The following is a 53,910-nucleotide window of genomic DNA, read 5'->3' as shown; positions in this document are numbered from 1 at the left end:
ACGGCGCCCAGTGCATCATGAGCGCCTCCTCCTCATCGCCGGGTGCAGAGGACGGCTCGATCTCGTCGTCGAAGACGACCGATCGGCCGTCCCTGATTGTGCACCCCGCCACCCGCTCGGCGAGCCGCTGCCGCAGGTGCGCGCGTGCGCCATCCATGACGAGCCTCAGGTCGACCCAGTCAGACGCGCCCCGCGCCCGCGCGAACTCGTCGTAGAACTCGGTCATGAACACTCGCGTGCTCTGGTCGTCCACCGGCCACAGGCTCGCGACCGTCGCCGTCGCCCCGGCAGCGAGGGCAGCCTGCGCCACGCCGTGGATGCCTCGGCCGTGGCGCGGTCCGCCGACTGCCGTACTGCACCCGGAGAACACGATCAGGCTTGCTTGCCACGGCAACTGTGCAAGTTCGTCGAACCCGGCCCAAGTCGTCCTGCCGGCGCCGTTGGCGAACAACAAGCTCGCCCGGCCTCCCCTGCGCACGTCGGCCCGCCCGTGCAGGGCCAGGTGTACGACGTCCGGCTGCGTCTCTGTCAGCCTGGTCTTCAGCGCCTCGAAGCTGCATGCCCCTTGCAGCAACGGGCGCGCATCGAGCGTTTCCGCCACGTGTCGGCACTCGACTGCCGCATGCGGCAAGTCGCCCCTGGAGTCGCCTGCGACGACCGCCTTGCCCGCCCACGGCCGGTTTGGTGAGTACCGCAACACCGCGACTGCCGGGATGCGCCCGATGGACCGTGCGTCTGACCAGACACCGCCGCGGAGAGGCACGGCGTGGATCGGGAGATTGGCCAAGTGGTCATCGAGGACCACCAGCAAGGCGCGTTCCGGCTCGACCGAGTCCTCCACGGCCTCCACAAGGTGGCGAAGGATCACTGACGACCGGGTCAGTGCGACGACCTCGGCTGCCCGACGACGTACATCCCCGTATTGCACCGCCTCCAGAGTCCATGTGGGGCCCTCGGCATCCACTGAGCGGACGCCTGCCTCGTCAACGAGGTATGCGCGCAAGCCTGCGCTCGTCGACGTGACGTCGACTAGCGTCGTCGGCACGGGCAGTCGCGCAAGGAGCCGTACGGCCTCTGCGTTGTTGGCGGCGATGTGGGGCACCCGGCCGCCGCGGAGCAGCTCCAGTTGGTCGCCGAGCGCGAGTGCTCTCGTGCGCTGGAGGACGTCGAACGCGTCAGCGTCAGGCTCTGCTGCATCGATCATCGCCCGAAGCAGTTCCGGGTAGAACGAAGTGTCTTCCCGGAGGGTGCGTGGATCGCCCATTGCGACCTGTGCCCGGAGACGCATTCGGATCTGCTCGTGGATCGCAGCGGCGCGTCTCAGCTCGTCGAGCGCGGCGCGTGGGTCGGTGATCGCGGTGTGCCGACCCAGCACGTAGTACCCGTGCTTGCGAGTCTCGGCGCTAGCGTCGGGTCGTTCGATCAGCTCCCGAATGCGCCTAATGGTTGTCTCGCTGGCGTCGGACGACGCTCCCCTCCTGTCGAGTAGAGCTAGTATCCGGCCGGCTCCGATCACCTCGGCGAGAGCGTCGCCCGACTGCGACGCATGGCTCACCGCTCTGAACAGGTGGTCGGCCGCAACTTCGAGAGCCCCGCACTCCTCAGCGAACTCAGCAAGTGCCGCGTACGGGACGCCGACATTCGCGCGCTGGATCCTGACGGAACGGACATCCGCGCTGTCGAAGAAGGAGCGCTGGACGAGGTCATCGAGCGCCAAGGCTTCGCAAGCGAGGTAGAAGCGGTCCAGCCCGCAGGCGCTCTCCTCGAGCCCGTAGTGCAGCAACTGCATCAGGCCGACATCAGCCAGCGCCGCCGACGACGGCAGCGCGGCGGCGAGCGCCTCGGCTCTGATCATCGTCAACATGACGTCGATCGCCCGCAGGTCCTCCTCGCCGCTCTCGAGCAGTCCGTGCGCAATGTGCACCCGGCAACCGAAGGCGGTCAGCGGGTCACCGGCCGCTGCTGCAGCATTCGCAGCGCGCTCGTACACCGGGACCGCGGCTGCAGGGCCACTGGCCCGAGCAAGCACCTCGGCTGCCAGCACAAGCTTCCAGGTCGGGGTGTCGTCGTCGACCAGCCGCTCGATGCCCGCCCGGAGCCCGGCTCGCAGCCGGTCGGGCCCCTGTCGTTCGCGGACATCGAGCACCGCCAATTCGCGGGCCTCCACGAAGGCGAGCCCCGCCAGGTCGAGGTTGCCCAGCTGTGCGTTCACCTCGGCTAGACCGCGAGCGTTCCCGTACCGCCTGCGCACGTCATCGGCGGCGATCTTCTTCCGGGCTTCGTCGAACCAAACGGCTGCACTCTCAAGATCGCCTGCCTGCTGGTAGGCGCTGGCGAGGGCATCGAGCGCCAAGCCGCGGTCGAGCCCCTTCGCCGGGTCGAGGACCTCGAGCGCCTCCAGATTGGCCTTGAACAGGCGGATCGCACTGTCGAACTCCCCGATCCGCAGGACTGCGCCCGCCAGCGCGTTGTCCACCCGAGTGCGCGCGCCCGGGTCGTCCTCGAAGGAGCCGGCCGATCGGAGCTTCTCGATGGCGTCGTCGAACTCCCCGAGCTCGGCCAGGACGACGCCCCAGTTCTGCAGGGCTCCTGCCATGACGTCACGCGGGACCGGGTCGCACTCCGCAGCGGCGGCCACGGCCTTCGCGCACACATCGGCTGTGTCCCATAGCTTGTTGAGCTGACGCAAGGCGTCGGAACCAAGCAAGTAGAGCACGGCGGCCGCTTTCCATTCACCCAACCCGTGCGCGAGGTCACCGAGTTCTCGCCCCACCCACTGCATCTCGTCGAGGCGGTTCAGCCTCTTGAGATCTACGACCAAGCCAAGCCCGGTCGCAACCAGGCGCAGCGACGCGTCCACGACCTCCCTCAGCGCGACCTTCGCGGTAGGGTCGTCGGGCAGTTCTGTTCGCAGAACGGCAACCTCGGCGGGCGCGCCGCGCGCCAAGACGTCCAGCACCTCATCGACGCGCATCCCGGCTGGCACTTCTGGGGCGTTCGTCTCGTCGTGACGATCCCCTCTCGCCCACGCTGCGAGGACGCCCCCAACCACCCTCACGGCGGACGCCAACTCAGCACTGAAGCGCGGCGATTCCCCCCCAGCTTCCATGCAATCGCACTATGCCATGACCGCCGGTGACTGCGACCGCGGTCGGGGGACTGGCGCCGGATTAGGCGTTGCAGGTCGACCCCGTGCTGGCAGGCTGCTGGTCTCGATCACGCCCGGTGCGAGATCATGCGAGTCGATCAAGAAGCGTCCCGCGCGGAGATAGGGCAACCATGGACGAACCAGGCACGCGCTACTTCCTGTCCCACTCCCTGACCGCGAGCCGGAGCATCTGCGACATCACCATCAAGGTGTGCCGCGTGTGGTGCGGACTCCGGCCCTTCTGGATCTCGGCGACCTCGCTGTGCTGACGTACGCAGCACAGCTGGCGGTCGATTCCGGTCGCGGGACGTTCCACAACGAGCACATGGGCACGATCTCGAGCACCGTCGCCAAGGCTCGCGCTTCGGAGGGTGTCGAGGACATCATCGACCTGCTGTGCACCTCGCGGGTGGCCTGGATCACCAAGGCAGAGAACGACGAGCTCACCAAACGGGCTACAACTCCCGGCGCGACGATCCGGAGGCTGCATACATTGAGGCCGGCATCCACCTGATCCAACGACCGAGGGAGACCGTCGGAGGCGACGCACGGCCCTAGGTCGCCCGAACACCGAATCGGTCCGCGCCCAGTCCGCATCTAGTCCGCAACTGGCCGAGAGCGGGCCCCTATCGATGAGAACCATCGGAAGGCATCGCCGCAGGTCGGGCCCGCTTTCGGGCCTCCGACCAGGTATGCCCTTCCCCACCACAAGCGACTTTTAATCCGTAGGTTGTGGGTTCGAGCCCCACGGGGCCCACCCATGTTGATCTTGCATCGGTAGTCATGCATCTCCCCCCGGACCCGCGACCTCACCCACCAGGTGGTGCCTCAGCCGGGTGGCGACGACAGGGACGCGCACACCCTCGCCCTCCCCCTCCCCCTCCCCCTCGTCCTCGACGCGCCGAAGTGGGCCGCTCGCGGCTGAACGACGTCAGCCCTTGACCGCCCCCGCCATCACCCCGGACACGAGCTGCTTCCCCACGAAGACGAAGACGACCAGCAGCGGTAGGGCGATCAGCAGCACCCCGGACATGACCAGGGCGTGGTCGGCGGTGAACGCACCGCGCAGCTGCGGGATGACCAGGGGCAACGTCATCTGCGAGCGGAGCACCACCGACGGCCAGAAGAAGTTGTTCCACGACCCGACGAAGGTGAACAGCGCCAGGGTCGCCGCTGCCGGGCGGGCCGCCGGCATCGCGATCGACCAGAAGGTGCGGAACATCGAGGCGCCGTCCACCCGGGCTGCCTCGATGAGCTCGTACGGCAGCGCCTCGCTCAGGTACTGCGTCATCCAGAACACGCCGAAGGCGACCACCAGGTTCGGCACGATCAGGGCGGTCAGCGTGTCGATCCAGCCGAAGCTGTTCATCATGATGAACATCGGGATGGTGCCCAGCTGCATCGGGATCGCCATCGTCGCGATGATGAACACGTACAGCGTCCTGCGCCCACGGAAGGTGAGCTTGGCGAAGGAGAAACCGGCGAGGGTCGAGAAGAAGACCGTCGACGCGGAGACGATGACCGCGACGAGCAGCGAGTTGGCGAAGGACATCCAGAACTCGATCTGGTGATGGCCGACGATGTCCCTGAGGTTGTGCAGCAGCTGCACGCCGGGCAGCAGCCGCGGGATGGGCGACTGGGCGATCTCGATCCGGGTCGAGGACCCGAGCAGCGCGGTGTAGTAGAGCGGGAAGACGGAGACCGCCACCACCACGCTCAGGAACACGTAGGTGGGCCAGGCGGGGCGGCGGTTGGCCGGGTTGTGCGACTGGCTGCTGAGCTTGATGGGCCTGCCCTTGGCCGCCCGCTTCTGGGCATACCTCTTGGCACCCTTGCCGGAGATGTTCTCGATCAGTGCGGTGCTCATCGCTCGGTGTCTCCCTGTGCGTGGGTGAGGGCGTCCGGGTGCCCGGTCCGGCTCGCGGTGCCGAGCAGCGTCGGTACCCCTGCCTCGCGGGCGGCGCGCGACGACGCCTCGGCAGCGGTTCGGGCCTCGGCGATCAGCGTCCGGGTCGTGGAGGCCGGGACCTTCGACCGCGTTGCCTTGCTTGACGCGATCCTCCGGGTGAGCGCGAAGTTGATGACCGCGAACGCGATGATCACCAGGGCGAAGAGCCAGGCGACGGCGGCCGCGTGGCCCAGCCGGTCCGGCCAGTCGCCGAAGCCCAGGTTGAACAGGTACAGGACGGTGGTCAGCCACTGGTTGTTCGAGCCGCCGGTCCCGGTGCCGTCGTACATCCGGGCCTCGTCGAAGATCTGCAGACCACCGATGGTCATCGTGAGGACGACGAAGATCATGGTGGCGCGGATGTTGGGGACGGTGATCGAGAGGAACTGCCGCAGGCGACCGCCCCCGTCGATGGTCGCGGCCTCGTACAGCTCGCGGGGCACGGCCTGCATCGCGGCCAGGAAGATCAGCGCGTTGTAGCCGGTCCAGCGGAAGTTCACCATGGTGGCGATGGCGACGTGGGAGAGCACCCGGTCCTGGTAGAAGGGCGAGTTGACGTCCGTGAACAGGCCGAGCTCCTGGATCACGGGTGTCACCAGCCCGAACTGGCCGAAGATCTGCCCGAAGATCAAGGCGGTCGCCACGGGCATGACGACGAACGGCACGAGCACGCTCATCCGCCAGAAGGTCTTGGTCCGCAGGTTCTGGTCGAGGAACGCCGCGATCGCCAGGGCGAAGAACAGCTGCGGTCCGATCGAGAGCAGGAAGATCGAGAACGTGTTCTGCAGCGAGGTCCAGAAGGCGGGCTGCTCGAGCACCCAGCGGAAGTTGTCCAGGCCCACGAAGTCGCCCTGACCCAGCCGACGGTGCCAGGAGTGCATGGCCACGACGACGTTGAAGGCGATGGGGAAGATGCCGAAGACCGCGAAGCTGAGGAAGAACGGAGAGATGTAGAGGTAGGGGGAGACCTTGACGTCCCACTTCGACGTCCTGCGTGAGATCCCGATGCGGCGCGCGGCCGCGGGGGCGGTGTCGATGGCCATGAGGGTGCCTCTCGGAAGCCCGTCGGTAGCTGGGGGGGCGCCCGCAGCCGCGGCCCGGGGCGTCGAGCTCCAGGCCGCAGCGCGGACGAGGGATGGGCGCGAGGCCCCTTGTTGATGTCAGTCGGTGGTCAGGCCCAGTCCGTCGAACTCGGCGACGACCGACTCCCAGGCCTGGTCCGGCGTCTGGCTGCCGTCCTCGACGCGTCGGATCCCGTCCGTCACGAGGGTCTGGATGCCGGCGAAGTTCACCCCGCGGAAGCCACCCGCAGCGGCGTCCCCCGCGTCTGCGGCGAGCTGGCCGTAGACGCCGCCGACGTCCTGCCCGCCGAAGAACTCGTTCGCCGACTCGCCGACGACCGGGTCGTTGATGGCGTCCAGCTGCGAGGGGAACTGACCGTTCTCGAGGAACATCGCGACGGCGGCCTCGGGTGAGGTGAGGTAGTCGGCGAGAGTGGTCGCCCACTCGGTGTTCTGACCGGCCGACGGCACCGAGAAGAAGGAGCCACCCCAGTTGCCGCCGCCCTCGGGGAAGGCGTCGGGCGCGATCATCCAGCCGTCGATGCCGGCGGCGTTCTCCTCGATGATCCCGGTCATCCACGCCGGGGTGATGACGGTCGCCCACTGCTGGGCCTGGAACCCGGCACCCCAGTCCGCGTGCCCGATCGCGATGCCCGCGGAGACGCCGTCCTGCGCGGCGGTGGCGAACTCCAGGAAGGTGTCGCGGATCGCGTCGTTCTCTGCGAGCGGGAGCGCGTTCCCGGTCTCCGGGTCCTCGAACGCGGCGGGCAGCAGGTTGATCGCCGCCTGCATCGGGGTGGTCATGGAGTCGACCCACCCGGCGTCGGACGCGGCGGTGAACTCCCGTCCGGCGGCGACGAACGTCTCCCAGGTGGCGTCATCCCCGCCGATGAACTGGGCGAAGTCCTCTGGGGCGGACGGGAGCCCTGCCTCTTCGAGCAGCTGGGAGTCGTAGGCGATGGCGAGGGGACCGATGTCGGTGCCGTAGCCCTTGATCTCGTCGTCGACCGACCCTTGCTCGACCTTCCAGTCGACCCACCGGCCGTCGACGGGCGGCAGGGTGACCCAGTCCTCGGGGACGGCCATCATCTCGGTCCACCAGTCGAGCTCGACGAGGTGCACGTCGGACAGTCCCGCGCCGCCGGAGCTGAGCCCGTTGCGCAGCACGGTCTGCGCCGACGCGCCGTCGGGGAAGGACTCGATCTGGACCGTGATGCCGTGCTCCTCCTCGAAGCCGTCGAGCAGCTCCTGAGGGAAGTCCATCCATGCGGCGACGGTCAGGACGTCCGGGCGGTCACCGTCTCCGGAGCCGTCGGTGCTGCCACCGGCGGAGCTGCCGCCGGTGCACGCCGTGGCCACGAGGGCGGTGGTCGTCGCGAGTGCGATGAAACCCGTTGTGCGCGTGATCCTCATCGTTGAGGCCCTTCTCTGGGTGGTGGGGTGGTGGGTCTGGGTCTGGATCTCGTTCTGGGTCACGGGGCGGTGGTCGGCTCGGTCGACTGCACGAGGGACATCACCGCCCAGGGCGACAGCTCGATGTCGATCTCGAGGGTCCCGGCCGTCGAGGCGGTGAGGACGCTGCGGCGCAGCCGGTCGGCCACCTCACGGAGCTCTGCTGTCTGCGGGCGCGTCGGGTTCAGCGGGGCGCCCATCTCGTGCCACGCCTCGGCCACGTTGCCGTGCTCCCAGTCGAGGATCTCGACGGTGAGCTCGGCTCCCGCCGGTAGGCCCTCGACCGTGTGGCGGATCCGGCGTGCGGGGCCCCTCTGCGCCAGGTGTCGCGTGTCGGCGTAGGAACGCTCCGATCCGACGCCCCGGGTGCCCATGTCCTGCGGGTAGTTGTAGAAGAGGGCGGCCAGCCGTCCGTCGGCCGAGGACCTGGTGATCACGCCGTGCGGGGTCTGCAGCAGCTGACGGTCGCCGAGCCGCGCGAGCATGGCCATCGCGTGGAAGGTCGGCTTGTGGATGCCCTGCTCGTTGACCAGGCCGAACCCGCCGTGGAACGGCCCGATCCCACCGCCGCCCTCCTCGAAGACATCCGTGAACGTCCAGTACGACACCGAGTCCGCCAGGTCCGCGGCGTTGAGGAAGGCCCGCGTGATGTAGCTCGCCGCGAAGAGGGTGTCGTGGATCGCGTCCCGGCTGGACGGCGAGCTCGACCACTCGGTGATGTGGAGCTCGGCTTCGGGGAAGGGGCTCGCGGCGATGATCTTGCGCATGGCGACGAGGTCGTCGCGGGTCGCGTCGACATGCCGCTGGATCGGCTGGCCGTTGCCTTCGGCGTCGAACGCGAAGTCCGTGGGGTAGAGATGGGTGGACAGGAAGTCGAGGGGCACGTCACGCGTGGCGCACCACTCGATGAACTCGTGGATCCACACCGGCTTCCAGTCCAGCGCGTCGGGGTCGGCGGCCGCGGCCGTGGCCGCCTCGGCGGACCGGTCCTGCGTCTCGCCCGCGTACCGCTCGTCGGGGACGAACACGCTCGTCGAGGGTCCCCCGACCTTCAGCTGCGGGTCGACGGCCTTGACCGCCCGTGCCGTCGCCTCGTAGAGCTCGAAGTACTCGGTGCGGGTCCCGGTCCAGAAGTGCGGGACGAGGTTCGGCTCGTTCCACACCTCGAACGGCCACTGCCGGACCTCGTCGAGCCCGTACCGCTCGATCCAGTGCTCGACCGCGGTGGTCACCAGCTCGACCCACCGCCCCATGTCGTTCGGCGGGCTGCAGTGCGCCTTCCACCAGAACAGGGTCTCGGTCTGGGTGGCGAGGGCGCGGGGCATGAAACCGAGCTCGACGAACGGGCGCGCACCGGCATCCAGGATGGCGTCGAACACCTTGTCGACGTACGCGAAGGTGTAGACCGGGGCCGGCAGCCGTCCCGCCGGGCCGAACCCGCCGCCGTCCTCCACCCGGTAGACGAACATGTCGTCGTGGAAGACGCCGTGGAAGCGGACGTGCCGCACGCCCAGGACGTCGACCGCCTCGCGGAAGTGGGCCTGCCAGTCCGCGCGCAGCGCCTCGTTCGCCCGCCCCGCGCCGACGCACTCGTTCCAGACGTGCCGCAGCTCGTGATCGGCCGGGGACATCCCGTCGATCAGTAGGCTGGGCGGCGACGCGTGATGAGGCACGGAGAACTCCCTTGTTCTGCACTGGCGAGCGATGCGGACTGTGATGGTCGAAACTGTTTCGCTACGCGGTATCGCGGTCATAGACTAGGCATGCGAAGGACGCGATGGGAAGGGGTCGAGCCAGACCGGTCTGCCTACGATCCGCTAGACCTGCAACGTCGAAACAGTTTCGAGTGAGTTGAAGGACAACGATGACCAGTCGCTCGCCTCGGAGGCGGACCACCCTGACTGACGTCGCCCAGGCGGCGGGGGTCTCCAAGGCGACCGTCTCCAAGGCCCTCAACGGGCGCGACGACGTCGCGGGGAGCACGCGGGAGCGGGTCCTCGCCGCGGTGACCGAGCTGGGCTACCGATCCACCACGCACCCCGGCGCGGCCGGCCGGGCCGGTGCGCTCGCCGTCGTCTTCGACATCCCTGCCTCGCCCTACATCATGAACGTCCTGCAGGGCGTGCTCGGCGCAGCCACCGACGCGCAGCTCGACCTGCTGACCCGGCTGGCCCCCGCTCGAGCGGCGCGCACGCAGCGGGCCGCGGCGCGGGCCTGGGTCGCCGAGCAGCGCGCGTCCGACGTGATGGGAATCGTCGGGCTCACGCTCTCGGAGCCGGACGCCCTGCTGGACGCGGCGGCCGACGCCGAGTTGCCGTTCGTCATGGTCGACCCGGTGGACACCCAGCACCACCGGATGGTGAGCGTCGCCTCGAGCAACTGGGCCGGCGCGCGGGCCGCCGTCGAGCACATGATCGGCCTCGGACACCGGCGCATCGCCTGGATCGGAGGCCCCGACGCCTCGAGCGCAGCCCGTGACCGCTTCCACGGCTACAGCGCAGCCCTCGACGCGGCCGGCATCGGGTTGGACCGGGAGCTGGTGCGGGCGGGCCAGTTCGACGTCACCGCCGGTGCGCGGCACGCACGCTACCTCCTGACCCTGGGCACTCCCCCGACGGCCATCATGGCCGCCGACGACGAGCTCGCCGTCGGCGCACTCGCCGCGGCGCACGAGCTCGGCGTCCAGGTCCCCCAGCAGCTGAGCGTCATCGGTTTCGACGACACCCCCCAGGCCGCCTGGACCACGCCGCCACTGACGAGCGTCCACCAGCACCTGGACGGCATGGGGCGGGTGGCCGTGCAGACGATCGTCGCGATGTCCTCCGGAACCAAACCGGCGTCGCGGCACGTGGAGCTGGCCACGTCGTTGACGATCCGGGCGACGACGGGCCCCGTCGCGGCCCGGGACCTGGCGCGATAGCCCTCGTCAGGGGTTCGGTTCGCGCACTCCGGGCGATCAGCACGGAGGTCTTCGACCGGCCGGTCCCTCAGACCCCGTCGAGCACCTCGCGGATCGGCAGCGGGATCCGCGGCGTGCACACGGCCTGGTCCGGGTCGGGCGGGGTACGGCCTGCCCGGTCCCCGAGCCACCGGACGAGCTCGTCCGGTGGCAGGGGGCGTGCGTAGTGGAAGCCCTGTGCCGCGTCGCACCCGAACCGGCGCAGTCTGTGCGCGGTGGCGGCGTCCTCGACGCCTTCGGCGACGATGCGCAGTCCCAGCGCGTGGGCCAGGTCGACGGTCGAGCGCACGATGGCAGACGCACCCGCGTCGACTGCCATCGGGGCGATGAACGCGCGATCGAGCTTGAGCTCGTCGATCGGCAGGTCTCGGAGGTAGGCGAGCGAGGAGTATCCCTGGCCGAAGTCGTCGATGGAGATCTGCACACCGGTGCGCCGCAGGGCGGCGAGAACGCCGGCCGCTCGATCGGGGTCCCCGAGCAGCGACTCCTCCGTGATCTCCAGGATCAGCTGGTCGGGCACGATGCCGTGGCGTGCGACGGCGGCCGCGAGGCGGTCCCCGAATCCCTCGACCATGAGGGCCTCGGTCGCGAGGTTCACGGCCACCACGAGCTCGATCCCCGCCGTGCGCCACCTCACCATCTGGTCGAGGGCCATCTCGAGCACGCGCGCGGTCAGGTCCGGCAGCAGGCCGGCGCGGGCGGCGAGCGGCAGGAAGTCGCCCGGTGGGTGGACTCCGATGCCGGGCTCGTCCCACCGGACGAGCGCCTCGACACCCATCGGACGGTCGATGGTCAGGTCGATCTTGGGCTGGAAGTGGAGCAGCAGCTGGCCTCCGTTGATCGCCAGGCGCAGCGCGGCGACCCTCTGGAGGTGCCGCTCACCGTCGGGGTCGCCGAGCGCAGCGTCGTACGTCGCACGGCTGCCACGACGTGCCTTCGCCCGGTACATCGCGATGTCCGCGCGGCGCATCAGGAGGGGCAGGTCCGCGGCGTCCTGGGGTGAGACGGCGATCCCGATGCTGGCTGAGGGTGTGACGGCGACGCCGTCGACGTCCACGGGCTCGGCGAGTGCCTGCTCGATGACGTCGCAGAACGCCAGAGCGCCGGCGCGGTCCACCCCCGGCAGGAGCAGGGCGAACTCGTCGCCCGAGAAGCGGGCCACCACGCCGTCCGTCACTCTCAGGCAGTCGGTGAGACGGCTCGCGACGGACTCCAGGACGGCGTCACCGGCCGCGTGTCCCAGGCTGTCGTTCACCTGCTTGAACGAGTCAAGATCGGCCAGCAGCAGGGCGACGGGTTGACCTGATGCGCTCGCGCGGCCCAGGAGGCCCTCCGCTGCTGTGGTGAAGGCGCGACGGTTCGCCAAGCCGGTCAACGTGTCCGTGGACGCGAGGTGCTGGGCCGTGGCGGTGAGCCTCGACGCGTCGAGCAGGACGAGATGGAGCCGCACGACGAGGGCGACCAGCGCCCCCGCACCCAGGACGACGGCGAGCGGCGCGACCCGCGTGAAGCCGGCGACGGTCACGACGGCGATGGCCGACGTCATGCTCATGACAGGGCCGAGCCGATGGATCCACCGCGCGGCCGGCCGGGCCTGGCGTGGGCGACGCGACGACCATGCGGCGGCCACCACCAGCACGAAGGCCACGGTCCGGAGGAGCGCACCCACGAGGGGGTCCCCCACCCCTGCTCCGCTCGGCATGATCGCTGCGAGGTGCGTGGCACTCAGCGCGGCCATCGCACCGCACAGCAGTGCGAGGCGGGTATCGGCGCGCCACCCCGAGATCACCGTGCCGGTGAGCAGCAGGGCGAGCACGAGGAGGTCCAGCAGCGGGTACACCGTGACCATGACGACCGCACCCCACCCCAGCGGGACGTCTCCTCGCGCCGCGGCCACCGAGGCGCTCATCACGGATCCGAGCGCCAGGGCGAAGATCAGGGCATCGAGCTGGGTCCGCCGCGGACCCGCGTCCGGGCGAGGCGGCAGCAGCGCGACGACGCACGCGTACACGCCGAGGTAGGCGATCACGTAGAGGACCACGGCGACCGGGGGGCTGGCGCGGGGCGCCCCGCCGGCGAGGGCCCACAGCACGTCGGCCAGGGTGGCGCACAGGAGACCCAGCCCCAGCGGGACCCACGCCCGCCGCTCACGGCGCACCAGCACCGCACGGAGCATGACGGCGATGCCGGCCGTCCCATGCACCATCACCTGGGTCCACCCCCAGGCAGGGGTGCTGTCATCGGCCGCGAGCACTCCCGCGACACCACTGAGCCCGGCCAGGGCTGCGACGCAGACCGCGAGGAGGAAGCCACCCTTCGGGACGCCGGGCCCGCGCCGCCCCGGTGTTCCCCTCCATGCCATCTGTCTGTCATCGACAGGTATGGGGCGATGTTGAGGTCCTGGTGAGCCGTTGCACGGTGAACCTTGCGGATCGTGACCGTCCACGGGCAGCATCCTTGGTGACGTCCCCGTCGGTCAGCCGGGCGGTGCGGACCTCACCTGACACCACCACCCCGTCACAGCCCCAGCCACCCCGGCAGGTCGGCGAAGGAGTCGAGCAGGACGTCGGGCGCCTCCCCGTCCTCGAGCTGCGCGGGCCGGAACTTGCCGGTGCGCACCTGCACGCCGGTGAGACCGAGTCGCTGGGCTGCGCGCACGTCGGAGTCCAGGTCGTCGCCGACCATCACGGTCTCCTGGGGGCGTGACCCGAGCGAGCGCATCGCCCCCTCGAACGCGGCCGGTGCGGGCTTCCCGATGACCGTCGCGGTGACCCCGGCGGCGGCCTCGAGCCCACCCAGGAAGGCTCCCGTGTCGAGCTGCATGCCTGAGCTGGTGCGCCACAGCAGGTTGCGGTGCATCGCCAGGAGGGTGGCGCCCTCGAGCAGGCAGGCGAGCGCGTGGTTCAACGCGTCGTAGCTGAGCTCGGGGCCGGCGCCACCGAGGAGCACCACGTCGACGTTCCCGGGCGAGGCCTCAGGGCCCACGAGCACCACGTCCGCGAGCGCGGCCAGGTCAGAGCCGCCTTCGCCGCTGTTGAGGAAGAGGCACCGCGCACCTGGGTGGTGGCGGGTCAGGTGCTCGGCCGCGGCGGCGGTCACCGTGATCACCTCGTCGGACGCGATCTCGAACCCGGCGCGACGCAGCGCCTGGGTGATCTGCTCCCGCGTCCGCGAGGTGGTGTTGGTGAGGAGCCGCAGCGGCACGTGGGCCGACCGCAGCGCACGCAGCGCGTCGACCGCTCCGGGCAACGCCTGCCAGGAGACCACGAGGACCCCGTCGATGTCGACGAGCAGCGCACGCCGGTCCGCCACCCCCTCAGCCTACGTTCGGGGCCCGCCACCTCGCCCACGACGCATCTCTGCACCGAGGACGTACGTCTGCGCGTGCGTCCTGGGTGCAGACGTGCGACCTCGCGTCGGGGCGAGTTGTCGACACTCACCCAACGTTCTGGCGGTCTCGTGCGTTGTCGATGAGAGGGTGGGCGAAGCCTGCCGAAGGGGGGCCTGATGGCGCCGTGGCAGGACGTCCTGGACCAGGTGGTCCGAGATCGGCGCGCCGCCCTGGTCGCGTATGCCTACCTGTTCGTCGCCGATCGGGGCGACGCCGAGGACCTCGTCCAGGAGGCCCTCGTACGGACGTTCGCCCGGCCCCGCGCGATGACCGACGTGCACGCAGCCGAGGCGTACGTCCGACGGGCGATCCGCACGTCGTTCCTGGACCGGGCGCGACGCCACCGGTTGTGGCTGCGCAAGGCACACCTCGTGGTGGGTGACGGCACGGTGCGCGGTCCGGCGGACGCCGCAGCGGCCCACGCCGACGTCATGGTGGCGATGAGGATGCTGACCCGCCGGGAACGGGCGTGCATCGTGCTCCGGTACTTCGACGACCTCACCGTGCCGGACGTCGCCGCCGAGCTGGGACTGAGCGACGGCTCGGTGAAGCGGTACCTCAGTGACGCGACCCGGAAGCTGCGCGACCTGCTCGGCAGCACGGTCACCTGGCCCCCGGCCGAGGTCCACACCCTTCCCGTGAGCTCGGCGAGCGGAAGGAGCACCCGATGACACCTGACCTGCGCACCCTGCTGGCTCAGGCCGCCCGAGACGAGGAGCACCGCGCCGCCGCCGATGCCCCCGACCCGACGACGACGGCCCGTACGGTCGCCACCTTCGCGAGACGGCGCCGCACCGTGCGCACCGCCGCTCTGGCTGCCGGTGCCGTGGCCGCTGTGGCCGTCGGTGCGCTCGGGATCCACGGGCTCGCCCGGCCGACGCCGGGCCCGCCGGCGGTCCCCGCACCCGCGCAGCCGACCCCCGCGGTGGGCGAGGTCACCACCCACCCCGGGTTGCCGACGGCCGTCGCGATGCAGCCCGGGATGCTCGAGGACGCCGGACCGGGCTGGGCGCTGGTGCTGTACGGCGCACCGGCTCTCGCGGACGACGCGATGCCCCCGACGGTCCTCTACCTGGTGGGTCCCGACGGGCAGGTCGTCGAGGTGCCCTCCGCGCTGACGCTCGACGGGGCCGACCGACCGGTCCTGCTGGAGTGGGCTCCCGGCACGTCGTCGGTGCTCGCCCGGATCGGCCCGGACCACCGGCCCGAGTACGCGGTGCTGGACCTCCTCACCGGGGAGGAGGTGCTCCGCCTGGACGGCGAGTCGCTGTCCGCCGAGCTCGTCGGGGACGGCACCGGGGACCTCCTGGTCACCATGGTCGGCGGGGACGGGACCGTCTCCCTGGACCGGATGGACCCCTGGGGGCAGAAGGTCGCGGCCACGACCCTGGCGAGCACCGGGGCGGCGGCTGAGCCCGGGACCACGGTGTCGTGGCTGACGAGCCCTGACCGCACAGCGATCCTCGGCCGCACGACCAGCGACCTGACGATCCTCGACGCGACGGACCTCACGCCGCAGGTCTCCCTGAGCACGCCCTATCCGGACGTCCAGGACGCCTGCCGGAGCCGGGCCTGGGTCGAGGCGGGCGTGGTCCTGGTCTGCGGCCCGGAGGGGTGGACCCAGGCGGGACCGGGACCTTCCAGCGCCCTGTGGCTCGCCCCGGTCGACGGCGGTCCGGCGCAGCCCATCGGCCCGGCGGGTGCACTCGCCGACCTGAGCGTGCGCAGCGTCTGGGCGGTGCAGGGCCGGACCGTCCTGCGGGTGCGCGAGCAGGACGACGACGGCACCCTCCGACTCGTCGAGGCGGACGGACCGCTGCTCACCGAGCTCCCCGCACCGGAAGCAGGTTGGGCGCGGCTGATGGCGGGGACCGGGGACCGGCTGCTGGCCGTGACGATCGGCGGCGACGACGACTCCGAGTTCGGCCTGATCAGTGTCGACCCCTTCGCCGGGGCGACGACCGAGCTCATCGGTCGCCCCGAGCAGCCGGTCCCCGGCGTCGGCCTGGTCGTCCTCGGTGTGGTCGAGGGCACCACGGAGGCCGAGGGCTGGCAGTGAGGCTGGGGCCGGCCGCGGCGTCCTCGAGCACACCTGGGTCGTCGACGGATCCGGCCCGAGACCCACCTCCCACATACCGCTGTACGCAACCCACACCCCTCTGCCAGGCTCAGCGGAGGGCGGTGAGTCATACGGACGGCGCTCGATGAGACGGACGACCATGACCTCGAGCACAGCGAAGAGACCGGCACGCGCTCGACGCATGCCGACGCGGCCCACCTGGGTGGGCCGGGTCGCACGGCGCACGGGTGCCGTGCCGGTCTGGCTCGCGCTGCTGGTCCTCGCGGCTCTCCTGGCCGGGTCGTGGCTGGCGGTCTACTCCTTCGGGGGTTCACGCTCGGCGATGCCGCACCTCTTCTACGTCCCGATCATCCTGGCGACCCTCCCGTTCGGGTTCCGCGGGGCGACCTCCACGGCGGTGGTCGCAGCGGTGCTGTGCGGGCCCCTGATGCCCCTGGACACCACCACGGGGGAGTCGCAGAGCGTGTCGGCCTGGCTGGTGCGCGGCGTGATGTTCGTGGTCGTCGGCGCCGTGACGAGCGGGTCGCTCGCGCTGCGTGAGCGGCGGTACGAGCTCGAGCTGCACGAGGAGGTCCGCCGGACCTTCGCCGCCGGGCACCCGACCCTGCCCGCGATCGACGGTGACCTCGTCGACCTGGTGGACGAGGTCATCGACTCGCGTCGCTTCCATCCCGTGTTCCAACCGATCTACTCGTTGTCCGGCGGGCACCTCGTCGCGGTCGAGGCGCTGACCCGGTTCGACGTCGAGCCCTACCGGACCCCGGACGTCTGGTTCGCCGCTGCCGCCGCCGTGGGGCGACGCGAGGAGCTCGAGACCGCCGCGATCGAGGCGGCGCTCGAGGCCGCCGGGAGTCTGCCCTCGCACGTCGGGCTGTCGGTCAACGCCTCCCCCGAGGCGCTGGCCGACCCACGGCTCGTGTCGATGCTGACCGAGTGGCCGCACGACCTCACCGTGGAGATCACCGAGCACGACGTCATCGAGGACTACCACCTGCTCACGCGCGAGCTGGCGGCGCTGCGGGCCGCCGGTCTGAAGGTCGCCGTGGACGACGCCGGGGCCGGCTTCGCGAGCCTGCAGCACATCGTCGAGCTCGCCCCCGACATCATCAAGCTCGACCTCTCGCTCGCGCAGGGGCTGGCCACCAGTCCCCTGCGCCGGGCACTGGCCGGTTCGGTGATCGAGTTCGTCCGCAAGGCGGGGGCCGAGCTCGTGGTCGAGGGCATCGAGGAGCTGGTGGACCTGAGCATCTGGTCGACCATGGGTGCGCACAGCGTGCAGGGCTACCTCGTGGGTCGACCAGGCCAGCTGCCCGCTCCCCCGACCAGTGCGGTCATCGCGTCGTTGCGCGGCCCGGCACGGTGAGCGCCCACCCCGAGTGGCGACCCGAGATCGAGATCGGCCTCGACCTGGCTGCCCGCACCGTCGCCGACCAGTTCCCCGAGCTCGCGGGGCAGCCGGTGCGCGCCTTCGACGCCGGGTGGGACAACGTGGTGCTGCGGATCGGCAGCGACTGGGTGTTCCGGTTCATCCACCGCGGGGTCGCGGTCCCCGGTGCCCACCGGGAACGTGCGGTGCTGCTCGCCCTGGCCGGCAGTCTTCCGCTGCCGATCCCCCACCCGCGCTACCTGGGCCGCCCCACCCCCGAGGTCCCCTGGCCGTTCTGGGGCGCCCGGCACCTGCCCGGCACCGAGCTCGCCGCGGCCCGGGTCCCCGACGACGCCCGCACCGCACTGGCGGTCGACCTCGGGCGGTTCCTGCGGGAGCTGCACTCGCCCGACGTCGCCGCTGGGGTCGCTGCGGTGCACCCGCTCCCCGTGGACCCGATGCGCAGGGGCGACCCCGCTCACGTTGCCGCCCGCGCCCGTGGGCGTCTCGAGCGGCTGGCGGACGCCGGCGCGTGGGAGCCGGACCCCCGGGTCGCAGCGCTGCTCGAGACGGCGTCGCACGCCACCCCGTCCGGCCGGCCCCCGGTGCTGGTGCACGGCGATCTCCACACCCGTCACGTCCTGGTGGACCAGCGGGACGGGGTGCACCGGGTGACGGGCGTCATCGACTGGGGTGACGTGGCCCTCGCCGACCCCACGGTCGACCTGTCGGTGGCCTTCGGGGTGTTCCAGGGCGAGGCCCGCACGGCATTCGTCGAGGCCTACGGACCGATCGACGCGGAGGCCGAGCTGCGGGCTCGGGTGCTCGCGGTCCACATCAACGCGGCGCTCACCGAGCACGCCACCGCCGAAGGGCTCGAACCTCTGCGTACCCAGGCGTTGGCCGGCCTGTCCCGCGCCGCCCGCTGAGCAGCACGCGCGGAAGCCCTTCGCGGGCACGGCCGGGGAGCACGTCGTCCGCCACTGTGATGGAACGACCCTCAGGCCGTATCCTTTCGGCCCATGGACGCCATCCCCTCAAGTACGGGGCCCTCCGGGGCCGCCTCCGCACCTGACCACGAGTCACCGCTCACCCCCAGCCGGGCGAGGCGCCGGTGAGCGCCGAGTGGCTCCTGCTCCTCCTGGTCGTCGTCCTGATCGCCGCGAACGCCGTGTTCGTGGCGGCCGAGTTCGCCCTCGTCACCGCTGACCGGCCCACCATCGCGCGCCTCGCCGACGAGGGTGACCGTCGAGCGTCCTCGGTCCGGACCGCCCTGCGCTCGCTGTCCACCCAGCTCTCCGGCGCCCAGCTGGGCATCACCGTGACCAGCCTGGTGGTCGGCTTCATCGCCGAACCTTCGATCGCGACGCTGCTGCGGGGGCCCCTCGAGCGGACTGCCCTGCCCGACGCGACCGCGTCCGGCATCGCGTTCGCCGCAGCCTTCATGATCGCCACCTCGACCCAGATGATCTTCGGGGAGCTCGTCCCCAAGAACTGGGCCATCGCCGAGCCGGTCCGGGTGGGTCGCGCGGTCTCCGACCTCCAGCGCGGCTTCACCTGGATCACCGGCCCGCTCATCCGCTTCCTCAACGGCTCGGCCAACCGCATCGTCCGGGCCCTGGGGATCGAACCCCAGGAGGAGCTCGCCTCGGCCCGCTCGGCCCAGGAGCTCGGCGCCCTGGTGGCCCGTTCGGCCCAGCGGGGTCTGCTGGACACCCAGGTCGCGCGTCGGCTGGCCCACTCGGTCGAGCTGGGCGAGCGCACCGCGTCCGACGCGATGACCCCACGCCCCCGGGTGCGGTTCGTGGACGCCACCGACCCGGTGAGCGACGTCCTGCGGCTCGCGGCCCGCACCGGCCACGCCCGCTTCCCGGTCCTCGGCGAGGACGTCGACGACGTCGTCGGGGTGGTGCACTTCAAGCACGCCCTGGCTGTCCCGGCCGACGAGCGTGACCTGCGCACGGTCGGCGAGATCGCGCGGGCCTCGCACGCGGTGCCCTCGACGATGCCGCTCGACGCGGTGCTCGAGGTCCTGCGCGAGGGCATGCAGCTCGCGGTCGTGGTCGACGAGTACGGCGGCACCGACGGCATCGTGACCCTCGAGGACCTCGTCGAGGAGATCGTCGGCGAGATCGAGGACGAGCAGGACCGCCCGCTGGGGCGGCACCGCCGCCTGACCGACGGCCGCTGGTCGCTCTCCGGCCTGCTCCGGCCCGACGAGGCCGGAGAGATCACCGGCCTGGACCTGCCCGACGGGCGCGAGTCCGACACCCTGGGCGGCCTGGTCACCGAACGCCTCGAGCGCTTCCCCGAGATCGGTGACGAGGTCGTCCTCGACGCCCGCGACACCGAGCACCCCGACGACGACGGCATCGCCACCCCCGTGAGGGTGCGGCTGCAGGTCACCCGCCTGGACGGGCGCCGGGTGGACCGCCTGGTGCTCTCGGCGGACATCCCGGACCACGAGGAGGACGACCGTGGCTGACACCACCGCGCTGCTGATCGCCGTGGCGCTGCTCGCCGGGAACGCCTTCTTCGTCGGGGCCGAGTTCGCGCTCATCTCGGCCCGCCGCACCCAGATCGAGCCGCGGGCCGCCGAGGGGTCGCGCTCGGCGCGCCTGACCCTGCGGGCCATGGAGAACGTCTCGCTGATGATGGCCGGCGCCCAGCTCGGCATCACCATGTGCTCGCTGGGACTGGGTGCCATCGGCGAGCCGGCTGTGGCCCACCTGCTGGAGGTCCCGCTCGCGGCGATCGGCGTCTCCGGGCCGTTGCTGCACGGCATCGCCTTCACCGTCGCCCTGGCGATCGTGGTCTTCCTGCACATGGTGCTCGGCGAGATGGTGCCCAAGAACATCGCCATCGCCGGGCCGGAACGTTCTGCCCTCGCGCTGGGACCGGCCCTCTACGGCGTCGTCATGGTGCTCAAGCCGCTCATCGTGTTCCTCAACTGGGTGGCGAACGTCGTCCTGCGGGCGCTGAGGGTCTCCCCCAAGGACGAGGTCACGTCGGTCTTCACGGCCGACGAGGTCGCGGCGTTCATCGCCGAGTCCCGCCAGGAGGGCCTGCTCGACGAGGAGGAGCACAGCCTCCTGGCCAGCGCCCTGAACATCAGCGTCGAGACGGTCGCGGCGGTCGCCGTGCCGCGCGCCGACCTCGTGGTGCTCCCGCACGGCGTCACCTCGGCCCAGGCCGAGGCGGAGTGCGTCCGGACCGGGTTCTCCCGCTTCCCGGTGGCGGGGCGCGACGGCTCCCTCGTCGGCTACGTGCACCTCAAGGACCTGCTGAGCGTCTCCGTCGAGGACGCCACCAAGCCGGTTGCTCCCCGTTGGATCCGCCCGCTCGCGAGCATCCCCGCCGAGACGACCCTCGACGCCGCGCTGACCGCGATGCAGGCCCGCGGCGCGCACGTCGCGCTGGTCACCCACGAGGGTGAGGTCGTCGGGGCCGCGATGCTCGAGGACGTGGTCGAGCGTCTGGTCGGTGAGGTCGCCGACGCCGCCCAGGCAGGGACCGGCTGACCCGTACCTGACGACCTGACCCGCACATGACGACGGGGACCGCCCGGCCTGAGCCGGATGGTCCCCGTCGTGGGTGCTGCGGTGCTGCTGCGCTCAGCCCTGGGGGGCGAGCAGGAAGCCGGTGCCCTCGGCCGACGGCGCGGCGTCGAGCTGCTGGTCGGCCAGCACCGTGGAGGTGGTGGGCTCGACGAAGACACGGGCGCCCTCGGCCTCGATGACCTCGTCACCCTCGACCGGTGCGGGAACCAGCGAGAGCTCGAAGTTGCCCACCTGGGCGGTCGACTCGGCGATCCGCAGACCACCCTCGTCGGGGAGTCCGGCGCGCTGGGAGATGTCCTGGACGGCGTGACGGGCGTTGTCGGTCAGGGTGAGCATGAGTGCTCCTTCGGGGTGTGCGATCGAAGACGTCGGGCACTCCCGCCGGTCGGGCGGGTGCGCGAACACTGCGTCTCGGGCTCATCCACCGTGTCGCGATCGGACGGGGCCTGCAAGTGGTCGGCCGTGATCGTCCACCCAGCGGACACCCGCCGACCGTCAGTCCTCGTCCTCGCCGGGCGTCGCGGGCAGTCCCTCGGCGGTGCGCTCACGCTCGGCGATGACGTCCTTCCCCGGGCCGGAGAACGCCTTGGACCGCTCGACCGCACCGATGCTCCCGGTGAACAGCCGGGAGTCCCGTCCCTCGTCGAGCAGCACCGTGTCGTCGGCGAGCTGCCGGGTCGAGCGACGACGACGCACCACGGTGGCCACGTGCTGCCCGGACGGTCCGGCGACGGGTCCGGCCGGCTGCGCGGGGATGCGCTGCGTCGGGTCCGGCTCGGGTGCCAGGGGACGGTCGGACGACCGGGCCGGTGCCTCGGCCCCGGTACGGGGTGCCGCGGCCTCGGTGCGAGGTGTCTCAGCCTCGGTGCGAGGTGTCTCGGCCCCGGCCGCGTCGGGGTCGGCCTGCGCAGGACGGCCCTCCTGGTCCTGCTCGACCACCACCTCACCCGTCGTGGTCGTGGACGGCTCGGGGAAGGGCGTGCGGACGTCGTCCTCCTGCGACGGCGGGGCGGCCCGGCGGGCGGCGGCTGCGCGCGCCTGGTCGTCATCGGGCGTCGCGGGGGTGATGTGCTCGGCGACCTGCGCCAGGCGGGTACGCGGGAGGGCCTCGGGGTGCTCGCGCTGCAGCCACGCGACGAGCTGCTCGCGCACGTGGCAGCGAAGGTCGAACAGGGTCGGGGCGTCCACGGCGCTCGCCAGGGCCCGCACGCGGACCGCGCCGTTGACGGCCTCGGTGACCTGCAGCACCCCCACGCGGTGGTCCCACAGGTCGCTGGCCGACAGGACGCGGGTGAGCTCGGCGCGCATCGCCGCGACCGGGACGGCCCAGTCGAGGTCCATCTCGACGGTCCCGAGCAGGTCCGCCTGGCGCCGGGTCCAGTTCTGGAAGGGCGTGGTCGTGAAGTAGGTCGAGGGCAGGATCAGCCGCCTGTCGTCCCAGATGTGGACCACGACGTACGTCATCGTGATCTCCTCGATCCGGCCCCACTCGCCGTCGACCACCACGACGTCGTCGACCCGCACGGCGTCGGTGAAGGCCAGCTGCATGCCGGCGAACACGTTGGCCAGGGAGGTCTGGGCGGCCAGGCCGACGACCACCGAGACCAGACCGGCCGAGGCCAGCACACCGGCCCCGGCGGCGCGCGCCCCCGGGAACGTCAGCAGCACACCGGCCACGGCGCAGACGACCAGCACCGCGACGGTGAGCCTGCGCAGCACCATCACCTGGGTGCGGACCCGTCGGGCGTGCCGGTTGTCGGGCACGTCCGTGCGGTAGCGGTCCATCGCCGAGTCCTCGATCACGAAGGCCAGCGCCCCGATGAGCCAGGCGACGCTCAGGATCAGCAGGATGAGCAGCAGGTGCTCGACCGCGGGCCGCCAGGCCGGGAACTCCTCGCCGACCGGGGACCGGCCGAGCAGGCGCACCGCGACCCACACGGTGCAGACCATGAGCACAGCGCGCAGCGGCAGGCGCCCCCGCCGGGCCAGGTTCTTGGCCAGGCGCGGACGACGGCGACCGCTGGCCCGGACCACCGCGGCGACGACCTCGGCCAGCACGAGGGCGACCACCAGCGCGGCGGCGACCACGAGCACGGCGACCACCGCCGAGACGGGTTCGTTCAGGACGATGTCGGACTCGGCGTCGTCGACGGCCGCGAGCCGGGCAGCAAGGTGTGGCGTCACCCGTTCAGGCTAGGACCTCCACGGCCCGTCGCGCTCCTGCCGACGGGTACCGGCCACTGACGCGTGGGGTTCGAGGTGCGGGGACACCTGAGCGGGTCTAGCGTCCCGGTGCACCTCTCGCAGACCGGCCCACAGGGCCTGGACCCCTGCCGCACCCGGCGGGGGCCGACAGACAGAAGGGCACCACCGTGACCATCACCGGCTTCATCACCGCCATCGTCATCGGCGCGATCATCGGAGCCCTCGGGCGCCTGTTCGCGCCCGGCAAGCAGGACATCTCGATCATCGCGACCATCATCGTCGGCATCCTCGCCGCGCTGATCGGCACGGCCATCGTCCAGGCGGCCACGGACGTCGACGGCTTCAGCATCCTCGAGCTGCTGGTCCAGATCGGGCTCGCTGTGGTCGGCGTCATCATCGCCTCGCGCCTGCTCGGAAGCCGCAAGACCCGCTGAGCCGGACAGCCCGCGCGCACGAGACGACCGGCTGACCCGGACGACCGGCACGCGCAGCACCACGACCTCTCCTCGGGGTCCCGGGGCGCGGTGGTCACCCGGCCACCGCGCCCCGGTGCGTGCGGGTACCAGGACACCCTCCCCCGCCGCCTTCTGTACTGTTCGGGTTTGTTGATATTTCTTGATTATTGTTGGTATCATGCCGCCATGACATGGATGGTGACAGGCGGAGCCGGGTACATCGGGTCGCACGTGGTGCAGGCCTTCCTCGATCGCGGGCTGCAGGTCGTGGTGCTCGACGACCTGTCCAGCGGGCACGCGGAGTTCGTCCCGGCCGGCACCCCCTTCGTGCGGGGCAGCCTCCTGGACGAGGCCCTGCTCACGACCACCCTGCGCGAGCACGCGGTGAGCGGCGTGGTGCACCTCGCCGGCTTCAAGTACGCCGGCGTGAGCGTCGACCGCCCGCTGCACACCTACGAGCAGAACGTCACCGGCACGGTGAACCTGCTGCGCGCGATGGGCAGCGCCGGGACCGACGCCATCGTCTTCTCCTCCTCGGCCGCGGTCTACGGCACCCCGCAGACCGACCTCGTCACCGAGGCCACCGCGACCAGGCCCGAGTCCCCCTACGGGGAGAGCAAGCTGATCGGCGAGTGGCTGCTGGCCGACCAGGCCCGCGCCACCGGCCTGCGCCACACCTCGCTGCGGTACTTCAACGTCGTGGGGTCAGGACGACCCGACCTGTACGACTCGAGCCCGCACAACCTCTTCCCGCTGGTGCTCGACGCCCTGGTCGAGGGCCGCACGCCCCGCATCAACGGCACCGACTACGACACGCCGGACGGCACCTGCGTCCGTGACTACATCCACGTCGCCGACCTCGCGCACTCCCATGTGACCGCCGCCGAGGTGCTCGACGGCGGTGGCACCCTCGAACCGGTCTACAACCTCGGCAGCGGGGACGGGGTCTCGGTGCGCCAGATCATGACCGCGATGGCCGACGTCACCGGCATCCCCTTCGAGCCCGAGACCGGGCCTCGCCGCGCGGGAGACCCCGCACGCATCGTCGCCTCGGGAGAGCTCGCCTCCCGCGACCTCGACTGGCAGATGCGGCACACGCTGCACGACATGGTCGCGAGCGCCTGGCAGGCCCGCAGCGCCGCCTGACCTGCGCCCCCTCAGACCTCGGGCCACGCGCCCCCTCAGCCCCCGGCAGCGCGCAGCCCTGGCAGGCGCGCGGCGACCTCCTCGAGCACCGACTCGCTCCCCGCGTAGATCCCGTGCTCGCGGGGCCAGTGCACGACGACGTCGGTGAACCCGAGCGCCGCAGCCCGCCGAACCCCCTCCTCGAGCACCCCGACGGACTCCAGCGAGTAGACCGGGGCCGCGTCGACGTTGAGGTACCGGTCGATCCCTGCCGGGTCACGACCCGCCTCGCGCGCAGCCTCCTCGAAGCGCGCCACCAGCCCCGCGAGACCGTCCCACCACTCCTCCTGGGCCTGCGCCACGCTCGTCGCGGCAGCCATGTCGGGCGGATGTCCGTACGTGGCCCAGCCCTGCCCGAAGCGTGCCGCCAGGCGCACCGCTCGTGGCCCGTTGGCAGCCATCACGAAGGGCACCCGGGGCGTCTGCACACAACCGGGCAGCATGCGGGCACCGTGCGCCGAGAAGTGCTCCCCGGACCGCTCGGTGACCGGGTGGGTGAGCAGCTCGTCGAGCATCACCACGAACTCCTCGAACCTGTCCGCGCGCACCCGGGGGGACACCGGCGGACCGAGCACCGACGCGTCGAAGCCGGTGCCGCCGGCACCAAGACCCAGCAGCAGGCGCCCCTCGCTCAGGTCGTCGAGTGCCATGACCTCCTTGGCGAAGGGCACCGGGTGGCGGTAGTTGGGGCTCGCCACCCAGGTCCCCAGCGGGATCCTCTCGGTCACGACAGCGGCGGCGGCCAGCAACGGCACCGTCGCGAACCACGGCTCGTCGGCCAGCGACTGCCAGGCCAGGTGGTCGTAGGTCCACGCGTGGTCGAAGCCGTACTCCTCGGCCCGCTGCCACCGCCCCTTGGCCACGGCCCACCTGTCCTGCGGCAGCAGGACGATCCCGATCCTCATGCGCCCTCCTCAGGCCCAGCCGAGCGCGTGCAGGCGCTCGTCGTCGATGCCGAAGTGGTGGGCGATCTCGTGGACCACCGTCACCGCGACCTCCTCGACCACCTCCTCGACCGTCTCGCAGATCGCGAGGGTCGGGTTGCGGAAGATCGTGATCCGGTCAGGGAGCGAGCCCGCGTCCCACCAGAGGTCACGCTCGGTGAGCGCGACGCCCTCGTACACACCCAGCAGCTCGGGCTCGCCGTCGGGCGGATCGTCCTCGACCAGCACCACGACGTTGTCGATCTGCGCGGCGAGCTCGGGCGGGATCAGGTCGAGGGCGTCACGGACCGCGTCCTCGAAGTCCTCGCGCGTCATGTCCACCACCGGGCCATCGTCCCAGAGTCGTCCCTGCGCGGGCGCCCGCGGCACCCGACCGCCCACCCGCAGCACCCGCTTTGGAGATCCTGCGGTCTACCCGTATGCTTTCCGAGGTCTTGCGACGCTTGACGTCACGGGCGTCCGTGACACGGCCCCCATCGTCTAGCGGCCTAGGACCCCGCCCTTTCACGGCGGTAGCACGGGTTCGAATCCCGTTGGGGGTACGAGCCTCTCGGCTCAGCACGACAGCAGGATCAGCACGACTCAGGTACCTTGTCTCACCACAAGGCCCCGTAGCGCAGTTGGTTAGCGCGCCGCCCTGTCACGGCGGAGGTCGCGGGTTCAAGTCCCGTCGGGGTCGCTCATCGTCCGCCCGGTCATCTGGCCGGGCGTCGGTGTCTGGCCAGATAGCTCAGTTGGTAGAGCGTTCGACTGAAAATCGAAAGGTCCGCGGTTCGAAACCGCGTCTGGCCACCAGCTCGACCACCACACGCGCCCCACCCGCCCGGACCCGACCGGCGCCGGTGGGGCGTCGTCGTCCCAGGTCGCGGGCGACCGCGACCGGAAGGACCATGGTCCCGATTGCCGAACCGGCCCCGGACCGGTTGGCTGGTGCCACCAGCGGCGCGATCCTGGCTCGACGCCGGCGCCGCACGACAGACAGACGAAGGACGTGATGAGGTGACCAGCACGCACACCACCCGCGGGCCCGAGGCCCGCCCGAGCATCGGTGAGCTCGTGGCGACCCTCTCGGACAAGCTCTCCCAGCTGATCCGCGACGAGATCCGGCTGGCCAAGGCCGAGATGGCCGAGAAGGCCAAGCACGCCGCGATCGGCGTGGGTCTCTTCGTCGGCGCCGCGCTGCTCGGGTTCTTCGCGCTGGCGGTGCTCATCACGACCGCGATCCTCGGGCTCGCCAACGCCGTCCCGGCCTGGCTCGCAGCCCTCATCGTGGGTCTGGTCCTGCTCATCATCGCGGCGGTGCTCGCCCTGCTGGGCAAGAAGGCCGTCTCCCAGGGCGTCCCGCCCGTCCCCGAGCGTGCCACCGAAGGCGTCAAGCGTGACGTCGACGCCATCAAGGAAGGTCTCAGCTCATGAGCACCACCCCCGCCAAGCCCGCCACCACCCCGCAGGAGATCGAGGCGGAGATCGCTCGCACCCGCGCCGAGCTCCAGGCCACGGTGGACCAGCTCTCCGAACGGCTCGACCCCCGCGTCCAGGCCGAGGAGGCGCGCGACGAGGCCAAGGCCGCGCTCGGCGACCTGCGTCGCCGGGTGACCGGTGACCCCCTGCTGCCCGGTGAGCAGCCCGCGACCACCAAGGGGTGGGTCGTCCTGGGCGCCGGCGCCGCGATCGCCGCACTGGTGACCGCAGCGGTCGTCCGCAAGCTCTGACCACTCCCTCCACGGGTCCTTCACACGGGTCGGGACTCGGTCGGTCGTTGCGGCCGAGTCCACCCGGTCGGGGGCCTCGGGGAGTCGCCGGAATAGGCGAGGACGATGTACGGTTGTCGCACGACGAGAGAGACACCAATCCCGGGGCCGCACGTGTGAGCACGTTGCCGCCCCGCTGTGACGTAAGAGGGGGTCGATGCCATGGGGCGCGGCCGTCAGAAGGCTAAGCAGACCAAGGTCGCTCGCGAGCTGAAGTACTCCAGCTACGAGCCGAACTACCGAGCCCTCGAGCAGGAGCTCACGTCTGGTGGACGCCGCAGCGACGTCGCGACCGAGAGCCGCCCGGCCCCGGTCGACGACACCGACGATGTCTCCGAGGTGTGGTCGGACGACGACTGACCACCGTCGCCAGGGAGCGGTGACGGGCACGCCCGCAGCCGCTCCGAGGTGGCGACGACGGGCAACTCCCAGGTGGCGGTCACCAGCGTCGCCCGGATCGTTCCCGGTGAGCACTGACCGGCATCCCGGGCGTCAGCTCGTGCGGTAGTCCCCGGCCATCAGCACCGCACCACCGTCGACACCCTTGGTCCCCGAGACCACCGCGCCCGACCCTGCGGCGACGCCGTCGGACTGCTTGACAGATCCCAGCACCCACGCCTCGACGCCCCGGGCAGCGCACAGCGCCAACGCCCGGTCGACGCCCTCGGGCCCGACGACGGCCACCATGCCCACGCCGAGGTTGAGGGTGCTCTCGAGGTCGTGACGTGGCACACCGCCCAGGTCACGGACCACGCTGAACACCGGCGGCACCACCCACGAGCCGCGGTCGACCGTGGCCACCAGGCCCCGAGGCAGCACCCGGGCGAGGTTGGCCGCCAGCCCACCCCCGGTGACGTGCGTGAAGGCGTGCACCTGGGCCGCCGGCTCGTGCGCCAGCGCCAGGCAGTCGAGCGCGTACACCCGGGTGGGCTCGAGGAGCTCCTCGCCGAGCGTGCGACCGAACTCGGGCACGTGCCGCCCCAGGTCCCAGCCCGCCTGCCGCACGACGGCGCGCACCAACGAGTAGCCGTTGGAGTGCAGCCCCGAGGAGCCCATCGCGACCAGGACGTCCCCCGCCCGTACCCGTTCGGGCCCGAGCAGCTCGTCGGCCTCGACCACACCGGTGGCAGCTCCTGCCACGTCGTACTCGTCGGGGGCGAGCAGCCCGGGGTGCTCGGCGGTCTCACCACCCACCAGGGCCGTGCCGGCCACCGTGCACGCCTCGGCGATGCCGCGCACGATGTCCGCGATGCGCTGCGGGACCACCTTGCCGGTCGCGATGTAGTCGGTCATGAACAAGGGGGTCGCGCCGACCACGACGATGTCGTCGACGACCATGCCGACCAGGTCGAACCCGATGGTGTGGTGGACGTCCATCGCCTGCGCGATGGCGACCTTGGTGCCCACACCGTCGGTCGAGGTGGCCAGCAGCGGCCGACGGTACGTGCTGACCGCAGAGAAGTCGTACAGGCCGGCGAAGCCGCCCACCCCGCCCAGCACCTGCGGGCCGTGGGTGGCACGCACCGCGCCCTTCATCAGCTCGACGGCCAGGTCACCGGCCTCGGTGTCGACCCCGGCCGAGGCGTAGGTCACCCCTTCGGGAGCGGCGCCGCTCACCGGGGCGGGGCCGCTCACGGGTGGTCGAGCGCGCCTGCGCCACCGCTCGAGACCGACAACGAGGACAGGCCGTCCTCGGGGGCACCCAGCGGCAGCTCGCTCTGCTCGAGCAGGTTCTTGCCCAGCCGGTCCGCGGGGGGCAGCTCGATCGGGTAGTGCCCGCTGAAGCAGGCCGTGCAGAGCTGGGACGAGGGCTGCTCGGTCGCGGCGACCATGCCCTCGAGCGAGATGTAGCCCAACGAGTCGGCGTCGATCGACCTGCCGACCTCCTCGGGGGACAGCCCGGTGGCGATCAGCTCGGCACGCGAGGCGAAGTCGATGCCGTAGAAGCAGGGCCACCGGACGGGCGGCGAGGAGATGCGCACGTGGATCTCGGCGGCGCCCGCCTCGCGGAGCATCCGCACCAGTGCCCGCTGGGTGTTGCCCCGGACGATCGAGTCGTCCACGACCACGAGCCGCTGCCCGCGGATGACGTCGCGCAGCGGGTTGAGCTTGAGCCGGATGCCCAGCTGGCGCAGCGTCTGCGACGGCTGGATGAAGGTGCGGCCCACGTAGGCGTTCTTGGTCAGTCCCTGGGCGTAGCGGATGCCCGACTCGGCCGCGTACCCGATCGCGGCGGGCGTGCCCGACTCGGGGACCGGGATCACCAGGTCGGCCTCGACCGGGAACTCGCGGGCCAGCGTACGGCCCATCTCGACCCGCGCGGCGTGGGTCGAGCGACCGGCGATCGTCGTGTCGGGGCGCGCCAGGTACACGTACTCGAAGACGCAGCCGGTGGGTGTTGCCGGGGCGAACCGCTGGGTGCGCAGGCCGTCGGCGTCGATCGCGATGAACTCGCCGGGCTCGACCTCCCGCACGAACGAGGCCCCGACGATGTCCAGCGCGGCGGTCTCGCTCGCCACGACCCAGCCACGCTCGAGCCGGCCCAGCACCAGCGGACGCACGCCGTGCGGGTCGCGGGCGGCGTACAGGGTGTGCTCGTCCATGAACACCAGCGAGAAGGCACCACGGAGCCTGGGGAGCACCTCGAGGGCCGTCGCCTCGAGGGTGTGGTCGGGGTCACCGGCCAGCAGCGCGGTGATCAGCGCGGTGTCGGTGGTGTTGCCCCGCCCGAGCTCGCTGCGACGCTGCGAGCCGTACCGCTCGGCGACCAGGTCGACCAGCTCGGCCGAGTTCGTGAGGTTCCCGTTGTGCCCCAGGGCGACCGTGCCGCCCGCGGTGGCTCCCAGCGTCGGCTGGGCGTTCTCCCAGACCGAGGCACCGGTCGTGGAGTAGCGGGTGTGGCCGATCGCGAGGTGCCCGGTCAGGGCGTTGAGGGCGGTCTCGTCGAAGACCTGCGAGACCAGGCCCATGTCCTTGTAGACCAGCAGCTGCTCGCCGTTCGAGGTCGCGATCCCCGCCGACTCCTGGCCGCGGTGCTGGAGGGCGTAGAGGCCGAAGTAGGTGAGCTTGGACACCTCCTCGCCGGGAGCCCAGACCCCGAAGACACCACAGGCGTCTTGGGGACCTTTCTCGCCAGGGAGCAGGTCATGAGTCAGTCGTCCGTCACCACGGGCCACGCGCTCATCGTCGCACAGGGTCGCCGGGGATCGCGCCCGCAGACCACTGGCCGGGCAGTCACGGCGTCGGGCGCCGTCAGCGTCGCGCCAAGCGTGCGGTCAGCGTCGCCGGGAGCGCTGGTCGACCAGCACGGCGACCAGTCCGCCGAGCAGCGCACCTGCCAGGCAGAACGCCAGCGCCAGGAAGGTCAGGGTCGTGCCCCGGCCCAGCGGGCCGTCCGAGGGGTGCAGGATCACCAGCAGGGTCGCCGCGACCGCACCGAGGATCACCCCCGTGCTCACGAAGGCGCGGAAACGGGGGGCACGGCGCACGGTGGCGGGTGTCGCGTCGCGCTCGAGCTCGCTCTCGGAGGGCACGTCGGGCGGCAGGGGACGAGGGTCCGGGTCGGGTGCGCTCACACCCGGACCCTACCCGCGCCCCCTGCGCGCCTCACGCCTGCGCGATCCTCAGGAGACCTCGCAGGCCGCGCCGTCGAGGGTGAAGCCGACCGGCTGTCCCGGCCAGCTCACCGCCGTGCCCTGGAAGCCGAAGACCACCGAGCGACCGGGACGGATCGTGCGGTTGAGCGGCGAGGCCTTCGCGGTGACCGTGGTGCCCACCTGGGTCACGTCGGCCACCAGGCCCCGACGCACCTGCTCACCACGGGTGAAATCCCACTGCAGCTCCCAGCCGGTGAGCGGGGCGTCGGTCTCGTTGGTGACCCGCACCAGGCCGAGGAACGGTCCCCGGCGCAGCCCGAGGGCCCGGTACTCGACCGTGCACGCGGGCCCGACCTGCTGCTCGGCGAGCGGCAGCGGCACGGTGACCGTCGTCCCGGTCGCCGGGACCGTGGCGACCACCTCGAGCGCGGTGCCCGTGGCCCCCTGCGGGACGGTCACCACGACGGTCGCCCGACCCACCTCGTCGGTCGAGTCCACGATCGCGGGATCGATCGGGAAGGTCCCGGCCGGCTCCCCGCCGACGGTCACGGCGACCTCGGTCGCGTCGTCCGGCCCGCCGCTGAAGAGCAGGGACGAGAGCAGGACCGTGGCCTCCTGACCGGGGGCGTACCCGCCGGTGGGCGGGTCCACGACCTGCACACCCACGGCCCGCTGCGCGGGGTCGGGCGCGATCGGCGAGAGCTCGGCGAAGTAGTCGACGAACGCCTGCAGGTCCACCCGGCCCGAGTCCCGCGCGTCGGCCCCCTGGGCGAGCGTCGCGAAGTTGTCGCCGCCCGAGGCGAGGAAGGAGTTGACGACCACGACGTAGCCGGCTGTGGGATCGATCGGCTCGTCCTCGAGCAGCACCTGGGTGACCCGTTCACCACGGGGGGCGGTCGGGTCGTAGGTGTAGGTCAGCGACTGCGAGACCCCGAGCTTGAGGAACGGCCGGCTCGACCCGTCGGGCTGCCACTGCTCCTCGAGCACGTCGACCACCTGCTGACCCGTGAGGGTCGTGGTGACCAGGGTGTTGGCGAACGGCTGGACGTTCGCCGCCTCACGGAACGTCACGTTGCCGTCAGGGTCGTCCGGACCGGTCGAGGCGTAGGTGAGGTCGGCCCGCAGCCCACCAGGGTTCATGAAGGCGATCTGCGTGCCCGCGTCCTGCGTGGCCCACAGCTGGACGTCGGCGACCAGGTTGCCCAGGGTCGACTCCCCACCCCGGTTCTCCGAGCCGTTCGTCTGCCGCGCCCGGGTGAGGTCCTCGGTGATCTCGCCCAACGACACCCGGCCCAGCTCGTCGGCCACCGCCACGGCGTCGGCGACGATCTGCGCGACCTCGGGGTCGGCCGGGAAGGCAGCGACCCCTCCGGGGGCCAGCGGCACGATCTCCGAGGAGCTCGCGACCACCTCGCCCTCCGCGGTGTCCACCGTCAGGGTGACCCGTGCGAGCGCCTCGCCGTACTGGGCACCCTGCACCACCGGACGGGTCAGCCCCTCGGTCCAGCCCTCGACGGGCAGCTGGTGGGCGTGCGTCTGGTGGGTGTGACCGGCGAAGATCGCGTCGACGTCGGCGCTCACCTCGGTGGCGATCCGACCGAAGGCCGAGTCGTCCGTGGCGTCCTGGACCTCGCCGGTCACGGGCCCCTCGTGGACCAGCAGCACCAGCACGTCCGCCTCGCCGTTGGCCTGGTCCCCGTCGCTGAGCTGGTCGGCGACCCGGTTCACCTCCTCGACCACCGACCGGATCTCGAGCGACTCGATGCCCGCGGGGGTGACCAGCGTCGGCAGGTCCTCGGTGACGGCCCCGATGAAGCCCACCGTGACACCGTCGACCTCGGTGAGCCAGTACTCGTCGAAGGCCGCCTCACCGGTCGCCCGGTCGTAGACGTTCGCCGCCAGGTGCGGGAAGTCGGCCGCCGGGATCACCCGGTCGTCGAGGTCGACCCGTCCGCGGTCGAACTCGTGGTTGCCCAGGGCCGAGACGTCCAGGCCCATCGCGTTGAGCGCGTCGATCGTGGGGGTGTCGTCCTGCACGAAGGACGTGAAGGTCGACGCACCGATGTTGTCCCCCGCGGAGACGAACAGGGTGTGGGGGTTGGCCGAGCGGAAGGCGTTCACCGCGCCGGCCAGCACCGCGGCCCCGGCCGTCGTGCCGGACGCCTCGAGGCGCCCGTGGAAGTCGTTGATGCCCAGCAGGTCGATCTCGACCGTGCCGTCACCCCCGTCACCGGAACCGGCAGCGGTCAGGCCGAGCAGCACCGGGTCGTGGTCCGAGGACCGGTACACCGTGCCGGCCTCGACCTGCGGCAGCCCGCCGTAGTACTGGAAGGCGAACCACTCCGGGGAGTTGATCTCCCACACGTCTGCCCCGGTCACCCGCGCGGCGAAGGACGGCGTGGCCAGGGCGTGGTCGAGCGAGCCGAGCTCGCCGTCGAAGGTGTACGTGTACTGGCCCGGCGCATGGGTCGTGACCAGGTCGACGAAGCCCGCGGCCGCGAACGTGCGGATCGGGTCCTCCTGGCTGTAGGAGTTCAGGTCGCCGAGCACGACGACGTCCTGCGTGCCGGCGGCCTGCTGGAGCTCGGCGACGAACTCGACGACGGCGGTGGCCTGCCCGACCCGCTCGGTGTTGAACCGACCCTGGCCGTCCGGCGGCTCGGGGCCGTCGCCGCCCTTGGACTTGAAGTGGTTGGCCACGACCGCGAAGGGAGCGCCGGCGCCGTCGGCCGGGGTGAAGACCTGACCGATCGGCTCGCGGGCGATGTCCCAGACCTCCTCGTCGACGGGGGCCTCGCTCTGCCCGACCGGGGAGAGCGCCTCGGGCCGGTAGATGATCGCGTTCATGATGACGTCGGTGTCCGGGGCGTCCTGCCCGACGAGCACCTCTGGCGTCGGGACGTAGGCCCACTCGGGTCCTCCGGCCGCGGCGTTGAGGCCCTCGACCAGGTCGGCCAGGGCGACGTCGGGGGTGCCGTCGCCGAAGTGGATCGAGTTCTCGATCTCCTGGAGGGCGACGACGTCGGCCCCCAGACCGGTGATCGCGGCGACGATCTTGGCCTTCTGCAGGTCGAACTGCGCCTGGTTGCGTGCACCGCGCGCGTCCGGGTCCGCCTCGGTGAAGGTCGTGAAGTAGTTCAGGACGTTGAAGGCCGCGACGACCAGGTCACCGCCGACCTCGTCGGGGGCCGCCGGGCGCGGGTTGCGCTGCTCGAACCCGGCCTTCTGGTCCTCGGGGGTGCTCGCGTCGATCGGGGTGAGCGGCTGCAACCGCCACCGGTCGAAGCCGTAGTGCAGCACGTAGGTCAGGTCGCCGAAGTCCACGGCGTCGCCGTTGCGCACGACCCGGTCGGCGCTGAGGTACGGCTGCGTGGCGGTGGTGACCTGGCTGCTGCGGCCGTCGTCGAGCAGCAGCCGCCTCGCGGCGTTCTGCGCGGCGATCGCGTCGGCCTCGGGCCCGGCCACCACCTGCTCGGTGCTCTTGACCGGAAGGGTGTCACCGGCACTCAACCAGAGGGCACCGAAGCGGTCGACCTCGTGGGTCGAGGCCACCAGGTAGTCGCCCTCGGGCTGGACCAGCATGCTCTCGTACTGCTCACGCTCGTCGCCCAGCACGGTGGGTGGCAGGCTCACCGGGGTCGGCAGCGCGTCCGGCTCGCCGAGCACCTCCACCACGGCGGCCTGCCCGCTCGCGTTGATCTGCGTCAGCCCGAAGTACTCGCCCGCCACTCCGGTCACCCGCACCAGGTCGCCGATGGCGGCCGTGGTGGTCACGTTGCCGAGGAAGACGAAGATGCCGTCCGATGCCCCCGGTGTGCCGCCGTACGGACCGCCCGATCCCTCGGTCTGCACGTAGAGGCCCCGGTAGCCACCCGTGGTGTGGTCGGCCGTGACCACACCCTGGACAGTCACGGTCTGCCCGGCGAGGGGGGTCGCGTCCCCGGTGCCCTGGACCTGCGCGATGGTGTGGGTGACCTCGACGGACGCCGTGGGGATGACCTCGACCGCTGCCGCGGGAGTCATGACGACGGCGGTCAGGCTCAGGGCGCTGACCGCCGCGACGGGCAGAAGACGCCGGGTACGACGTCGGGTGATGGGCATCGCTGCAGACCTCCAGGGGCCGTGGCATGCGGGGTCGGCGCTGGCGCGCCCGGACTCCGTGCACGCTAGACCCGCTGCGGGTGAAAGATCCAGACCTCCTGTGACGGCTGTCACGTGCCGCGTGACAGTGTTCATGCTGCGGTCATCGGCGTCCCACCCACCGGTCACCCGGGGCACACCGGCTACCGCGGGCGAGCCGCCTGGAGCGGCAGCAGCCCGGCGAGGTCGGCCCGCTCCCCCGAGGCGATCACCCGACCGGCGTCGACCGCCTCAGCCCACGACGACGCACCGGTCGCCAGCTCGAGCCACGTCACCGGGTCGGTCTCCACGACGTTGGGCGGGGTGCCCCGGGTGTGACGCGGCCCGGCGACCGCCTGCACCGCGCCGTCGGGCGGGACGCGGACCTCCACGGCATTCCCCGGAGCGACGTCGGCGAGCTCCTCGAGGGTGAACCGCACGGCGGTCCGCACCACCGACCGCGGCGCCACGGACGGGTCGGCCCGCCAGGTCGCGACCGCGGCGCGGCCCTGCGCAGGATCGGTGCGGCGACGCGGGGGCATACGACCAGCCAACCACGCAGGACCGGACGGTGCTCGACGCCCCTCAGACCACGCCGAGGGCGAGCATCGCGTCGGCGACGCGGCGGAACCCGGCGATGTTCGCGCCCACGACGTAGTTCCCGGGCGCCCCGAACTCCTCAGCGGTCTCGGCGCAGCGGTCGTGGATGCCCGTCATGATCGCGGCCAGCCGTTGCTCGGTGTGCTCGAAGCTCCACGAGTCCCGTGAGGCGTTCTGCTGCATCTCCAGGGCCGAGGTCGCCACACCCCCGGCGTTGGCGGCCTTGCCCGGGGCGAACAGCACGCCGCCGTCGACCAGCAGCGAGGCCGCCCCCGGGGTGGTCGGCATGTTCGCGCCCTCGGCGACGGCCACGACGCCGTGGTCGAGGAGGCGACGCGCGCCGTCGACCGTCAGCTCGTTCTGCGTCGCGCACGGCAGGGCGACGTCCACCGGGACGTCCCAGATGCAGCCGCCGGGCACGAAGGTCGACGACGGCCGCTCGGCGACGTAGTCCACCGCGCGACCTCGCCGGACCTCCTTGATCTCCTGGAGCAGCGCCAGGTCGACACCCGACTCGTCGACCACGTAGCCCGAGGAGTCCGAGAAGGTCACCACCCGCGCACCCAGCGCCTGCGCCTTCGCGATCGCGTAGATCGCGACGTTTCCGGCACCCGAGACCGCGACCCGTCGACCGTCGAGAGACTCCCCGCGGGTCGCGAGCATGCGCTCGGCGAACAGCACCGTGCCGAACCCGGTCGCCTCCGTCCGCGCGAGCGAACCGCCCCAGCCGACCCCCTTGCCGGTGAGCACCCCCGACTCGTAGCGGTTGGTGATCCGCTTGTACTGACCGAAGAGGAAGCCGATCTCCCGACCGCCCACACCGATGTCGCCCGCGGGCACGTCGGTGTACTCCCCGATGTGCCGGTACAGCTCGGTCATGAACGACTGGCAGAAGCGCATCACCTCGCCCTCGGAGCGGCCCCGCGGGTCGAAGTCCGACCCGCCCTTGCCGCCGCCGAGGGGCATGCCCGTCAGGGCGTTCTTGAACACCTGCTCGAAGCCCAGGAACTTCACGATGCCCAGGTACACCGAGGGGTGGAACCGCAGCCCGCCCTTGAACGGTCCCAGGGCCGAGTTGTACTCGACGCGGAAGCCGCGGTTGATCTGGACGGCGCCCGAGTCGTCGACCCACGGCACCCGGAAGATGATCTGGCGCTCGGGTTCGCAGATCCGCTGGAGCACCGCGGCATCCATGTAGTGCGGGTGGGCCCGCACCACCGGCCCCAGCGACTCGAAGACCTCGCGGACGGCCTGGTGGAACTCCCCCTCGCCCGGGTTGCGGTGGAGCACCTGCGCGAAGACGGGCTCGAGCTGGCTGTCCAGGGCGTTGGTCATGCGGGTTCTCCTCGGTGGGGACGGCACCGTCGTGCTGGTCCCCACCGGAGCTCCGGCGGCCAGCGCCGGCGGATCAGGATCGGCGGCTCAGGCGAAGTACCCCGGCAGGGTGTCCCGGTGCGCGCGGTCGAGCTCGGACAGCGGAACGGTGAACAGGTCCTTGACCTCCAGGACGGGCTCCTCGGCACGGTCCGCGTCGCTGTCCGGGGCCGCAGCGTCATCGGTCACACCGATGCGCAGCACCGGCACCCCGCGAGCCGTGGCGAGGTCGACGAAGCTGACCTCCTCGCTGCGGGGGACGGCCACGACCGCGCGGGCGGTCGACTCGGAGAACAGCGCCTCGAACGGGGTCACGCCGTCCCGCTCGCACAGCTCGGCCAGACGCACCCGGGCCCCCATGCCGAACCGCAGGCAGGCCTCGACCAGGGCCTGCGCGAGCCCGCCCTCGGACAGGTCGTGCGCAGCGTCGACGAGCCCGTCGCGGGAGGCGTTGACCAGCACCGTCGCGAGCGCCCGCTCGGCCTCCAGGTCGACCGCGGGCGGCAGACCGCCGAGGTGACCGTGGACCACGTCGGCCCAGGTGGAGCCGTCGAGCTCGCCCCGCGTGGTGCCGAGCAGGAAGATCGCCTGCCCGGGGGCACGCCAGCCCGAGGGGGTCGCCCGGGCGACGTCGTCCAGGACACCCAGCACGCCGACCACCGGGGTCGGGTGGATCGAGGAGTCGATCTGACCCGGCTCACCCGTGCCGTTGTAGAGCGAGACGTTGCCGCCGGTGACCGGGACACCCAGCACCGCGCACGCGTCGGCCAGCCCGGTGATCGCCTGGACCAGCTGCCACATGGCATCCGGGTCCTCGGGCGAGCCGAAGTTGAGGCAGTCGGTCACGGCCAGCGGGCGTGCGCCGGTCACGGCCACGTTGCGGTACGCCTCGGCCAGGGCCAGCTGCGCGCCGGTGTACGGGTCGAGCTTGGCGTACCGGCCGTTGGCGTCGGTCGCGAGCGCCACGCCCAGGCCGGTGGTCTCGTCGACCCGGACCACGCCGCCGTCGTCGGGCTGGGCCAGGGCCGTGTTGCCCTGCACGAAGCGGTCGTACTGGTCGGTGACCCAGGACTTGCTCGCGAGGTTGGGGCAGGCGACCAGTCGCAGCAGGGTCTCGCGGAGCTCGGCGGGGGTCGCGGCGCGGGGGTAGCGGGCCGCACCCTGCTCGCCGCTGACCGTGTCGGCCTGCAGCGCGTCCATCCAGGCCGGCCGGGCGTAGGGACGGTGGTAGACCGGGCCCTCGTGGGCGACCGTCTTGGGGTCGACGTCCACGATGGTGTGCCCGTGGTGGTCGATCACCAGGCGGCCGGTGCCGGTGACCTCGCCGATCACCGCGGTCTCGACGTTCCAGCGGTCGGTGATCGCCAGGAACTCCTCGAGCCTCTCGGGCGCGACGACCGCCATCATGCGTTCCTGGGACTCGGACATGAGGATCTCGCCCGGTGTCAGGCTCGGGTCGCGCAGCAGGACCTTCTCGAGGTCCACGTGCATGCCGCCCTCGCCGTTGCTCGCGAGCTCCGAGGTCGCGCACGAGATGCCCGCCGCGCCCAGGTCCTGGATGCCCTCGACCACGCGCGCCGCGTACAGCTCGAGGCAGCACTCGATGAGCACCTTCTCCATGAACGGGTCGCCCACCTGGACGCTGGGCCGCTTGGAGGGCTTGGTGTCGTCGAAGGTCTCGCTCGCCAGGATGGACGCCCCGCCGATGCCGTCACCACCGGTGCGCGCGCCGAAGAGCACGACCTTGTTGCCGACCCCCGAGGCGTTGGCCAGGTGGATGTCCTCGTGCCGCAGCACCCCCAGGGCCAGGGCGTTGACCAGCGGGTTGCCCTGGTAGGAGGCGTCGAACACCGTCTCGCCGCCGATGTTCGGCAGGCCCAGGCTGTTGCCGTACCCGCCGACCCCTGCGACGACCCCGTGCACCACACGTCCGGTGTCCGGGTGGTCGACCGCGCCGAAACGCAGCTGGTCCATCACGGCCACCGGCCGCGCGCCCATCGAGATGATGTCCCGCACGATGCCGCCCACGCCCGTGGCCGCGCCCTGGTACGGCTCGACGAAGCTGGGGTGGTTGTGGCTCTCGACCTTGAAGGTCACCGCCCAGCCGTCACCGATGTCGACCACCCCGGCGTTCTCGCCGATGCCGACCAGCAGGTGCTCGGTCATCTCGGGGGTGGTCTTCTCGCCGAACTGGCGCAGGTGCACCTTGGACGACTTGTACGAGCAGTGCTCGGACCACATGACCGAGTACATCGCGAGCTCGGCCGCGGTGGGACGACGGCCCAGGATGTCGAGGATCCGCTGGTACTCGTCCGGCTTGAGACCCAGCTCGGCGAAGGGGAGCTCGGTCTGCGGGGTGGAGATGGCGTGCTCGACGGTGTCGAGGTGTGCCAGGTCAGGAGCGGTGCTCATCGGTTCCCTACCTCAAGGCCCAGGTGAAGGCCTCAGGCTACCCGGGTCGGGGCGGCACCAGGTCGGCGGTCTCGTGAGCCGGAGGTGACACCGGTCCGGGCCACCGGCGCAGCACACCAAGAGGGCGCACGTTCCCCTGCGCAGGCGGGGTGCGGCCCACTACCTTTCAGTGCATCGAGCCGGACCACCCAGGGGGAGAGCTGTGAACGACGACGACGCTGCGCGCACCGACCACGTGTTCGGGGCCATCGAGGCCTCCCTGGCACAAGCCGGCTGGACCGAGGCCCAGCTGCCCGCGACCGAGGGCCCGATGGTGGCCATGCGGACCTCGGAGTTCCGGTGGCGGTGGGTAGCGAGTCGGCTGCACACGATCGCCGTCGTCCTGCCGCTGCACGCCGGGGAGACCCGCGCGGGTCTCGACGCCCTCCTGGGCTCAGCGGTCACAGAGGTCAAACGGTCGCTCGACGGCGTGCCGCTGGGCTTCCAGGCCGGCATCGCCGTGATCCTCACCCTCGTCGGCCGGGACCTGGACCCCGAGGTGCGCCAGTGGGCCGCCCACCCGCGTCTCGGGGGGTACGCGGTGGTCGTCCACCCGGTCGTGGTCGACCTCGCAGACGGTCAGGTGCTCGAACCGCGCAGACGCTGGCTCGGCATCATCTTCCACTCCTACCTGCGCGGCCTGGTCCGAGCACACGTGACCCCCTTCGTGACCCCCGATGCGGCGGTCCCGACGATCACCGAGGCCTGAGGGCGGGCGAAACACCACCTCGGACCGGGGCTCGCCTAGCGTTGTCCCGTCACAGGGAGGGCCCGTTGCCAGCACTCGACCGTCGCGCAGCGGCGCTCCTCCTGGGCGCCGCGCTGCTCGCCGTGACCGCGTGCGCGCCGGGCGCGGACCAGGGGACAGCCACCCCCAGCCCCGCCGCGAGCGCGAGCCCGGCCCCGAGCACGAGCCCTACGGCAGGTCCGAGCCCCACGGCGTCGGCGAGCGCGCTCGGTGACGCACGCGAGGGTGAGCCCCTCACCGTCGGACAGGTCACGGTGTGGCTCTCCGGGAGCGCCGCGCTGAGAGACCGCGGGGAGGACGACGCCCAGATCGACGTCGTTCTCGAGGTCGCCCCCGGTTCCGGGCCGACCCCCGTCCTCGCGACCGAGGAAGGGGTCGAGGTCGAGCTCCTCGGTGACGGGTCCGCGGTGCTCCGTGACACCACCGGCGTGGTCGGCGGCGTGGCCTCCCCCGCGGTGACGAGGCAGGACGGTCAGCCCGCGAGCGCCCTCCAGGTCGGCCGGACCGGCGTGCTCACGCTCGCGCCCTCCCCCGCGAGCCTCGACACCGGCACCACCGCCGCGACCGCGACGCTCTGGCTCGGTGGACGCGCCGTCGAGTCCCTCGACTGGGTCGACCGCGCCGACGAGGGCGGCCGCAGCCTCGCCGTCGTGCCGACCCCCTGGGCGCGGCGCGCCGGGTCGGCGGGGGTCGAGGCGGTCTGGGCAGAGGTCGCCGCCCTGGACGAGGAGACGAGGGGCGCCGCGATGTACGACCAGCTGCTGTGCCACGCGATCGGGGCCCCGGACAAGGCGAGCTGGAACCTCGAGCCGTGGCGACCCGACGTCGGGATCCTGGACACCCTTGCCTCGCGCTGCAACCCGTCCTGACACCCACCTGACGAATCTGTCGACCATGGGTCGGCCGACGGGCAGGATGGGGCGATGGACCTGCCGGTGATGCCGCCTGTGAAGCCGATGCTCGCCAAGTCCGTCGGCGAGATCCCGCCCGACCAGCTCTACGAGCCCAAGTGGGACGGCTTCCGGGCGATCGTCTTCCGGGACGGCGACGAGGTCGAGATCCTCAGCCGCACCACCAAGCCGATCACCCGCTACTTCCCCGAGGTCGTCGCGGCCGTCCTGGCCGAGCTCCCCGAGCGCTGCGTGGTCGACGGCGAGGTGGTCGTGGCCAGCACCGACGCCACCGGGCTGGACTTCGAGGCGCTGCTGCAGCGCATCCACCCCGCCGACTCCCGGGTCCAGCTGCTGGCCCGCCAGACCCCCGCCGTGCTGGTCGTCTTCGACCTGCTCGCCCTGGGCGACGAGGACCTCACCGGGCGGACCTTCACCGAGCGCCGGGCCCTGCTCGAGCAGGCCGTCGCGGGAGGGGGCCCGGGGGTCTACCGCACCCCGGCCACGACCGACCTGACCCTGGCCCGGGAGTGGTTCGACGCGTTCGAGGGCGCCGGCCTGGACGGCATCGTCGCCAAGCGCGGTGACCTGACCTACCAGCCCGACAAGCGCGTGATGACGAAGATCAAGCACGAGCGCACCGCGGACTGCGTGGTCGCGGGCTACCGCGTGCACAAGCAGGCCGACGACGCGGTCGGCTCGCTGCTGCTCGGGCTGTACGACGGCGCCGGGACCCTCGCGTCGGTCGGCGTGACCGCGTCGTTCCCGATGGCGCGCCGCAAGGAGCTCTTCACCGAGCTCCAGCCCCTGGTCACCGACACCGCGGACCACCCCTGGACCGCGCAGGCCCAGGAGCAGGGCACCCGGACCCCGCGTGAGGCCGAGAGCAGCCGGTGGAACTCGGGCAAGGACCTGTCCTTCGTGCCGTTGCGCCCCGAGCGTGTCGTGGAGGTGCGGTACGACCACATGGAGGGTCCGCGCTTCCGCCACACCACGCAGTTCTCCCGGTGGCGACCCGACCGGGACCCCGCGAGCTGCACCTACGACCAGCTCGAGCGGCCCGTCCGGTTCGACCTCGGCGAGATCCTCGCCGGTGGCTGACACCCGGAACCTCGACCACACCGAGCACACGCTGCCCGGAGGCAACGTGACCGCCGGGGTCGTCCGCGTCGGCCGCACCGTGCGGCGCCCGGCCGGCCCGCAGACCCCCGCCGTGCACGCACTGCTCGCCCACCTGGCCGACGTCGGCTTCCCTCACGCCCCACGCAGCCACGGGCTCGACGACAAGGGCCGCCACGTCCTGGACTTCGTGCCCGGGGTGCCGGCCCACCCCGCGCCGCCCGGCAGCGCCCCGCTCGACGCGCACGAGGTCGGCCGGGTCGTGCGCGAGCTGCACGACGCCCTGGACGGGTGGCGACCGCCGTCGGACGCGGTGTGGACGTGCCCCATCCCGACCGACGGTGACGACCTCGTCGTCCACAACGACCTCGCCCCGTGGAACATCGTGGTCGCCCCCGACCGTCTGGTGGTCATCGACTGGGACGCCTGCTCTCCGGGCACCCGCGGCTGGGACCTGGCGTACACCGCGCACGGCGTGGCTCCCCTCACGCCCGGCGCGCCGGACGCCGCCGGGCGGCTGCGGGCACTGGCCGACGGGTACCGCCTGGACGAGGCCGGGAGGTACCAGCTCGCGGCCCTGCTCGCACCGCGCGCCTGGTCCATGCACACCCTGCTCGAGCGGGGTCACCGCAGCGGCGAGCAGCCCTGGGCACGGCTGTGGGACGAGGGCCACGGAGAGATCTGGTCCGGTGACGCCCGCTGGATCGAGTCCCAGGCCCTGACACTGCGCACCGCACTGCTCGGATGAGCGCAACCCCGTGCCCTGCGCGCCGGCCGGCCCTACGCTGAGTCATGGCCAGCGCGAAGAAGCACACCGGCAAGCCCGCCCGCGTGCCCAAGAAGGTCTACGAGGCCGAGCTCAAGCGGCTCCAGAAGGAGCTCGTGGAGCTGCAGGAGTGGGTGCGGACCGAGGGCGAACGGGTCGTGGTGATCTTCGAGGGCCGTGACGCCGCAGGCAAGGGCAGCGCGATCAAGCGCGTCACCGAGTACCTCAACCCGCGCATCGCGCGCATCACCGCGCTGCCGGCCCCGAACGACCGCGAGCGCTCGCAGTGGTACTTCCAGCGGTACATCGCCGAGCTGCCGGCAGCGGGCGAGATCGTCCTGTTCGACCGCTCCTGGTACAACCGGGCCGGCGTCGAGCTGGTCATGGGCTTCTGCACGCAGGACGAGTACCACCGCTTCCTGCACCAGTGCCCGATCTTCGAGCGGATGCTCGTCGACGACGGGATCATCCTGCGCAAGTACTGGTTCTCGGTCAGCGACGACGAGCAGGAGGCGCGGTTCCGCTCGCGTCTGCACGACCCGATGCGCCGGTGGAAGCTCTCACCCATGGACCTCGAGTCCATCACCCGGTGGGAGGACTACTCGCGCGCCAAGGACCAGATGATGGTCCACACCGACATCCCCGAGTCCCCCTGGTGGGTGGTGGACAGCGACGACAAGCGGCGGGCGAGGCTCAACATGATCCACCACCTGGTCTCGGGCATCGAGCACCCCCACGTCGAGCCCGAGCCCATCGAGCTGCCCGAGCGTCCGGGCTCGACCGGCTACCTGCGCCCGCCCCGGGACACCCAGCGTTACGTCCCGGACCACGCCGCGGCCCTCGAGGCCGACTGACGACTGCCCGGGCGGGCCGTGCGACGCGGGGTTTGGTCGCGTCCGCCCCGATCCGGTGGTCGCGCGTGCCGCACCGACGGATGATGTGCGCCATGGAGACCTTCACGCGTGACCGGATGACCTTCGACGTGCTCGACGCGGGTCCGGTCGACGGCGAGGCGGTCGTCCTGCTTCACGGCTTCCCGCAGGACGGCACCGCCTATGACCGCGTCGTGCCCCTCCTGGCCGATGCGGGCCTGCGCGTGCTGGTCCCCGACCAGCGCGGCTACTCGCCGCAGGCCCGGCCGGTGCACCGTTCCGCCTACGCCCTGGGAGAGCTGGTCGGCGACGTGCTGGCCCTGCTCGACGCCGCGGGGGTCAGGCGTGCTCACGTCGTCGGTCACGACTGGGGTGGTGGTGTCGCGTGGGCCCTCGCGGGGCGGCACCCCGACCGCGTGCTGTCCCTCACCGCCCTGTCGACCCCGCACCCCGCGGCCATGCGCGACGCGATGCGCCGCAGCGACCAGGCCAGGCGCTCGTCGTACATGGTCCTCTTCCAGCTGCCGTGGCTGCCCGAGGCTGCGCTGACCGCCGACGACGGCGCACGGCTGCGCGCGTCGCTGCGACGGTCCGGGCTGCCGGCCCCCGTCGTCGAGCACTACACCGCCCGGATGCTCGAGCCGGGCGCCCTGCGCGCGGCCCTGAGCTGGTACCGCGGGCTGCCCTGGAGCGCGGGCACCCGCGCCGGTCGGATCGACGTGCCGACCGTGCACCTGTATGGGCGCCGCGACCCGTTCTTCTCCCTGCACTGCGCGACGGCCACCCACGAGTACGTCCGCGGACCGTTCCGGTCGGTCGGCCTCGACGCCGGGCACTGGCTCCCCGAGACCGAGCCCCAGCAGGTCGCCGACGCCCTCCTCTCCCACCTCACCTGACCCCCCTCACCCGCCCCCTCACCCTCCCTTCCCCTTCCCCTTCCCCTCCGCCCACATCGCGCGAACGCTCAGGTCGCACATCCGCACCGATGTCGCACGCCAGCCGGTGCGACCTCGGTGCCGATGTACGACCTCGCGGGCGGGGCGCGTCCGGCGGGGGCGGGTCAGGGCGGGTCAGGTCAGGGCGGGTCAGGTCGGGGCGGGTCAGGTCGGCGGGGGGGCTTGGTCGGCGGGCGCACACCCCATAGAGTTGCCGTCATGGCAACTCATCACTCGGTCGATCCCTCTCACGCCGCTCAGGCGCTGCGCACGCTCGACGGCGACCGGACGCGGCTGGCCGTCGCCGCCCGACCCCCGGCCGCCCTCATGGTGGCCCTCGGCGCGCTCGCGGCCTGGTGGGTGGGCGCAGCCGCCGGCACCAGCCCGGGCGCGGGGTACACCCCTCCGACGAGCTCCTGGCTGGCCGTCGCCGCCGCCGTCGGCGTCGCGTACGCCGTGCGCACGAGGACCGGGGTCCGGTTCCGGCGGGCCGGCGCCCGGGCGACGATCACCGCCGCAGCCCTCGTCGCGGTGTGCCTGGTCCTCTACAGCGTCTCGCTCGCACTGGTGTCCGCCGGGGCGACGTGGGCGGTGGCCCTGACCAGCCTGGCCGCCTTCGCCGCAGTGACGTGGCTGTCCACGGTGGCGTACCGCGCTGCGGCGGACCATGTCGCGCGCGCCTGAGCCCCGGTTCGACGAGATCATCCACGCCCCGGTCCGGCTGCGCATCTGCGGTCTGCTCCGCCGCGTGGACCAGCTCGAGTTCGGCCTGGTGCGGCAGACCCTCGACGTCTCCGCACCGACCCTGTCGAAGCACCTGAGGACGCTGACCGAGGCCGGCTACGTCCGGCTGACGAAGTCCCCCGACGCGACACGCGCCGACGCCCGCCTGCTGACCTGGATCCACCTGACCCCCTGCGGCACCGCCGCCCTCGACGCCCACCTGGCCGCCCTGCGGGAGATCGTCGGCACCGAGCACTGAGCCGGCCGCTCAGGTCGCACATCCGCACCGAGGACGCACGCCAGCCGGTGCGAACTCGGTGCCGATGTGCGACTTCGGGGCAGGCGGTGGGGCGGGGTGGGTCAGGCCAGCAGGTCAGACCGGGGCTGCGGAGGAACGCACGCCGGGGTTGGCTGAGGTCGATCCCTTGGTGCGGGCCTTGCCGCGGGCTGCTCCTGCGGTGCGCGGGGCGGACTTCTCGGCACGCGGCTCGTCGCCGCTCGCCCGGAGCCGGCGGTAGTACTCGCGCGCCTCCTCCTGACGCTCGTGCTCGTCTCCCGAGGCGATCGACGCCCGGACGTGCTCGGGGCCGTACCCGAAGGCGTCCACCAGGTCCTGCGCGTGCGGGCGCAACCGAGCAAGGAGGCGGTCGATGTAGGAGGTGACGGTGCGCGCACGGCCCGCCGAGAGCCGGCCGTTGATCAGGTACCAGGCGAGGTTCCGCTCGATGATCGTCAGGCCGTAGAGGTCACGCAGCCAGGTCAGCACCTGACGGGTGCCCGGGTCCTGGACCTTGTCCAGACCCGCGGTGAACGCCTCCCACTGGAGCAGGTCGGCGTGCGCGCGGGCGCACTCGATCAGGGCGTGCTGGTGGGTGTTGAACAGCCGGGCGGCCTCCTCGCGCGAGGCCTTGGTCGCCGGACGCAGCGCCCCGGCGACCTCGGCCACCATCGTCTCGACGCGGTCGGTCAGCAGCTCGCGCTGGGTCTCGGTCTCGCGCAGCTGGCCGGCCGAGCGGCGCACGTTGCCGCCGTCGGCCAGGGTCTGCACCACCCGCAGCAGCGGGGTGCGGTGCAGGGCCGCGTCGGCCGCCCGGTTGGCGACCAGACGGGCGACACCGGTCGCGTCGATGTCCTTGAACTCCTTGGCGTAGTCGCCGAGCAGCCGCTTGGCCACGAGCTGCAGCAGCACGGTGTTGTCGCCCTCGAAGGTCACGTAGACGTCGAGGTCGGCGCGCAGCGAGACCAGCCGGTTCTCGGTGAGGAAGCCGGCGCCGCCGCAGGCCTCGCGGGCCGCCTGGAGGGTGTCCAGCGCGTGCCAGGTCGAGGAGGGCTTGAGGGCTGCGGCGATCGTCTCGAGGTCCTGACGGTCCTCGTCGGTGTCCTTGGCCCCCGAGAACACGTCGTCGAAGGTCCGCAGCATGCGCTCGTGGGCGAAGGCCCCCGCATAGGTCTGCGCGAGCAGGGGCAGCAGGCGACGCTGGTGCTCGGCGTAGTCCAGGAGCACGACCTCCTCGGAGTCCGAGGCCCCCGAGAACTGCCGGCGCTGGTTGCCGTAGGTGATCGCGATGATCAGGGCGAGCTTGGAGGCGTTGACCGCCGCGCCGTCGAGCGAGACCCGGCCCTGGACCAGGGTGCCGAGCATCGTGAAGAAGCGGCGGCCCGGGCTGGCGATCGGCGAGGAGTAGGTGCCGTCCGCCGCGACGTCGGCGTACCGGTTGAGCAGCTCGCGCCGCGGCACGCGCACGTGGTCGAAGTGCAGACGCCCGTTGTCGATGCCGTTGAGCCCACCCTTGAGGCCGTCGTCCTCACCGCCGATGCCTGGGAGCAGCTCGTGGGTGTCGGGGTCGCGCAGGGGGACGTAGAAGGCGTGCACCCCGTGGTTGACGCCCTGGGTGATGAGCTGGGCGAAGACCACCGCGGCGGTGCCGTGCAGCGCGGCGTTGCCGAGGTAGTCCTTCCACGCCGCCCGGAAAGGCGTGTGGAGGATGAACTCCTCGGTCGCCGGGTCGTACGTCGCGGTGGTGCCGATGCTCGCGACGTCCGAGCCGTGGCCGGTCTCGGTCATCGCGAAGGCACCGGGCACGTCGACGGTCATCGCGTCCTTGAGCAGCCTGTCGTGGTGGTCCTGCGTGCCGAGGTGGAGGATCGCCGAGGCGAACAGCCCCCACTGCACACCGGCCTTGATCTGCAGGGAAGGGTCGGCGACGACCGTCTCCTCGAAGCGTGCGACGCTCCCGCCGTGGTCGTCGGCGCCGCCGAGCCGCCCGGGGAAGGCGCGCAGCACGTCGCCCTCGGCCGCCAGGAGCCTGATCTGGTCGAGCACGTGCGCCCGGTGCTCGTCCATGGTCTGGCCCTCGACACGGTGGTAGCGAGGGTCGGCGAGCAGGGCACGCGCGTTGCGACGGATCTCGGACCAGCGCCCGAGCAGGGTCTCCTCGAGGGCGGGGACGTCGACCCGCGGCGCGGTCTCCCGGGTGGCGGTCCGTGCCTCGGTGGTGGCGGTCATGGTGACTCCTCGTCGTTGAGGTCGGCGGTCAGGTGGTCGGTGGCGTCGGGCTGGTCGGTGGGGTCGGGGCTGTCGGTCCGGGTGCGGGCGAGCGCGCCGACGGGGCCGGTCCACAACCAGGCGGTGACCTGGCTCGCGAGCTCGGCCCGGGTGGGTGCACCGGGTTCGTGGCCGTGCGTGAGCCACCACTCCCCGGCACCCCGCACGAAGCCCACGGCCCCGGCGCCCCAGACGTCGGCGATCAGCGGGGGCGGGCCGGTGCCGGTGACGACGCGCGCGAACGGCGCGGCGACGAGTCGGCTGACCTCTTCCAGGAAGTGCCCGATGGGGGCCGAGGCGTCCTCGGTGACGGGGCGGGTCACGAAGTAGTACACGTTGGGCGAGCCCTCGATCATCTCGAGGTAGACGTCGACCATCGCCCGCAGCCCTTCGCGCGGCGTGACCGCCGACCGGGCCGCCTCGTCGAGCGCGTCGTGGATCTGCTCGACGACCATCTGCCCGACGGCGGCCTGCAGCCCCGACTTGTCGACGAAGTAGCGGTAGACGATCGACTTGGAGGTGCCGGCGGTGGTGGCGATCTCCTCCATGGACACGTCGGGGCCGTGGCGGTGCACGGCCTTGCGCGCGGCGTGGACGAGCTCGGAGCGCCGGGCGGCACGGTGGTCGGCCCACCGGGTCGAGCGCCCGTCGGTCGCCGCCCCGGTCCGGTCCGGGTGGGCGTCGTCGAGGGGGACACCGCCCGGCGTGGTCACCGGGGGAGCCTGTCCGGGCGCGGAGCGACCAGCGGACGGCACCGAGGGTTGGCCCCGGACGCCCGACGACCCCGTCGACGTGATCTGGCTCACGAAACCGACAGTATCAGGTACTGTGAGTGCTAGGCACTATCAGGTCCCGAACCCGCACGGCCGGGACCGAGGTCCCGCCCACGACGGGGCACCGGTGCCGCACGACCTCAGCACCACGCCCGCTCGACAGCACCACGCCCGCTCAACGACGACGCGAGAGGACATGCCATGGCGGCACCCCGCAGCACGAACGGCACCCAGCCAGCACCCACCGAGGGAGCGCCACGCCGCGCCGTCGTCGTCGGCGGGAACCGGATCCCGTTCGCCCGTGCGGGCGGCCCCTACACCCGGTCCAGCAACCAGGACATGCTCACCGCAGCCCTGGACGGGCTGGTCGCCCGCTTCGGGCTCGCCGGTGAGCGCGTGGGTGAGGTGGCCGCCGGCGCCGTGCTCAAGCACTCCCGGGACTTCAACCTGACCCGCGAGGCCGTCTTGGGCTCGGCGCTGTCCCCCGAGACCCCCGCCTACGACGTCCAGCAGGCCTGCGCGACCGGCATGGAAGCCGTGCTGGGCCTGTCCAACAAGATCCGCCTCGGCCAGATCGAGTCAGGGATCGCCGGCGGGGTCGACTCGACCTCCGACGCACCCATCGCGGTCAGCGAACCGCTGCGACGCATCCTGCTCGACCTGTCCCGCGCGCGATCGACCCAGCAGAAGCTGGCCGCGGTCGCCCGGCTGCGCCCCGGCCACCTCACGCCGTCCGCCCCGACCACGGGCGAGCCCCGCACGGGCCTGTCGATGGGTGAGCACCAGGCCCTGACCACCGCGGCGTTCTCGCTGACCCGCGAGGCGCAGGACGAGATCGCACTGGCCAGCCACCACAACCTCGCCGCGGCCTACGACTCGGGCTTCTTCGACGACCTCATCACCCCCTACCGGGGCCTGACGCGCGACGCGAACCTGCGCGCCGACACCACGCTCGAGAAGCTCGCGAAGCTCAAGCCGGTCTTCGGCAAGCACCTCGACACCCCCGCCACGATGACCGCGGGCAACTCGACCCCGCTGTCCGACGGCGCCTCCACGGTGCTGCTCGCCTCCGAGGCCTGGGCCGCCGAGCGTGGCCTCCCGGTGCTCGCGACCATCGTGGACGCCGAGCCCGGTGCGGTGGACTTCGTGCACGGCCGCGACGGCCTGCTGATGGCCGGGGCGCACGCCGTCCCACGCCTGCTGGCGCGCAACGGCCTGACCCTGCAGGACTTCGACTTCTACGAGATCCACGAGGCCTTCGCCGGCACCGTGCTGGCCAACCTGGCTGCGTGGGAGTCGCAGGAGTACTGCCGCGAGCGGCTCGGGCTCGACGACGCACTGGGGTCGATCGACCGCAGCAAGCTCAACGTGAACGGCTCGTCCCTGGCCGCAGGGCACCCCTTCGCCGCGACGGGCGGACGCATCGTCGCGACCCTCGCCACCCTGCTCGCCCGCAAGGGCTCAGGACGTGGCCTCATCTCCGTCTGCGCTGCCGGTGGGCAGGGCGTCGTCATGATCCTGGAGGCAGCGTGAGCGACACGTACCTGAACCTGGTCAACAACGGGTTCACCAAGACCCTCGCCAAGCGGCTCGGCCTGCCCCGACCCGCGGTCCTTCGCCGGCACCGCCCGGGTGAACCGCTGCTGCGCGGACCCGTGCTGGTCGTGCACGACGCCGCCTCGGACGAGGCCGCGGACGCCGTCGCCGGGCAGCTCCTCGAGTGGGACGTCGACGTGCACCGCCACGCCGACACCTCCGAGCAGTTCAGTGCGGTCGTGGTGGTGCTCACCGAGGTGACGTCCCCCGCGGCGCTCGGCGCGCCCCTGCTCGAGGTCGGGGCGATGCTGCGGGGCCTGGCCCCGCACGGACGGGTGGTCACCCTGTCCCGACCGGCCTCCGGCGCGAGCACCGCCACGCTCGCCGCGGCGCGCCAGGGGGTCGACGGGATCCTGCGCTCGCTCGCCAAGGAGCTGCGCGCCGGGTCCACCGGCAACGGCATCGTGCTCGCCGACGGCGTCGGGCCCACCGCACCGTCCGTGCTGGGTGCGCTGCGGTTCCTGCTCTCGACCCGGTCGGCCTTCGTCGACGGCCAGCTCGTGCAGGTCACCTCCGAGGCGGGGTCGGTCCCGCAGGACTGGGAGCGCCCCCTGGACGGCACGGTCGCCGTGGTGACCGGCGCGGCCCGCGGGATCGGCGCGGCCATCGCCCGCACCCTGGCCCGGGACGGCGCGACCCTGGTGGTCGTGGACGTGCCCGCCGCCGGGGACGCCCTCGCAGGCGTCGCCAACGAGGTGCACGGCAGCGCGCTGCAGCTCGACGTGACCGCCGACGACGCCGCCGCCCGGATCCTCGAGCACGTCAGGGCCCGCCACGGACGGCTCGACGTCGTCATCCACAACGCGGGCATCCTGCGGGACAAGCTGCTGGTCAACATGAAGCCCGAACGCTGGGACTCGGTGCTGGCCGTCAACGTCACCGCACCGCTGCAGATCACCGAGGCGCTGCTCGACTCGGACGCGCTGGGCCAGGCCCCCCGCATCATCTGCCTCGCCTCGACCAGCGGCATCGCGGGCAACCGCGGCCAGACCAACTACGCAGCCTCCAAGGCCGGGGTCATTGGCATGGTCCAGGCCTGGGCACCGGCGCTGACCGAGCGGGGCGGCACGATCAACGCGGTCGCGCCGGGCTTCATCGAGACGGACATGACCGCCAAGATCCCGTTCGCCACCCGGGAGGTCGCGCGGCGCCTGAACTCCCTGCAGCAGGGCGGGCGTCCGATCGACGTCGCCGAGACGATCGCCTTCCTCGCCTCGCCGCAGGCCGGGGGCATCAACGGCGAGACGGTCCGGGTGTGCGGGCAGAACATGGTCGGCAGGTGACGGGCGCGCGCTCGACGCTCGAGCTCGACGCCGTCCCGGCACTGCCGGGCCTGTACGCCCGGGGGGTCGCCGGCTCGATCCGTGCGGCGGCCTCGCGGCGCAGCGCGGTGAGCACCGGCTCGCTGCCCACCCACGAGGTCGTCGTGCGTGGCGTGCGCGCCGACCCGACCCGGCTCACCGACTACCAGCACCTCGTGGGTGAACCGGCCTCCGACGTGGTGCCCGCCGGGTTCCTGCACGTGCTCGCCTTCCCGGTGGCGACCGCCCTGATGGTCCGGGGCGACTTCCCCCTCCCGCTGCTGGGCATGGTGCACCTGTCCAACCGGGTCGAGCAGCGCCGGGCGGTCCACGTCGAGGAGGTGCTCGACGTCCGGGTGCGCGCCCGTGACCTGCGGGCCCACCGTTCGGGGGTGGCCGTCGACCTGGTCGCCGACCTCACCGTGGACGGCGTCGTGGTGTGGCGCGGTGTCTCGACGTACCTGGCCAAGGGACTGAGGCTGGACGGGCCCGAGACGCCCTTCGACGTCTCGGACGCCGACGGCGGCCCGGCCCGGCCGGCTCGACCCGCCTTCGAGCCACCCATCCCCACCGGTCAGTGGCGCCTGGACGCCGACGTCGGTCGCCGGTACGCCGCGGTGTCCGGGGACCGCAACCCGATCCACCTCTCATCCCTGGCCGCCAAGGCCCTCGGTTTCCCGCGGACCATCGCCCACGGCATGTACACCGCGGCTCGGGCGCTCGCCGAGGTCGGACCGGGGGCACGCGGCGACGCCTACCTCTGGGAGGCCGAGTTCGCGAAGCCTGTGCTGCTGCCCTCGACGGTCACGGTGCGGATCGCACCGGCCGACGGCGGTCCGGGGGACGGTGGCGGGTCTGGGGGTGGCGGGACTGCGGGTGGCGGGACTGCGGGTGGCGGTCGCTCGGGTGGTCTCACCTTCGTCGGGTGGGATGCGCGGCGCGGCCGCCTCCACCTCACCGGGACCGTCCGACCTCTGACGCCCTGACGGCAAGCGCACGGAGCAGACGTCCTGGCGGTGTCCCACGGAGCAACCTCGACGACCTGTCCACAGGGCGCTCGGACTGGCTGCGCGCGACAGGGGCGCGTTGCTAGGGTCCCCGCATGCGAGCGGGGGGCTTTGTGGTGATTCGTGGTGCTTGCCGGGCGACGGGTGCCGCGGTGGCGGTGGCGCTGCTGCTGGCCGGATGCGCCCAGGAGCCGCGACCACAACCGACCTTCGCCACCCTCGACCCCCTCCCCACCCCCTCGCCGACACCCACCGTCGAACCGGTGACCAAGCCCGAGCGACCCGCCGAGATGGACCGCACCGACGAGGTCGGTGCGGCCGCGGCAGCCGAGTACTTCCTCGAGCTCTATCAGTACGTCCTCGCGACGGGTGACTTCTCCGAGTGGGGTCTGGTCGCCAATCCCGGGTGCGACTTCTGCAGCAGCGTCCAGGGCTGGGTCGAGCCGCTCTACTCCTCGGGCGGCCGATATGAGGGAGGACGGATGTCCCTCTCGTCGCCTAAGGCGACTTCGGCCGATCCCGCGACGGGGACACACACGGTCGCCCTCCTGTTCGAGCAGGCGAGCGGGCGAGAACTCGACCAGACCGGCACCGAGATCGGGACCGGCAGTGCGAGTTCGGGCATGATTCGGGTCGAGGTCTTCATCGCCGAGATCGGCTGGGTACTGGTCGAGGTCTGGGTTGACGAAGAGCTGGTCTCTTGAGCGCGCGAGTGCGGATTGCGATCGCTGCCGCTGTCGTCTCGTCGCTGCTGGCACCTGTCGTCTCGCACGCCGCGGGCACTCCCGATCGGCGAATCGGAGCCGACGCGCAAGGTGACGGGATCAACGTGACTGGCGCTGCCGCGGACAGTCAAAGCGTCGCGCGCCATCCCAGTTCCGCGGTCGTCCAGTACGACCGGCAGCCCGATCGGTTCTGCGGGACGAATGACACCGCTCCGACCACGACGTGGTGTGTGGAGGGGGTGGACTCGGGGCCGGTGATCCGGTT

46 protein-coding genes and 4 tRNA genes are annotated in these 53,910 nt (G+C 72.0%); 30 read left to right on the top strand and 20 right to left on the bottom strand.

Annotation, left to right across the window (positions count from 1 at the left end; translation table 11 throughout):
- A partial coding sequence (locus M1R94_RS19245) for a CHAT domain-containing protein (RefSeq protein WP_249383350.1) occupies positions 1-3,070 on the bottom strand: 3,070 nt, incomplete at its 3' end.
- 298 nt (positions 3,071-3,368) lie between these two features.
- Between M1R94_RS19245 and M1R94_RS19240 the strand changes: the two genes are divergently transcribed.
- Positions 3,369-3,662 (top strand): hypothetical protein, encoded by a 294-nt coding sequence (locus tag M1R94_RS19240; RefSeq protein WP_249383349.1) that lies wholly within the window; start codon positions 3,369-3,371, stop codon positions 3,660-3,662.
- A 162-nt stretch (positions 3,663-3,824) separates the two neighbouring features.
- A tRNA-OTHER gene (locus tag M1R94_RS19235) sits at positions 3,825-3,905 on the top strand.
- 174 nt (positions 3,906-4,079) lie between these two features.
- Here M1R94_RS19235 and M1R94_RS19230 read toward each other — a convergent pair.
- From M1R94_RS19230 to M1R94_RS19215, 4 genes are all read right to left on the bottom strand, one after another.
- Complete coding sequence (locus M1R94_RS19230) at positions 4,080-5,015, bottom strand: carbohydrate ABC transporter permease (RefSeq protein ID WP_249383348.1); 936 nt, start codon at positions 5,013-5,015, stop codon at positions 4,080-4,082.
- Entirely contained in the window at positions 5,012-6,139 is a 1,128-nt protein-coding gene (locus M1R94_RS19225) for a carbohydrate ABC transporter permease (protein ID WP_249383347.1), read from the bottom strand. Before M1R94_RS19225 ends, M1R94_RS19230 begins: the two co-directional genes overlap by 4 nt.
- A gap of 117 nt (positions 6,140-6,256) precedes the next feature.
- A complete protein-coding gene (locus tag M1R94_RS19220) occupies positions 6,257-7,570 on the bottom strand; it encodes an ABC transporter substrate-binding protein (protein WP_249383346.1) in 1,314 nt (437 codons plus the stop codon).
- 59 nt (positions 7,571-7,629) lie between these two features.
- Entirely contained in the window at positions 7,630-9,240 is a 1,611-nt protein-coding gene (locus M1R94_RS19215) for a GH39 family glycosyl hydrolase (protein WP_249383345.1), read from the bottom strand.
- 233 nt (positions 9,241-9,473) lie between these two features.
- Here M1R94_RS19215 and M1R94_RS19210 point away from each other — a divergent pair, with 233 nt between their 5' ends.
- The gene (locus M1R94_RS19210; protein ID WP_249383344.1) at positions 9,474-10,529 is read left to right on the top strand and encodes a LacI family DNA-binding transcriptional regulator; all 1,056 of its coding nucleotides are present in this window, start codon (positions 9,474-9,476) and stop codon (positions 10,527-10,529) included.
- Positions 10,530-10,596: 67 nt separating this feature from the next.
- Here M1R94_RS19210 and M1R94_RS19205 read toward each other — a convergent pair whose 3' ends face one another.
- Positions 10,597-12,930, bottom strand: a complete 2,334-nt coding sequence (locus tag M1R94_RS19205; protein ID WP_249383343.1) for a putative bifunctional diguanylate cyclase/phosphodiesterase — start codon at positions 12,928-12,930, stop codon at positions 10,597-10,599.
- A 155-nt stretch (positions 12,931-13,085) separates the two neighbouring features.
- A complete protein-coding gene (locus M1R94_RS19200; RefSeq protein ID WP_249383342.1) occupies positions 13,086-13,880 on the bottom strand; it encodes an HAD-IIA family hydrolase in 795 nt (264 codons plus the stop codon).
- Between the two features lie 195 nt (positions 13,881-14,075).
- On the opposite strand from M1R94_RS19200, the gene M1R94_RS19195 reads away from it, so the two are divergent.
- From M1R94_RS19195 to M1R94_RS19170, 6 genes are all read left to right on the top strand, one after another.
- The gene (locus M1R94_RS19195) at positions 14,076-14,630 is read left to right on the top strand and encodes a sigma-70 family RNA polymerase sigma factor (protein ID WP_249383341.1); all 555 of its coding nucleotides are present in this window, start codon (positions 14,076-14,078) and stop codon (positions 14,628-14,630) included.
- The gene (locus M1R94_RS19190; RefSeq protein WP_249383340.1) at positions 14,627-16,018 is read left to right on the top strand and encodes a hypothetical protein; all 1,392 of its coding nucleotides are present in this window, start codon (positions 14,627-14,629) and stop codon (positions 16,016-16,018) included. The genes M1R94_RS19195 and M1R94_RS19190 overlap by 4 nt, the downstream gene beginning before the upstream one ends.
- 202 nt (positions 16,019-16,220) lie before the next feature.
- Complete coding sequence (locus M1R94_RS19185) at positions 16,221-17,402, top strand: EAL domain-containing protein (RefSeq protein WP_249383339.1); 1,182 nt, start codon at positions 16,221-16,223, stop codon at positions 17,400-17,402.
- Complete coding sequence (locus M1R94_RS19180; RefSeq protein WP_249383338.1) at positions 17,399-18,334, top strand: phosphotransferase; 936 nt, start codon at positions 17,399-17,401, stop codon at positions 18,332-18,334. Before M1R94_RS19185 ends, M1R94_RS19180 begins: the two co-directional genes overlap by 4 nt.
- Before the next feature lie 185 nt (positions 18,335-18,519).
- Complete coding sequence (locus tag M1R94_RS19175) at positions 18,520-19,890, top strand: hemolysin family protein (protein ID WP_249383337.1); 1,371 nt, start codon at positions 18,520-18,522, stop codon at positions 19,888-19,890.
- Entirely contained in the window at positions 19,883-20,926 is a 1,044-nt protein-coding gene (locus M1R94_RS19170; RefSeq protein WP_249383336.1) for a hemolysin family protein, read from the top strand. Before M1R94_RS19175 ends, M1R94_RS19170 begins: the two co-directional genes overlap by 8 nt.
- A gap of 93 nt (positions 20,927-21,019) precedes the next feature.
- On the opposite strand, the gene M1R94_RS19165 is transcribed toward M1R94_RS19170, so the two are convergent.
- Both M1R94_RS19165 and M1R94_RS19160 read right to left on the bottom strand, forming a co-directional pair.
- The gene (locus tag M1R94_RS19165) at positions 21,020-21,301 is read right to left on the bottom strand and encodes an adhesin (RefSeq protein WP_249383335.1); all 282 of its coding nucleotides are present in this window, start codon (positions 21,299-21,301) and stop codon (positions 21,020-21,022) included.
- 159 nt (positions 21,302-21,460) lie between these two features.
- Positions 21,461-23,149 carry a mechanosensitive ion channel family protein gene (locus M1R94_RS19160; protein WP_249383334.1) on the bottom strand — a complete coding sequence of 563 codons (1,689 nt, stop codon included), beginning with the start codon at positions 23,147-23,149 and terminating at the stop codon, positions 21,461-21,463.
- Positions 23,150-23,337: 188 nt separating this feature from the next.
- Here M1R94_RS19160 and M1R94_RS19155 point away from each other — a divergent pair, with 188 nt between their 5' ends.
- Together M1R94_RS19155 and galE are read left to right on the top strand one after the other, a co-directional pair.
- Positions 23,338-23,604: a GlsB/YeaQ/YmgE family stress response membrane protein gene (locus tag M1R94_RS19155; RefSeq protein ID WP_249383333.1), complete on the top strand. Its 267-nt coding sequence runs from the start codon at positions 23,338-23,340 to the stop codon at positions 23,602-23,604.
- Between the two features lie 207 nt (positions 23,605-23,811).
- Positions 23,812-24,771 carry a UDP-glucose 4-epimerase GalE gene (gene galE, locus M1R94_RS19150; RefSeq protein WP_249383332.1) on the top strand — a complete coding sequence of 320 codons (960 nt, stop codon included), beginning with the start codon at positions 23,812-23,814 and terminating at the stop codon, positions 24,769-24,771.
- A gap of 35 nt (positions 24,772-24,806) precedes the next feature.
- Here the strand turns inward: galE and M1R94_RS19145 are convergent, their stop codons facing one another.
- On the bottom strand, positions 24,807-25,715 hold the full coding sequence (locus M1R94_RS19145; RefSeq protein ID WP_249383331.1) for an LLM class flavin-dependent oxidoreductase: 909 nt from the start codon (positions 25,713-25,715) through the stop codon (positions 24,807-24,809).
- A gap of 9 nt (positions 25,716-25,724) precedes the next feature.
- The gene (locus tag M1R94_RS19140) at positions 25,725-26,069 is read right to left on the bottom strand and encodes a metallopeptidase family protein (protein ID WP_249383352.1); all 345 of its coding nucleotides are present in this window, start codon (positions 26,067-26,069) and stop codon (positions 25,725-25,727) included.
- A 154-nt stretch (positions 26,070-26,223) separates the two neighbouring features.
- Between M1R94_RS19140 and M1R94_RS19135 the strand changes: the two genes are divergently transcribed.
- From M1R94_RS19135 to M1R94_RS19110, 6 genes are all read left to right on the top strand, one after another.
- Positions 26,224-26,296: transfer RNA gene (locus M1R94_RS19135), tRNA-Glu, on the top strand.
- A 63-nt stretch (positions 26,297-26,359) separates the two neighbouring features.
- Positions 26,360-26,433, top strand: a tRNA-Asp gene (locus tag M1R94_RS19130).
- A gap of 40 nt (positions 26,434-26,473) precedes the next feature.
- A tRNA-Phe gene (locus M1R94_RS19125) sits at positions 26,474-26,549 on the top strand.
- 204 nt (positions 26,550-26,753) lie between these two features.
- Positions 26,754-27,170 carry a phage holin family protein gene (locus M1R94_RS19120; protein ID WP_249383330.1) on the top strand — a complete coding sequence of 139 codons (417 nt, stop codon included), beginning with the start codon at positions 26,754-26,756 and terminating at the stop codon, positions 27,168-27,170.
- Positions 27,167-27,466 carry a DUF3618 domain-containing protein gene (locus M1R94_RS19115; protein ID WP_249383329.1) on the top strand — a complete coding sequence of 100 codons (300 nt, stop codon included), beginning with the start codon at positions 27,167-27,169 and terminating at the stop codon, positions 27,464-27,466. Before M1R94_RS19120 ends, M1R94_RS19115 begins: the two co-directional genes overlap by 4 nt.
- Before the next feature lie 201 nt (positions 27,467-27,667).
- On the top strand, positions 27,668-27,865 hold the full coding sequence (locus tag M1R94_RS19110) for a DUF3073 domain-containing protein (protein ID WP_249383328.1): 198 nt from the start codon (positions 27,668-27,670) through the stop codon (positions 27,863-27,865).
- A gap of 132 nt (positions 27,866-27,997) precedes the next feature.
- On the opposite strand, the gene purM is transcribed toward M1R94_RS19110, so the two are convergent.
- From purM to purL, 7 genes are all read right to left on the bottom strand, one after another.
- Positions 27,998-29,140 (bottom strand): phosphoribosylformylglycinamidine cyclo-ligase, encoded by a 1,143-nt coding sequence (purM, locus tag M1R94_RS19105; protein WP_249383327.1) that lies wholly within the window; start codon positions 29,138-29,140, stop codon positions 27,998-28,000.
- Positions 29,137-30,681 carry an amidophosphoribosyltransferase gene (purF, locus tag M1R94_RS19100; protein ID WP_249383326.1) on the bottom strand — a complete coding sequence of 515 codons (1,545 nt, stop codon included), beginning with the start codon at positions 30,679-30,681 and terminating at the stop codon, positions 29,137-29,139. The genes purM and purF overlap by 4 nt, the downstream gene beginning before the upstream one ends.
- A gap of 99 nt (positions 30,682-30,780) precedes the next feature.
- Positions 30,781-31,080: a histidine kinase gene (locus M1R94_RS19095; protein ID WP_249383325.1), complete on the bottom strand. Its 300-nt coding sequence runs from the start codon at positions 31,078-31,080 to the stop codon at positions 30,781-30,783.
- 48 nt (positions 31,081-31,128) lie between these two features.
- Positions 31,129-35,202: an ExeM/NucH family extracellular endonuclease gene (locus tag M1R94_RS19090; protein WP_249383324.1), complete on the bottom strand. Its 4,074-nt coding sequence runs from the start codon at positions 35,200-35,202 to the stop codon at positions 31,129-31,131.
- A gap of 182 nt (positions 35,203-35,384) precedes the next feature.
- Positions 35,385-35,762, bottom strand: a complete 378-nt coding sequence (locus M1R94_RS19085; protein WP_249383323.1) for a sterol carrier family protein — start codon at positions 35,760-35,762, stop codon at positions 35,385-35,387.
- Between the two features lie 43 nt (positions 35,763-35,805).
- Positions 35,806-37,143, bottom strand: a complete 1,338-nt coding sequence (gdhA, locus tag M1R94_RS19080; protein ID WP_249383351.1) for an NADP-specific glutamate dehydrogenase — start codon at positions 37,141-37,143, stop codon at positions 35,806-35,808.
- A gap of 99 nt (positions 37,144-37,242) precedes the next feature.
- Positions 37,243-39,606, bottom strand: coding sequence for a phosphoribosylformylglycinamidine synthase subunit PurL (purL, locus tag M1R94_RS19075; protein WP_249383322.1), 2,364 nt, complete (start codon positions 39,604-39,606; stop codon positions 37,243-37,245).
- Between the two features lie 202 nt (positions 39,607-39,808).
- On the opposite strand from purL, the gene M1R94_RS19070 reads away from it, so the two are divergent.
- From M1R94_RS19070 to M1R94_RS19035, 8 genes are all read left to right on the top strand, one after another.
- Positions 39,809-40,354: a hypothetical protein gene (locus tag M1R94_RS19070; protein ID WP_249383321.1), complete on the top strand. Its 546-nt coding sequence runs from the start codon at positions 39,809-39,811 to the stop codon at positions 40,352-40,354.
- Positions 40,355-40,419: 65 nt separating this feature from the next.
- Positions 40,420-41,262, top strand: coding sequence for a DUF2599 domain-containing protein (locus M1R94_RS19065; RefSeq protein WP_249383320.1), 843 nt, complete (start codon positions 40,420-40,422; stop codon positions 41,260-41,262).
- Positions 41,263-41,316: 54 nt separating this feature from the next.
- Positions 41,317-42,384, top strand: coding sequence for an ATP-dependent DNA ligase (locus tag M1R94_RS19060; protein WP_249383319.1), 1,068 nt, complete (start codon positions 41,317-41,319; stop codon positions 42,382-42,384).
- Positions 42,377-43,150, top strand: coding sequence for a phosphotransferase enzyme family protein (locus tag M1R94_RS20875; RefSeq protein WP_249383318.1), 774 nt, complete (start codon positions 42,377-42,379; stop codon positions 43,148-43,150). Before M1R94_RS19060 ends, M1R94_RS20875 begins: the two co-directional genes overlap by 8 nt.
- 44 nt (positions 43,151-43,194) lie before the next feature.
- Entirely contained in the window at positions 43,195-44,022 is an 828-nt protein-coding gene (ppk2, locus tag M1R94_RS19050) for a polyphosphate kinase 2 (protein WP_249383317.1), read from the top strand.
- A gap of 92 nt (positions 44,023-44,114) precedes the next feature.
- The gene (locus M1R94_RS19045) at positions 44,115-44,936 is read left to right on the top strand and encodes an alpha/beta fold hydrolase (RefSeq protein WP_249383316.1); all 822 of its coding nucleotides are present in this window, start codon (positions 44,115-44,117) and stop codon (positions 44,934-44,936) included.
- Between the two features lie 258 nt (positions 44,937-45,194).
- Positions 45,195-45,659: a hypothetical protein gene (locus M1R94_RS19040; RefSeq protein WP_249383315.1), complete on the top strand. Its 465-nt coding sequence runs from the start codon at positions 45,195-45,197 to the stop codon at positions 45,657-45,659.
- A complete protein-coding gene (locus M1R94_RS19035) occupies positions 45,643-45,957 on the top strand; it encodes a winged helix-turn-helix domain-containing protein (RefSeq protein WP_249383314.1) in 315 nt (104 codons plus the stop codon). The genes M1R94_RS19040 and M1R94_RS19035 overlap by 17 nt, the downstream gene beginning before the upstream one ends.
- Before the next feature lie 114 nt (positions 45,958-46,071).
- Here M1R94_RS19035 and M1R94_RS19030 read toward each other — a convergent pair whose 3' ends face one another.
- Entirely contained in the window at positions 46,072-48,204 is a 2,133-nt protein-coding gene (locus tag M1R94_RS19030) for an acyl-CoA dehydrogenase family protein (protein WP_249383313.1), read from the bottom strand.
- A complete protein-coding gene (locus tag M1R94_RS19025) occupies positions 48,201-48,956 on the bottom strand; it encodes a TetR/AcrR family transcriptional regulator (protein ID WP_249383312.1) in 756 nt (251 codons plus the stop codon). The genes M1R94_RS19030 and M1R94_RS19025 overlap by 4 nt, the downstream gene beginning before the upstream one ends.
- A gap of 261 nt (positions 48,957-49,217) precedes the next feature.
- On the opposite strand from M1R94_RS19025, the gene M1R94_RS19020 reads away from it, so the two are divergent.
- The 5 genes from M1R94_RS19020 to M1R94_RS19000 form a co-directional block, all read left to right on the top strand.
- Positions 49,218-50,549, top strand: a complete 1,332-nt coding sequence (locus M1R94_RS19020; RefSeq protein WP_249383311.1) for an acetyl-CoA C-acetyltransferase — start codon at positions 49,218-49,220, stop codon at positions 50,547-50,549.
- Positions 50,546-51,895 carry a 3-oxoacyl-ACP reductase gene (locus tag M1R94_RS19015; protein WP_249383310.1) on the top strand — a complete coding sequence of 450 codons (1,350 nt, stop codon included), beginning with the start codon at positions 50,546-50,548 and terminating at the stop codon, positions 51,893-51,895. Before M1R94_RS19020 ends, M1R94_RS19015 begins: the two co-directional genes overlap by 4 nt.
- Positions 51,892-52,899: a MaoC/PaaZ C-terminal domain-containing protein gene (locus M1R94_RS19010; protein ID WP_249383309.1), complete on the top strand. Its 1,008-nt coding sequence runs from the start codon at positions 51,892-51,894 to the stop codon at positions 52,897-52,899. The genes M1R94_RS19015 and M1R94_RS19010 overlap by 4 nt, the downstream gene beginning before the upstream one ends.
- A 116-nt stretch (positions 52,900-53,015) precedes the next feature.
- On the top strand, positions 53,016-53,624 hold the full coding sequence (locus M1R94_RS19005; protein ID WP_249383308.1) for a DUF6318 family protein: 609 nt from the start codon (positions 53,016-53,018) through the stop codon (positions 53,622-53,624).
- An 8-nt stretch (positions 53,625-53,632) separates the two neighbouring features.
- Positions 53,633-53,910 (top strand): hypothetical protein (locus tag M1R94_RS19000; RefSeq protein ID WP_249383307.1); only part of this gene is annotated, 278 nt, incomplete at its 3' end.

It is taken from the genome of Actinotalea alkalitolerans (assembly GCF_023369855.1).
GTDB lineage: Bacteria > Actinomycetota > Actinomycetes > Actinomycetales > Cellulomonadaceae > Actinotalea.
This window is presented reverse-complemented; position numbering and strand designations above follow the sequence as displayed.

Bases quoted from the DNA above. Each gene is read 5' to 3' on its own strand.
- M1R94_RS19230 (WP_249383348.1), bottom strand. From the start codon at position 5,015: ATGAGCACCGCACTGATCGAGAACATCTCCGGCAAGGGTGCCAAGAGG.
- M1R94_RS19225 (WP_249383347.1), bottom strand. From the start codon at position 6,139: ATGGCCATCGACACCGCCCCCGCGGCCGCGCGCCGCATCGGGATCTCA.
- M1R94_RS19220 (WP_249383346.1), bottom strand. From the start codon at position 7,570: ATGAGGATCACGCGCACAACGGGTTTCATCGCACTCGCGACGACCACC.
- M1R94_RS19215 (WP_249383345.1), bottom strand. From the start codon at position 9,240: ATGTCCCCGGCCGATCACGAGCTGCGGCACGTCTGGAACGAGTGCGTC.
- M1R94_RS19210 (WP_249383344.1), top strand. From the start codon at position 9,474: ATGACCAGTCGCTCGCCTCGGAGGCGGACCACCCTGACTGACGTCGCC.
- M1R94_RS19205 (WP_249383343.1), bottom strand. From the start codon at position 12,930: ATGGCATGGAGGGGAACACCGGGGCGGCGCGGGCCCGGCGTCCCGAAG.
- M1R94_RS19195 (WP_249383341.1), top strand. From the start codon at position 14,076: ATGGCGCCGTGGCAGGACGTCCTGGACCAGGTGGTCCGAGATCGGCGC.
- M1R94_RS19190 (WP_249383340.1), top strand. From the start codon at position 14,627: ATGACACCTGACCTGCGCACCCTGCTGGCTCAGGCCGCCCGAGACGAG.
- M1R94_RS19185 (WP_249383339.1), top strand. From the start codon at position 16,221: ATGCCGACGCGGCCCACCTGGGTGGGCCGGGTCGCACGGCGCACGGGT.
- M1R94_RS19165 (WP_249383335.1), bottom strand. From the start codon at position 21,301: ATGCTCACCCTGACCGACAACGCCCGTCACGCCGTCCAGGACATCTCC.
- galE (WP_249383332.1), top strand. From the start codon at position 23,812: ATGACATGGATGGTGACAGGCGGAGCCGGGTACATCGGGTCGCACGTG.
- M1R94_RS19145 (WP_249383331.1), bottom strand. From the start codon at position 25,715: ATGAGGATCGGGATCGTCCTGCTGCCGCAGGACAGGTGGGCCGTGGCC.
- M1R94_RS19140 (WP_249383352.1), bottom strand. From the start codon at position 26,069: ATGACGCGCGAGGACTTCGAGGACGCGGTCCGTGACGCCCTCGACCTG.
- M1R94_RS19115 (WP_249383329.1), top strand. From the start codon at position 27,167: ATGAGCACCACCCCCGCCAAGCCCGCCACCACCCCGCAGGAGATCGAG.
- M1R94_RS19110 (WP_249383328.1), top strand. From the start codon at position 27,668: ATGGGGCGCGGCCGTCAGAAGGCTAAGCAGACCAAGGTCGCTCGCGAG.
- M1R94_RS19090 (WP_249383324.1), bottom strand. From the start codon at position 35,202: ATGCCCATCACCCGACGTCGTACCCGGCGTCTTCTGCCCGTCGCGGCG.
- M1R94_RS19085 (WP_249383323.1), bottom strand. From the start codon at position 35,762: ATGCCCCCGCGTCGCCGCACCGATCCTGCGCAGGGCCGCGCCGCGGTC.
- purL (WP_249383322.1), bottom strand. From the start codon at position 39,606: ATGAGCACCGCTCCTGACCTGGCACACCTCGACACCGTCGAGCACGCC.
- M1R94_RS19060 (WP_249383319.1), top strand. From the start codon at position 41,317: ATGGACCTGCCGGTGATGCCGCCTGTGAAGCCGATGCTCGCCAAGTCC.
- ppk2 (WP_249383317.1), top strand. From the start codon at position 43,195: ATGGCCAGCGCGAAGAAGCACACCGGCAAGCCCGCCCGCGTGCCCAAG.
- M1R94_RS19045 (WP_249383316.1), top strand. From the start codon at position 44,115: ATGGAGACCTTCACGCGTGACCGGATGACCTTCGACGTGCTCGACGCG.
- M1R94_RS19040 (WP_249383315.1), top strand. From the start codon at position 45,195: ATGGCAACTCATCACTCGGTCGATCCCTCTCACGCCGCTCAGGCGCTG.
- M1R94_RS19035 (WP_249383314.1), top strand. From the start codon at position 45,643: ATGTCGCGCGCGCCTGAGCCCCGGTTCGACGAGATCATCCACGCCCCG.
- M1R94_RS19030 (WP_249383313.1), bottom strand. From the start codon at position 48,204: ATGACCGCCACCACCGAGGCACGGACCGCCACCCGGGAGACCGCGCCG.
- M1R94_RS19020 (WP_249383311.1), top strand. From the start codon at position 49,218: ATGGCGGCACCCCGCAGCACGAACGGCACCCAGCCAGCACCCACCGAG.
- M1R94_RS19005 (WP_249383308.1), top strand. From the start codon at position 53,016: ATGCGAGCGGGGGGCTTTGTGGTGATTCGTGGTGCTTGCCGGGCGACG.